This is a genomic window from Arthrobacter sp. BI5, from assembly GCF_056680065.1.
Genome location: NZ_CM155264.1, coordinates 3,354,839 through 3,410,532, shown reverse-complemented (window position 1 = coordinate 3,410,532; position 55,694 = coordinate 3,354,839). Strand labels below are relative to the sequence as shown.

The 55,694-nt window shown below is 69.8% G+C and carries 55 protein-coding genes and 1 tRNA gene (2 of these 56 running past the window's edge); 31 read left to right on the top strand and 25 right to left on the bottom strand.

All coding sequences use genetic code 11. The features are described 5' to 3' along the window. The 4 genes from dgoD to manD form a co-directional block, all read left to right on the top strand. On the top strand, window positions 1–88 hold the 3' end of the coding sequence (dgoD, locus tag AC1MED_RS15745; protein ID WP_479784209.1) for a galactonate dehydratase. It extends 1,061 nt beyond the left edge of the window; the window shows 88 of its 1,149 coding nt (coding positions 1,062–1,149); its start codon lies off the left edge, out of view; it ends in the stop codon at window positions 86–88. Between the two features lie 5 nt (window positions 89–93). Then, window positions 94–768 (top strand): bifunctional 4-hydroxy-2-oxoglutarate aldolase/2-dehydro-3-deoxy-phosphogluconate aldolase, encoded by a 675-nt coding sequence (locus tag AC1MED_RS15740; RefSeq protein WP_479784208.1) that lies wholly within the window; start codon window positions 94–96, stop codon window positions 766–768. After that, on the top strand, window positions 765–1,757 hold the full coding sequence (locus tag AC1MED_RS15735) for a sugar kinase (protein WP_479784206.1): 993 nt from the start codon (window positions 765–767) through the stop codon (window positions 1,755–1,757). The genes AC1MED_RS15740 and AC1MED_RS15735 overlap by 4 nt, the downstream gene beginning before the upstream one ends. A 71-nt stretch (window positions 1,758–1,828) precedes the next feature. Continuing rightward, on the top strand, window positions 1,829–3,058 hold the full coding sequence (manD, locus tag AC1MED_RS15730) for a D-mannonate dehydratase ManD (RefSeq protein ID WP_346957868.1): 1,230 nt from the start codon (window positions 1,829–1,831) through the stop codon (window positions 3,056–3,058). Window positions 3,059–3,169: 111 nt separating this feature from the next. Here the strand turns inward: manD and AC1MED_RS15725 are convergent, their stop codons facing one another. Beyond that, window positions 3,170–3,379, bottom strand: coding sequence for a hypothetical protein (locus AC1MED_RS15725; protein ID WP_346957867.1), 210 nt, complete (start codon window positions 3,377–3,379; stop codon window positions 3,170–3,172). Between the two features lie 117 nt (window positions 3,380–3,496). Next, window positions 3,497–4,594 carry a DNA alkylation repair protein gene (locus AC1MED_RS15720; protein WP_479784204.1) on the bottom strand — a complete coding sequence of 366 codons (1,098 nt, stop codon included), beginning with the start codon at window positions 4,592–4,594 and terminating at the stop codon, window positions 3,497–3,499. Window positions 4,595–4,717: 123 nt separating this feature from the next. Between AC1MED_RS15720 and AC1MED_RS15715 the strand changes: the two genes are divergently transcribed. Beyond that, the gene (locus tag AC1MED_RS15715; protein ID WP_479784203.1) at window positions 4,718–5,497 is read left to right on the top strand and encodes a phosphatase PAP2 family protein; all 780 of its coding nucleotides are present in this window, start codon (window positions 4,718–4,720) and stop codon (window positions 5,495–5,497) included. A 29-nt stretch (window positions 5,498–5,526) separates the two neighbouring features. Here the strand turns inward: AC1MED_RS15715 and AC1MED_RS15710 are convergent, their stop codons facing one another. Further along, window positions 5,527–5,814 (bottom strand): MerR family transcriptional regulator, encoded by a 288-nt coding sequence (locus tag AC1MED_RS15710; protein WP_479784201.1) that lies wholly within the window; start codon window positions 5,812–5,814, stop codon window positions 5,527–5,529. 148 nt (window positions 5,815–5,962) lie between these two features. Between AC1MED_RS15710 and AC1MED_RS15705 the strand changes: the two genes are divergently transcribed. The 4 genes from AC1MED_RS15705 to AC1MED_RS15690 all read left to right on the top strand — a co-directional run bounded on the left by AC1MED_RS15705 (window position 5,963) and on the right by AC1MED_RS15690 (window position 9,033). Further along, window positions 5,963–6,388 carry an Hsp20/alpha crystallin family protein gene (locus AC1MED_RS15705; protein WP_346958035.1) on the top strand — a complete coding sequence of 142 codons (426 nt, stop codon included), beginning with the start codon at window positions 5,963–5,965 and terminating at the stop codon, window positions 6,386–6,388. A 122-nt stretch (window positions 6,389–6,510) separates the two neighbouring features. Then, window positions 6,511–6,885 (top strand): J domain-containing protein, encoded by a 375-nt coding sequence (locus tag AC1MED_RS15700; protein WP_346957863.1) that lies wholly within the window; start codon window positions 6,511–6,513, stop codon window positions 6,883–6,885. A 66-nt stretch (window positions 6,886–6,951) separates the two neighbouring features. Next, window positions 6,952–7,341, top strand: a complete 390-nt coding sequence (locus AC1MED_RS15695) for a hypothetical protein (protein ID WP_346957862.1) — start codon at window positions 6,952–6,954, stop codon at window positions 7,339–7,341. A gap of 126 nt (window positions 7,342–7,467) precedes the next feature. After that, window positions 7,468–9,033 carry a glycoside hydrolase family 1 protein gene (locus AC1MED_RS15690; RefSeq protein ID WP_479784199.1) on the top strand — a complete coding sequence of 522 codons (1,566 nt, stop codon included), beginning with the start codon at window positions 7,468–7,470 and terminating at the stop codon, window positions 9,031–9,033. 20 nt (window positions 9,034–9,053) lie between these two features. Here AC1MED_RS15690 and AC1MED_RS15685 read toward each other — a convergent pair whose 3' ends face one another. Together AC1MED_RS15685 and AC1MED_RS15680 are read right to left on the bottom strand one after the other, a co-directional pair. Further along, window positions 9,054–10,136, bottom strand: a complete 1,083-nt coding sequence (locus tag AC1MED_RS15685) for an App1 family protein (protein WP_479784198.1) — start codon at window positions 10,134–10,136, stop codon at window positions 9,054–9,056. 50 nt (window positions 10,137–10,186) lie between these two features. Next, window positions 10,187–10,969 carry a DUF72 domain-containing protein gene (locus tag AC1MED_RS15680; protein ID WP_479784196.1) on the bottom strand — a complete coding sequence of 261 codons (783 nt, stop codon included), beginning with the start codon at window positions 10,967–10,969 and terminating at the stop codon, window positions 10,187–10,189. A gap of 100 nt (window positions 10,970–11,069) precedes the next feature. On the opposite strand from AC1MED_RS15680, the gene AC1MED_RS15675 reads away from it, so the two are divergent. The 4 genes from AC1MED_RS15675 (at window position 11,070) to AC1MED_RS15660 (ending at window position 15,255) form a co-directional block, all read left to right on the top strand. After that, window positions 11,070–12,833, top strand: coding sequence for a glycoside hydrolase family 15 protein (locus AC1MED_RS15675; RefSeq protein ID WP_346957858.1), 1,764 nt, complete (start codon window positions 11,070–11,072; stop codon window positions 12,831–12,833). Between the two features lie 144 nt (window positions 12,834–12,977). Then, on the top strand, window positions 12,978–13,280 hold the full coding sequence (locus tag AC1MED_RS15670) for a YegP family protein (RefSeq protein WP_346957857.1): 303 nt from the start codon (window positions 12,978–12,980) through the stop codon (window positions 13,278–13,280). Then, a complete protein-coding gene (locus AC1MED_RS15665; RefSeq protein ID WP_479786709.1) occupies window positions 13,273–14,001 on the top strand; it encodes an HAD family hydrolase in 729 nt (242 codons plus the stop codon). The genes AC1MED_RS15670 and AC1MED_RS15665 overlap by 8 nt, the downstream gene beginning before the upstream one ends. A 78-nt stretch (window positions 14,002–14,079) precedes the next feature. Next, window positions 14,080–15,255, top strand: coding sequence for a zinc-dependent alcohol dehydrogenase (locus AC1MED_RS15660; protein ID WP_479784194.1), 1,176 nt, complete (start codon window positions 14,080–14,082; stop codon window positions 15,253–15,255). A gap of 81 nt (window positions 15,256–15,336) precedes the next feature. Here AC1MED_RS15660 and AC1MED_RS15655 read toward each other — a convergent pair whose 3' ends face one another. Then, window positions 15,337–16,281 carry a CHAD domain-containing protein gene (locus AC1MED_RS15655; RefSeq protein WP_479784192.1) on the bottom strand — a complete coding sequence of 315 codons (945 nt, stop codon included), beginning with the start codon at window positions 16,279–16,281 and terminating at the stop codon, window positions 15,337–15,339. A gap of 149 nt (window positions 16,282–16,430) precedes the next feature. On the opposite strand from AC1MED_RS15655, the gene AC1MED_RS15650 reads away from it, so the two are divergent. Further along, entirely contained in the window at window positions 16,431–17,192 is a 762-nt protein-coding gene (locus AC1MED_RS15650; RefSeq protein ID WP_479784190.1) for an SDR family oxidoreductase, read from the top strand. Between the two features lie 31 nt (window positions 17,193–17,223). On the opposite strand, the gene AC1MED_RS15645 is transcribed toward AC1MED_RS15650, so the two are convergent. Genes AC1MED_RS15645 through AC1MED_RS15635 form a run of 3 tightly spaced genes read right to left on the bottom strand, consistent with a single transcriptional unit; the run spans window position 17,224 to window position 20,283 of the window. After that, a complete protein-coding gene (locus AC1MED_RS15645) occupies window positions 17,224–17,607 on the bottom strand; it encodes a sterol carrier family protein (protein ID WP_479784188.1) in 384 nt (127 codons plus the stop codon). A gap of 3 nt (window positions 17,608–17,610) precedes the next feature. After that, on the bottom strand, window positions 17,611–18,627 hold the full coding sequence (locus tag AC1MED_RS15640) for an asparaginase (RefSeq protein WP_479784187.1): 1,017 nt from the start codon (window positions 18,625–18,627) through the stop codon (window positions 17,611–17,613). Window positions 18,628–18,663: 36 nt separating this feature from the next. Continuing rightward, window positions 18,664–20,283: a molybdopterin-dependent oxidoreductase gene (locus AC1MED_RS15635; RefSeq protein WP_479784185.1), complete on the bottom strand. Its 1,620-nt coding sequence runs from the start codon at window positions 20,281–20,283 to the stop codon at window positions 18,664–18,666. A gap of 446 nt (window positions 20,284–20,729) precedes the next feature. On the opposite strand from AC1MED_RS15635, the gene purD reads away from it, so the two are divergent. Beyond that, window positions 20,730–22,055, top strand: a complete 1,326-nt coding sequence (gene purD / locus AC1MED_RS15630; RefSeq protein WP_479784183.1) for a phosphoribosylamine--glycine ligase — start codon at window positions 20,730–20,732, stop codon at window positions 22,053–22,055. 2 nt (window positions 22,056–22,057) lie between these two features. Further along, window positions 22,058–23,005, top strand: a complete 948-nt coding sequence (locus AC1MED_RS15625) for a phosphoribosylaminoimidazolesuccinocarboxamide synthase (protein ID WP_479784181.1) — start codon at window positions 22,058–22,060, stop codon at window positions 23,003–23,005. 57 nt (window positions 23,006–23,062) lie between these two features. Here AC1MED_RS15625 and AC1MED_RS15620 read toward each other — a convergent pair whose 3' ends face one another. Continuing rightward, window positions 23,063–24,328, bottom strand: a complete 1,266-nt coding sequence (locus tag AC1MED_RS15620; protein WP_346957848.1) for a helix-turn-helix domain-containing protein — start codon at window positions 24,326–24,328, stop codon at window positions 23,063–23,065. Window positions 24,329–24,457: 129 nt separating this feature from the next. Here AC1MED_RS15620 and AC1MED_RS15615 point away from each other — a divergent pair, with 129 nt between their 5' ends. After that, complete coding sequence (locus AC1MED_RS15615; protein ID WP_346957847.1) at window positions 24,458–24,676, top strand: hypothetical protein; 219 nt, start codon at window positions 24,458–24,460, stop codon at window positions 24,674–24,676. Window positions 24,677–24,810: 134 nt separating this feature from the next. Here the strand turns inward: AC1MED_RS15615 and AC1MED_RS15610 are convergent. The 5 genes from AC1MED_RS15610 to AC1MED_RS15590 all read right to left on the bottom strand — a co-directional run bounded on the left by AC1MED_RS15610 (window position 24,811) and on the right by AC1MED_RS15590 (window position 32,311). Continuing rightward, window positions 24,811–24,887, bottom strand: a tRNA-Pro gene (locus AC1MED_RS15610). Between the two features lie 105 nt (window positions 24,888–24,992). Beyond that, on the bottom strand, window positions 24,993–26,825 hold the full coding sequence (locus AC1MED_RS15605) for an ABC transporter ATP-binding protein (RefSeq protein ID WP_479784179.1): 1,833 nt from the start codon (window positions 26,823–26,825) through the stop codon (window positions 24,993–24,995). Further along, window positions 26,822–28,639 carry an ABC transporter ATP-binding protein gene (locus AC1MED_RS15600; RefSeq protein WP_479784177.1) on the bottom strand — a complete coding sequence of 606 codons (1,818 nt, stop codon included), beginning with the start codon at window positions 28,637–28,639 and terminating at the stop codon, window positions 26,822–26,824. The genes AC1MED_RS15605 and AC1MED_RS15600 overlap by 4 nt, the downstream gene beginning before the upstream one ends. Before the next feature lie 412 nt (window positions 28,640–29,051). Next, complete coding sequence (locus AC1MED_RS15595; RefSeq protein ID WP_479784175.1) at window positions 29,052–29,999, bottom strand: metallophosphoesterase; 948 nt, start codon at window positions 29,997–29,999, stop codon at window positions 29,052–29,054. Between the two features lie 2 nt (window positions 30,000–30,001). Next, the gene (locus AC1MED_RS15590; protein WP_479784173.1) at window positions 30,002–32,311 is read right to left on the bottom strand and encodes a transglycosylase domain-containing protein; all 2,310 of its coding nucleotides are present in this window, start codon (window positions 32,309–32,311) and stop codon (window positions 30,002–30,004) included. A 37-nt stretch (window positions 32,312–32,348) separates the two neighbouring features. Between AC1MED_RS15590 and sp36 the strand changes: the two genes are divergently transcribed. Genes sp36 through AC1MED_RS15575 form a run of 3 tightly spaced genes read left to right on the top strand, consistent with a single transcriptional unit; the run spans window position 32,349 to window position 34,005 of the window. After that, window positions 32,349–32,504 carry a Sp36 family protein gene (gene sp36 / locus AC1MED_RS15585; RefSeq protein ID WP_175321496.1) on the top strand — a complete coding sequence of 52 codons (156 nt, stop codon included), beginning with the start codon at window positions 32,349–32,351 and terminating at the stop codon, window positions 32,502–32,504. Window positions 32,505–32,506: 2 nt separating this feature from the next. Next, on the top strand, window positions 32,507–33,076 hold the full coding sequence (locus AC1MED_RS15580; RefSeq protein WP_479784172.1) for a RidA family protein: 570 nt from the start codon (window positions 32,507–32,509) through the stop codon (window positions 33,074–33,076). 17 nt (window positions 33,077–33,093) lie between these two features. Next, entirely contained in the window at window positions 33,094–34,005 is a 912-nt protein-coding gene (locus AC1MED_RS15575) for an NUDIX hydrolase (RefSeq protein ID WP_346957841.1), read from the top strand. A 323-nt stretch (window positions 34,006–34,328) separates the two neighbouring features. On the opposite strand, the gene AC1MED_RS15570 is transcribed toward AC1MED_RS15575, so the two are convergent. Beyond that, window positions 34,329–35,006: a Crp/Fnr family transcriptional regulator gene (locus AC1MED_RS15570; RefSeq protein WP_011693220.1), complete on the bottom strand. Its 678-nt coding sequence runs from the start codon at window positions 35,004–35,006 to the stop codon at window positions 34,329–34,331. A gap of 194 nt (window positions 35,007–35,200) precedes the next feature. On the opposite strand from AC1MED_RS15570, the gene AC1MED_RS15565 reads away from it, so the two are divergent. Next, window positions 35,201–36,385: a MarP family serine protease gene (locus tag AC1MED_RS15565; RefSeq protein WP_479784169.1), complete on the top strand. Its 1,185-nt coding sequence runs from the start codon at window positions 35,201–35,203 to the stop codon at window positions 36,383–36,385. A 20-nt stretch (window positions 36,386–36,405) separates the two neighbouring features. On the opposite strand, the gene AC1MED_RS15560 is transcribed toward AC1MED_RS15565, so the two are convergent. The 5 genes from AC1MED_RS15560 to acs are packed head-to-tail and all read right to left on the bottom strand — an operon-like array spanning window position 36,406 to window position 41,738. Next, window positions 36,406–37,452 (bottom strand): DUF2332 domain-containing protein, encoded by a 1,047-nt coding sequence (locus AC1MED_RS15560; protein WP_479784168.1) that lies wholly within the window; start codon window positions 37,450–37,452, stop codon window positions 36,406–36,408. 2 nt (window positions 37,453–37,454) lie between these two features. After that, window positions 37,455–37,928, bottom strand: coding sequence for a type II 3-dehydroquinate dehydratase (aroQ, locus tag AC1MED_RS15555; RefSeq protein ID WP_346957838.1), 474 nt, complete (start codon window positions 37,926–37,928; stop codon window positions 37,455–37,457). Window positions 37,929–37,985: 57 nt separating this feature from the next. Continuing rightward, window positions 37,986–38,408, bottom strand: a complete 423-nt coding sequence (locus tag AC1MED_RS15550) for an SRPBCC family protein (protein WP_479784166.1) — start codon at window positions 38,406–38,408, stop codon at window positions 37,986–37,988. Further along, window positions 38,405–39,661: an NAD(P)/FAD-dependent oxidoreductase gene (locus AC1MED_RS15545; RefSeq protein WP_479784164.1), complete on the bottom strand. Its 1,257-nt coding sequence runs from the start codon at window positions 39,659–39,661 to the stop codon at window positions 38,405–38,407. Before AC1MED_RS15545 ends, AC1MED_RS15550 begins: the two co-directional genes overlap by 4 nt. Window positions 39,662–39,701: 40 nt before the next feature. Then, entirely contained in the window at window positions 39,702–41,738 is a 2,037-nt protein-coding gene (acs, locus tag AC1MED_RS15540) for an acetate--CoA ligase (protein WP_479786707.1), read from the bottom strand. 445 nt (window positions 41,739–42,183) lie between these two features. Between acs and AC1MED_RS15535 the strand changes: the two genes are divergently transcribed. From AC1MED_RS15535 to AC1MED_RS15525, 3 genes are all read left to right on the top strand, one after another. Further along, the gene (locus AC1MED_RS15535) at window positions 42,184–43,560 is read left to right on the top strand and encodes a hypothetical protein (RefSeq protein ID WP_479784162.1); all 1,377 of its coding nucleotides are present in this window, start codon (window positions 42,184–42,186) and stop codon (window positions 43,558–43,560) included. Window positions 43,561–43,639: 79 nt separating this feature from the next. Then, on the top strand, window positions 43,640–44,410 hold the full coding sequence (gene nth / locus AC1MED_RS15530) for an endonuclease III (protein ID WP_479786706.1): 771 nt from the start codon (window positions 43,640–43,642) through the stop codon (window positions 44,408–44,410). Beyond that, window positions 44,407–45,087 carry an NUDIX hydrolase gene (locus tag AC1MED_RS15525; protein WP_346957834.1) on the top strand — a complete coding sequence of 227 codons (681 nt, stop codon included), beginning with the start codon at window positions 44,407–44,409 and terminating at the stop codon, window positions 45,085–45,087. Before nth ends, AC1MED_RS15525 begins: the two co-directional genes overlap by 4 nt. Before the next feature lie 65 nt (window positions 45,088–45,152). On the opposite strand, the gene AC1MED_RS15520 is transcribed toward AC1MED_RS15525, so the two are convergent. Continuing rightward, entirely contained in the window at window positions 45,153–45,413 is a 261-nt protein-coding gene (locus tag AC1MED_RS15520; protein ID WP_479784160.1) for a YegP family protein, read from the bottom strand. A 166-nt stretch (window positions 45,414–45,579) separates the two neighbouring features. Further along, entirely contained in the window at window positions 45,580–47,289 is a 1,710-nt protein-coding gene (locus AC1MED_RS15515) for a bifunctional 3'-5' exonuclease/DNA polymerase (protein WP_479784158.1), read from the bottom strand. A gap of 222 nt (window positions 47,290–47,511) precedes the next feature. Between AC1MED_RS15515 and ssd the strand changes: the two genes are divergently transcribed. From ssd to AC1MED_RS15480, 7 genes are all read left to right on the top strand, one after another. Then, a complete protein-coding gene (ssd, locus tag AC1MED_RS15510; protein WP_479784156.1) occupies window positions 47,512–48,669 on the top strand; it encodes a septum site-determining protein Ssd in 1,158 nt (385 codons plus the stop codon). Between the two features lie 56 nt (window positions 48,670–48,725). After that, entirely contained in the window at window positions 48,726–49,946 is a 1,221-nt protein-coding gene (locus tag AC1MED_RS15505) for a TadA family conjugal transfer-associated ATPase (RefSeq protein WP_479786705.1), read from the top strand. After that, on the top strand, window positions 49,943–50,782 hold the full coding sequence (locus AC1MED_RS15500; protein WP_479784154.1) for a hypothetical protein: 840 nt from the start codon (window positions 49,943–49,945) through the stop codon (window positions 50,780–50,782). The genes AC1MED_RS15505 and AC1MED_RS15500 overlap by 4 nt, the downstream gene beginning before the upstream one ends. Window positions 50,783–50,789: 7 nt before the next feature. Beyond that, the gene (locus AC1MED_RS15495; protein ID WP_479784152.1) at window positions 50,790–51,401 is read left to right on the top strand and encodes a type II secretion system F family protein; all 612 of its coding nucleotides are present in this window, start codon (window positions 50,790–50,792) and stop codon (window positions 51,399–51,401) included. A 139-nt stretch (window positions 51,402–51,540) separates the two neighbouring features. Beyond that, on the top strand, window positions 51,541–51,840 hold the full coding sequence (locus AC1MED_RS15490) for a DUF4244 domain-containing protein (RefSeq protein WP_479784150.1): 300 nt from the start codon (window positions 51,541–51,543) through the stop codon (window positions 51,838–51,840). A gap of 113 nt (window positions 51,841–51,953) precedes the next feature. Then, entirely contained in the window at window positions 51,954–52,385 is a 432-nt protein-coding gene (locus AC1MED_RS15485) for a TadE family type IV pilus minor pilin (protein ID WP_479784148.1), read from the top strand. Continuing rightward, entirely contained in the window at window positions 52,385–52,777 is a 393-nt protein-coding gene (locus AC1MED_RS15480) for an Rv3654c family TadE-like protein (RefSeq protein ID WP_479784146.1), read from the top strand. The genes AC1MED_RS15485 and AC1MED_RS15480 overlap by 1 nt, the downstream gene beginning before the upstream one ends. A gap of 12 nt (window positions 52,778–52,789) precedes the next feature. On the opposite strand, the gene AC1MED_RS15475 is transcribed toward AC1MED_RS15480, so the two are convergent. Continuing rightward, complete coding sequence (locus tag AC1MED_RS15475) at window positions 52,790–55,201, bottom strand: DEAD/DEAH box helicase (protein ID WP_479784144.1); 2,412 nt, start codon at window positions 55,199–55,201, stop codon at window positions 52,790–52,792. Window positions 55,202–55,272: 71 nt separating this feature from the next. Then, window positions 55,273–55,694 carry the 3' portion of a GNAT family N-acetyltransferase gene (locus AC1MED_RS15470; protein ID WP_346957824.1) on the bottom strand. 271 nt of this gene lie beyond the right edge of the window, so 422 of the gene's 693 nt are visible here — the last part of the coding sequence; its start codon lies beyond the right edge, outside the window — the gene reads right to left on this strand; its stop codon occupies window positions 55,273–55,275.

Sequence of the window (55,694 nt, the reverse complement as noted above, 5' to 3'; positions counted from 1 at the left end):
GGCCGTAGTCCGTGCCGCGGACAAGCGCGGCCACGCCTGGCGCGGACCGGTCTGGCGCCACCCCGACGGCGCCTTCGCAGAATGGTGAACGATATGACCTCCTCCCTGACCCCCGGAGACCTGCTGGCCGGCATCCGCGAGACCCGCCTGGTGGCGATCGTGCGCGGCACCGACGGCGGGGCCGCCGCCCGGGCCGCCCTCGCGGCCATGGAGGAAGGTTTCCGCTACGTCGAAATCGCCCTCACCACGCCGGACGCACTGGCGGCCATCCGCTCGGTTCGCGCCGCGGCACCCGCCGGCTGCTTTGTCGGGGCCGGCACCGTCCTCACCGCCGCGGATGTCGACGAGGTCGCCGACGCCGGCGGCCAGTTCATGGTGACACCCTCACTGGCCACCTCCATCGAGGAGTCCGCCCGCCTGGGGATCCCCGTCCTCGCCGGGGCGCTGACCCCCAGCGAGGCCTATGAGGCGATGAACCGCGGCGCCACCGCGGTGAAGCTGTTCCCCGCCTCCATCGGCGGCCCGCGCTACCTGAAGGCGCTCCGCGACCCCTTCCCCGGCATCCCGTTCATCGCCGTGGGCGGCGTCGGGCTGGACGAGGCCGCCGGGTATTGGGACGCCGGGGCGATCGCCGTCGGACTCGGCGGACCGCTGTTCGGCGACGCCGGCTCGGGCGGGAACCTTGCCCCGGTGCGCGAGCGGGCCCGCGCCTTCGTCGGCCTCGCGTCCGGATACGGCCGGCGGCCGGCGGCGGAGCCCGCGCGGTGACCGTCGACCTGCTCACCCTGGGTGAATCGATGGTCTCGCTGCGGTCGGCGGGGCCGCTGTCCGCCGGCGGCAGCCTGGGCATGCACGTGGCCGGGGCGGAGTCCAACGTCGCCGTCGGCGTCGCCCGGCTGGGCCACAGCGTCGCCTGGGCCGGTGTCATCGGCGCGGACCCGCACGGTGAATTCATCCTCCGCCAGCTGCGCAGCGAGGGCATTGCGGTGCAGCACCGGGTGGATGCCGCCCGGTCCACCGGGGTGATGTTCCTCGAGCGGCGCACCGCGGACATCAGCCGGGCCTACTATTACCGTGCCGGTTCCGCCGGCTCCACGATCAGCCGCGAGGACGTGGACCGGGCCTTCGCGGCCGGTCCCCGTGTCCTGCACCTGACCGGCATTACCGCTGCCCTCGGCCCGGAGTCCCGGCGTGCGGTTGAGTACGCGGCCGCCCGCGGTGCCGCCGAAGGCCTGGTGGTTTCGCTCGACGTCAACTACCGCAGCAAACTGTGGTCCCGCGACGAGGCCCGCGCCGTCCTCACCCCGCTCGCCCGGCACGCCAGTGTCCTGGTGGCCTCCGACGACGAACTCGGACTCGTCGCGGACGGCGGAGCCTTTGGCAGCGGCGCGTTGGGCGGCAGCCCCGGCGACCGTGAGGCCGCCGAACTGGCCATGGCCGCCGAGCTGCTGGACCGCGGCATCCGGGAAGTTGTGGTCAAGCGCGGTGCCGCCGGCGCCGGGGTCTACACCGCAGGCGGCCGCTGGGAAGCCCCCGCCGTCCCGGTGACCAGCATCGACACCGTGGGCGCCGGAGACGCCTTCACCGCCGGCTATCTCTCAGCCCTGCTCGACGGCGGCGACGTCGCCGCCCGGCTCAAGCGCGGGACCCTCGCCGGGGCCTTCGCGGTCAGCACCGCCGGCGACTGCGACGGCCTGCCCAGCGCCGCGGAACTGGCGCTGCTGGGCGCCGCCCCGGACGGAAGCACCCAGCGCTAAGACACCCCTGCACCTCCCGGACCCTATCCCCGGACATCCTCCCGACCGACACCGAAAGCCTGGATCAGACCGTGAAAATCATTGCCGCCGAAGTTTTTGTCACCAGCCCCTCCCGCAATTTCGTGACGCTGCGGATCACCACCGAGGACGGGGTGACCGGGATCGGCGATGCGACCCTCAACGGCCGCGAACTGGCCGTCGCGGCGTACTTGAAGGAACACGTCGCGCAGTTGCTGATCGGCAAGGACCCGCACCGGATCGAGGACACGTGGCAGTTCCTGTACCGGTCTTCGTACTGGCGGCGGGGTCCGGTGACGATGGCCGCGATCGCCGCGGTGGACATGGCGTTGTGGGACATCAAGGGCAAGCTGGCCGGGATGCCGGTGTATCAGTTGTTGGGCGGGGCGTCGCGGAACGGGCTGCGTGCGTACGGCCATGCCTCCGGCTCTGACCTGGAATCGCTGTTCGACTCGGTCCGGGAGCACCTGGAGCTCGGCTACAAGTCGATCCGGATCCAGACCGCCGTGCCCGGCATCAAGGCCGTGTACGGGGTCGCGGCTCAGGCGCAGGCCTCGGGGGAGCGGTACGACTACGAACCGGCCGGCCGCGGCGCGTTCCCGCAGGAAGAGGACTGGGACACCCGCGCCTACCTGCGGCACCTGCCGACGGTGTTCGAAGCGGTCCGGAACGAGTTCGGCCCGGAAATCCCGCTGCTGCACGACGGACACCACCGGATGACGCCGATCCAGGCCGCGAAGCTGGGCAAGGCGCTGGAACCCTACGACCTGTTCTGGCTGGAGGACTGCACCCCGGCGGAGAACCAGGAGGCGCTGCGCCTGGTCCGGCAGCACACCACCACACCGCTGGCCATCGGTGAAATCTTCAACACCGTGTACGACTACCAGACGATTATCAAGGAACAGCTGATCGACTATGTCCGGGCCGCGTCCACGCACTTTGGCGGGATCTCGCCGCTGAAAAAGGTGATGGACTTCGCCGCGCAGTACCAGATCAAGTCCGGCTTCCACGGCCCCACGGACATCTCCCCGGTCGGGTTTGCCGCGCAGCTGCACGTGGGCCTGGCCATCCACAACTACGGGATCCAGGAGTACATGCAGCACTCGGATGCAACCAACGAGGTCTTCGAGCAGTCCATGACGTTCGTGGACGGCTACCTGCACCCGGGGGAGACGCCCGGCATCGGCGTTGAATTCAACGAGGAGGCTGCCGCGGCCTACCCGTACCAGCAGGCTTACCTGCCCTACAACCGCCTCGTCGACGGCACCGTCCACGACTGGTGAGCCGCCGCTGATGCCAAAAAGGTCCCGGGCGGCGATTCGCAGCTCAGCCGCCCGGGACCTGGTCTGGTAAGCGGCCGGGGCGCGTCGTCCCCGGCCTGCCGCGCCCTCGGCCTAGCGGACGACTTCCCGGGTCATTCCGAAGGGGACCTGGTCCGAAAGTGCCGCCGTGTAGTGCCCCGGCTTGTGCCGGGTCAGCAGGATGCCGTGGGTGCCGGTGAGCATGGCGAGCCGCTGCAGCCCCTGGACGGCGTCGTTGAGCCGGTCGTCCAAGAGTTGGCGGTTGTCGACCTGGATCTCGATGCATTCGCTTGCTGTCGTCATCGCACTGTCTTTCCTGGAAGTGGTTGCCGCGGCGTCCGACGGCTGAAGCGAGGATAACGTCTGATTTAAATGTGAGTCAAATCACCACGCGGGTGCGCCGCCTGCAGCTTCCGTACCTTAAGTCAGCACCGTGAAACCGGCCGCCGGATAACGCACCCCGTTGACCTGCGGCTGCAGCGCGTGATCGCCGGGGTGGTGGACCCGGGTGGTCATCTGGCGGAAGGCATGGCGCTTTGAAAATGTCCTGGATTCACCCGGCCCGAGGACGGCTATGCCGAGCTTGAACACTTTGTCCGCGAGGACGCCGTTGGCTTTGGCGTAGTGCACGACGTAGTCGACGGCGATGCGGGCCTCCGCCGGGCCGGTATTGGCGACGTCGAAATCGAAGCCCAGGTCCCCCGGCAGTTCGACGACGGTGCGGTCGAGCCGGGGAGTTGTCACGGCGAGCGACGCCGGCACGAACCCGAGCAGCTCCAGCGCCCCGGGATGGGCCTTCTTGACCAGGGTCCGCAGGCCGTGCCGGACCACCCTGGCGGTGTTCGCGTCCGGCTCCGCCAGCCAGCGCGCTGCGGTGGCGATTACGTCGGCGGGGGCATGCCGGGCCAGGTCGTTCAAGTGGTTGGCCACCGAACGCCGGACGTCGTCGACCGGGTCGCGGTACAGGGCGTCGAGGATCGGCAGGGTTGCCGCCGGCCGGGCCGTGAGCCCGGGAACACGGATTGCCCACGGCAGGTACGCCCGGGTGCCCTCGCTGGCGAGCCGGCGGACCTGCCAGTCCGGGTGGGTGGTCCAGCGCTGGATGACCGCCAGGGCCCGGTCCAGGTCCGCGTCCAGGAGCCGCCGGATGGCGAACTCTCCCGTGAGCCGAGGAGTCAGCTCGGCGAGCAGCGACAGGCAGTCCTCGAAGTCGCCGGGAACCCTCCGGGCAAGGGCGAGGGCGGCGGCCGACTCGCTGACCGGCCAGATCATCCAGCCGGTGAAGTCCGGGTCCTTCAGCGCCCGGCGGAAGACCGCCGCCGCAGCGCGGTAGTCGCCGGGAAGGTCCGTAAGCATGGCGGCGCTGAGCAGGTCGGTGCGCCCGCGCAGGCCCAGTCCGTCCAGCTGTCCGGCCGTGCCGGCCAGGTGCGGGAAGCGGCGGCCGGGGGAAGCGGCGGCAAGGATCCGTTCCAGCGAGCCGACCACCCCGGGGTTGATCAGTTCATTCATGACACCCATGGCTTCAGGCTACCGGCGGGAACGGCGCGGGACCGGCTGCCGGCCCGACGCGCCCGCGGCGCCGGAACCGGGATATTCTTCACGTTGGGAATGTCCACACACGGCGCAGAGGCGGCTACGGGAATGGCAGAGCAGAAAACCGGGAAACCCGGCTGGTGGCAGGTCTTCCACGACAAGTTCGTGGTGGAGGAGCGCTACATGAGCGTGGATGCGCGGCGGAATCTGTACCGGATCGCCGTCGTTCTTATGGTCGTCGGCGTCGTGGCGTTCACCACTATCCTGGTCAGCGTGCTGCAGCACGGCGGTATCACCGCCGTTGACGAGCCGGTGCGCTCCGGGCTCGTGGCGCTGCGCGGGGAGCCGGCCACGACCATCATGATCATCCTGGCCATTGTCTTCGGCCCCATCGGCCTGCCGATCATCATCCTGGTGTTCACGGTGGCCTGGGGGCTGCTGGCCAAGCACGCTTGGCGGCCGATGGTGCTGGCCGGTGGCATGCTGACCGGAGTCATCCTGGCCCAGATCATCGGCCGGTCCGTCGGCCGGCAGCGCCCGCCGGTGGACCTCATGCTCTTCGGGGCGGACTCCACCTTCTCGTTCCCGTCAGGCCACGTCCTGGGCGCCTGTGACTTCCTGCTGATCACCACGTTCCTGGTCTTCTCCCGCCGCAAGAATCCGAAAGCCGCCGTCGCGGGTTTCACCGTGGCCGGCATCGGGATCATCTTCGCCGCGCTCAGCCGGCTTTACCTGGGCTACCACTGGACCACCGACGCCCTCGCCTCGCTGTCCATCTCGTTCGTGATCCTGGGCGCCGTGATCCTGCTGGACACCTGGCGGACCGCCAGGATCCCGGGGGAGCGGATCACCGGTGAGCTTTCCAAGCAGGAGACCGGCGCGGAGTAAGCGCCGGCGGATACGGGGCGCGCTGCCGGTCAGCGCGCCCCGCGTCGTTTAAGCTCCGCACGGAGCTTGGCATTAGCCGCTTCCAGTTCCAGCACCTTGGCGACGCCGGCGAGGTTCAGGCCTTCGTCCAGCAGCTCACTGATCCGGCGCAGCACCACCAAATCCGTCTCGCTGTACTGCCGCGTTCCGCCCGCCGTGCGGTCCGGCGTCAGGAGGCCCCTGCGCTCGTACAGCCGGATGTTTTGCGGTCCGGTCCCAACCAGCTGAGCCACCACGGAGATGGCGTAAACCCCGACGTCGGCTTCACGTTCCGCCATGGCTCACGTCCTTATCGTTTGGTCCAAGAATTTCCTGTTGCATCAGTTTGGCACTGGTGCTATAAAAAATCTATATCCATCACCACAGATAATGGGTGGCTGGATAGGCAGGAAATTTCAAGCCTCTTGTATGAAGGAGTGGGAAATGATGTTGATGCGTACGGACCCGTTCCGTGAATTGGACCGGCTGACCCAGCAAGTCTTCGGAACGGCGGCGCGGCCCGCCGCCATGCCGATGGATGCGTGGCAGGAGGAGGGCGAATTCGTCGTCGCGTTCGACCTTCCCGGCGTCAATGTCGACTCGGTTGATCTCGACATCGAACGCAACGTCCTGACCGTCAGGGCCGAACGGCGCGAACCGGCGCAGCCGAACGTTGAGTTGATCGCCTCGGAACGGCCGCGCGGGGTCTTCAGCCGCCAACTGATCCTGGGCGACACGCTGGACACCGACAAGGTCAAGGCGAGCTACGCCGACGGCGTCCTGACGCTCCGGATTCCGGTGTTGGAGCAGGCCAAGCCGCGGAAGATTGAAATCACGCACACGCAGGACAAGATGCAGGAGATCGGGAAGTAACAGCGCCGCGGCGGAGGTCTCCAGCCGCTGACGGTGCGGGGAACAGCCCGGCCGCAACCTGCGGCCGGCTGATCCCCGGCGGATCAGCCCGAACCCCGCCCGGCCAGCCAGGAGGTGAGCCGATGAACCGCGACCCGCGCGGCTTCTATGCCGCGTTGCACGTCGCGCCGGATGCGACCCCGGCCGAGATCCAGCGCTCCTTCCGCGCACTGATGCGCCGCCGCCATCCCGACGTCGAAGCGTCCGCCGGTGCGGGGGCCGACGGCGGGGAGGAGGTGCGCCGCATCCTCGAGTCATTTGCGGTGCTGCGGAATCCGGACGCACGGGCCGCCTACGACGCCGCCGGTTCCGCGGCTCGGCAGGCCGGGCCGGCAGACGCCGGGGGCACCGCCGCCGGCACTTCCGCCGTCGGCCGGGACATACCGGTGCGGCACCACCGAGGCCGGCAGCCGGTGCTGCGCGTGACCCCGGTGCGGTGGGAGCGGGGTCCGGAGTAACGCGGGAACCGGACGCTGTGCCGGCGCCGCACAACAGGCAGGAACACAAGAAAAAGGAGTACAGCTATGAGCGCATGGCGGCGTTACGACTCGCACCTCATTCCGGCCTTCCACGAACGGTTTGAGGAGCGCTGGGGCGAGGGCACGGCACCGTTCCTGGACCCGGAGGCCCATGAACTGCCCATGCCACGTGCGCAATGGATCAACGTGGACACCGGTGCGGCCCTGGCGGTGGTGCCCATCTGGGCCGCCGAGGACCGCCAGCACCGCTCGTTCGGGGTGTTCTATTTGCCGCCCGCCGGGGACATCTGGGTACTCCGGCCAGGGTTCACCGGCTACTTGGAACCCGCGGCAGACGACGCGGAACAGCTGCTAAGCCTGCGGAACGACGCGTTCAAGAAAGCCGTCGCACACGCGAAGGAGTTCCTCTTCGGGCCGGAGGCCGGCAGTTACTGAGCAGCTACTGACTTGGGCCGGGCGGGGGCGCCCCGGCGGGTGGATGGCCGCGCCGGTTGTGGCGCGGGCCCCCACCGGGGCCTAAAATCAATCAACCACCAGCGCAACTGCATAGGGGATCCGCCAATGAATGCTTCCGCCCACGATCTGGCCGCCCTGCTGCCGCCCGGATTCACCATGGGCGTGGCAACCGCCGCCTTCCAGATCGAAGGGGCGCTGGACGAGGACGGGCGGGGACCCTCCGGCTGGGACGTCTTTGCGGCCACCCCGGGCTCGATTGTCAACGACCACAGCCCCGCAATCGCCTGCGACCACTACCACCGGATGCCCGAAGACGTGGCGCTGATGAAGGAATTGGGGATCGATTCGTACCGGTTCTCGCTGTCCTGGCCCCGGATCCAGCCCGGCGGCAGCGGCCCGGTCAATCCCAAGGGATTGGACTTCTATGACCGGCTGATCGACCTGCTGCTGGCCAACGGCATCACGCCGATGGCCACGCTGTACCACTGGGACACCCCGCTGGAACTGGACGAGGCCGGCGGCTGGATGAACCGGGACACCGCCTACCGGCTGGGGGAATTCGCCGCCATTGCCGCCGCGGCGTACGGGGACCGGGTGGCCCGCTGGGTGACCATCAACGAACCGGCCACGGTGAGTGCCAACGGCTACATGCTGGGCGTCCACTCCCCGGGGGAAGCCCACATGCTCAAGGCGCTGCCGAGTGTCCACCACCAGCTGCTCGGCCACGGGCTGGCGATGCAGGCGCTGCGGGCCGCGAAAGTACCCGGCGAGATCGGCCTCACCAACGTCTATTCGCCAATGGTCCCGGCCTCCGGCAACCCGCTGGACAAGGTCAGCGCAGGGCTGATGGACATGGCCCAGAACCGCCTCTACGCAGATCCGGTGCTGCTGGGCAAGTACCCGGACGCCATCAGGGCCGCCACCTTCTTCTCATCCTTCAGCCCCTCCAGCGAGGACATGGAGCTGATCTCGCAGCCGCTGGACTTCTACGGATTGAACTACTACATGCCCACCCGCGTGGCCGCCGGGCCCGGCGAGGGGACCGTGCCCAAAGGCATGGCCGAGGCCATGGGCAACGACCTGAACGGCGGCGGCTCCGGCACGCCGTTCCACATCCAGAGTTTCCCGGACACCGAGATCACCGCCTACGGCTGGCCGATCAAGCCGGATTACATGGCGGTCGCGCTGGTGGAAATGGCGGAACGCTACCCGGACCTGCCGCCGGTCTACATCACCGAGGGCGGCGCCAGCTTCGAGGACCTGGAAATCCACGACGCCGAGGGCCGACTGATCGTCCCGGATGAGCGGCGGGTGCGGTACCTCGCCGAGCACATCGGGGCGGCCATCGAGGCGACCTCGCCCGGCGGCCCCGCCGAGTCGATCGAGCTGCGCGGCTACTATGTGTGGTCGCTGCTGGACAACTTTGAATGGTCCGCCGGCTACAAGCAGCAGTTCGGCCTGCTGCACGTGGACCGGGACACCATGGTGCGCACGCCGAAGGCCTCCTACTACTGGATCCGGGAGCTGATGGCAGCCCGGAACCGGTCCGCCGGCGGGGACGCGGCGGAGGGTGCCGGGGCCGCGGCCGCAACGGAAGGTGCCGGTGCTGCGGGCGCGGCGGAAGCTGCCGGCGTCGACGTCGAAACTCCCGCAGCCGGCGCAGGAGCCTGAGCGGGGAGCGCGGCGGCCGGCTAGAGGATCTCCAGCTCCTGCAGGCGCTTGGCCATGCCGGCGCCGTCGGGCGAGTAGACCCACGGGACACTGGAACCCGTGTGGTCGCCGTTCTCGGAATGTCCGCCGGCCAGTACGGCCTCGCCGGTGGAGAGTTGGCGGATGCCGATCGCGGCCACCTTGTCGCCGTGGTCCCGGGCGAACTGTGAATAGATGGCCTCGTCGTGCTGGCCGTTGTCGCCGAACAGGAGCCAGCGCATGTTGGGGAACTCCTTGGCCAGCAGTTCCAGGTTCCGGCGCTTGTGGTCCTGGCCGCTGCGGAACCAGCGGTCGTGGGTGAGGCCCCAGTCGGTCAGCAGCAGCGTGCCGGAGGGGTACATGTTGCGGGTGATGAAGCGTGCCAGCGTCGGCGCGGCGTTCCACGGCCCGGTGGAGAGGTAGATCACCGGCGCCTCGGGATGTTCGACCAGGAGCCGGTCCATCAGCACGGCCATGCCCGGAGTGGCCATCCGGGCCCGCTCGTTGAGCACAAAGGTGTTCCACAGAGCCAGGAACGGCCGGGGGAGTGCTGTGACCATGATGGTGTCGTCAATGTCGGAGACGATGCCCAGGGTGGTGTCCGGGGAGATGACATAAATCATCGCCTCCGCCGGCTCGGTGCCCTCGGCCCGCAGTACGGCGCGATGCCAGCCGGGCGTGAGCGAAACCTGGACCACGGTGTCCACGAGGCCGCCACGGTCAGCGTGCACGGTGGTGGTGATCCCGCCGATCTCGATGTCCACCTCAATAAACTGGATCGGCACGGACGTAAAGGCCCGCCAGCCGCGGACATTCTGGTTGCCGTTTTCCGCCGCCTGCGCCGCCCGGCTGCCCGGGGCGGGCTTGCTGGTGAGCAGCACGCGGCCGAGGACTCGGACCCACTCGGTGGAACCGTAGCCCTGGTACGCGATGGTTTGCGGGGTGAACTTCCAGCGCCTGGCCGCCTTCAGGCGGAGATGGTTGACCGTGTCCGAGACCAGGTGGGCCAGCCGGAAGGCCTGGCTGCCCGAGACCTTGTTCTTACGCGGTGGTTCCTGCGCTGACTGCTGAGACGCCAATTCCATGCCTCCACTCTCCCACAGAGGCGGCCTGCTCCGGCGATTGCGTCAGCGGCTCAGGCGCCCAGCAATTCGCGCAGCCGGGTGGCGTTGCGCACCGCGTTGCCGCCGCCGTCGTTGTTGAAATACGCGTAGACCTCCTTGCCCGCCGCCTGCCATTCGCGGATCCGGTCCGCCCACCAGCCCAGCTCCTGGTCCGAGTAGGAGCCAGCGTAGAGGTGGTCCCGGTCCGGACCGTGCAGCCGAACGTACACGAACGGGGCGGTGGCCCGCAGGATGCAGGGCAGCTGCGCCCCGCTCATGACGCAGTAGGCGGCGCCGTGCCGTTCCAGCAGCTCATACACCGCCGGGTGGTCCCAGCTGGCGTGGCGGAACTCCACGCTGACCCGGATCCAGCCCGGCAGCGCGGCCAGGAAGTAGTCCAGCCGGGCGTCGTCGCGGGCGAAATCCGGCGGCAGCTGCACCAGCAACACGGCACGCTTGTCCCCCAATTCGTGCCAGCACCGGGTGATCCGCTCCACCCAGGCCTCCGGGCCGTAGAGTTTCTTGCCGTGCGTCAGTCCCCGCGGGGCCTTGACGGACATGGTGAAGCCCTCGGGCAGCCGGCGCCGCCAACTTGCAAAGGACACCTCCCGCGGCCAGCGGTAGAAACTCGCGTTCAGCTCCACCGTAGTGAAACGGGAGGCATAGGTGGCCAGCCGGTCCCGGGCCGGCAGCCCGGGCGGGTAGAGCACGTTCTCCCAGTGGTCGTAGCTCCATCCGCTGGTCCCGATCTGCGGCACCCCGGCGGAGAGGTGCGGGCCGCCGTCGTGATGCGCCCAGAATTCCTGTTCCGGCATGCTGGGATCGTAACCGGAGCAGCGCCGCCCGGCCCAGCCCCGCACGCTGAGCACGCCCGGCTCCTCGTCCGGCCGTGGGTCCTGTGGCAGGGTAAGAGCCATGGCACGCATCGAGGATTACGCAATGGTCGGCGATCTGCACACCGCCGCATTGATCAGCACCGAAGGCTCCATCGACTGGCTGTGCCTGCCCCGCTTCGACTCGCCGGCCTGCTTCAACGCCCTGCTGGACAGCCCCAAAGCCGGCCGCTGGCTGCTCGCGCCGGCCGCCGGCGGCGAATGCACCCGGCGGCGCTACCGCAAGAACACCCTCGTCTTGGAAACCGAATGGGAAACCCCGGAGGGCAAGGTCAAAGTCATCGACTTCATGTCGCCCCGGGACGGCGCGGCGGACATTGTGCGGATCGTGGTGGGGGTCCGCGGGACCGTCCGGATGCGCGGGGAGCTGGCCCTGCGGTTCGACTACGGCCACATTGTCCCCTGGGTCCGCCGCGATGAGCACGGCATCCACGCCGTCGCCGGCCCCGACGCCGCCTACCTGGTCACCGACGCGCCGCTGCGCGGCGAGCACATGCAGACCGCCAGCGACTTCACCGTCAAGGCCGGGGAACGTGTTCCGTTCGTGCTGACCTGGGCGCCCAGCCACCTCGGCCGGCCGCGGAGGGTGGATCCGGAAGCCGTCCTGGCAGCCACCGAATCGTTCTGGCGCCAGTGGACGGAAAAATGCAGCGCCACCGGCCCGTACCGCGACGCCGTGCTGCGCTCGCTGATCACGCTCAAGGCCCTGACCTTCGCCCCGACCGGCGGCATCGTGGCGGCCGTGACTACGTCCCTGCCGGAGGAACTCGGCGGGGAACGCAACTGGGACTACCGCTACTGCTGGCTGCGCGATGCGACCCTGACCCTGCAGGCCCTGCTCGCCTCGGGCTACTCCGAGGAGGCCGCCGCCTGGCGGAACTGGCTGCTGCGCGCGGTGGCCGGCGACCCTGCGGACCTGCAGATCATGTACGGCCTGCACGGCGAGCGCAGGCTTCCGGAAATGACGCTGGACTGGCTGGCCGGCTACGAGGGGTCGGTGCCTGTGCGGATCGGCAACGGCGCGGCCGGCCAACTGCAGCTTGACGTCTGGGGCGAGGTGCTGGACTGCCTGGCCCTGACCCGGACCTCCCTGCTGCTGGACGGCGACGATTCGTGGGACGTCCAGGTGGCGCTGATGGAGCACCTGGAGACCGCGTGGGACCGGCCGGACAACGGCCTCTGGGAAATGCGCGGGCCGCGCCGCCATTTCACCCACTCCAAGGTGATGGCCTGGGTGGCGGCGGACCGCATGGTCAAGGGCGTCCGGGATGCCGGCTTGCCCGGACCGGCGGACCGCTGGGAAGAACTCCGGGACCGCATCCACGCCGACGTTATGGCCAACGGTTTCGACGTCGAACGCAACACCTTCGTGCAGTCCTACGGCCGTCCGGAACTGGACGCCGCCCTGCTGCTCATCCCGCGGGTGGGGTTCCTGCCGCCGGACGATCCGAGGGTGGTGGGCACCATCGAGGCCGTGCAACGGGAGCTCACGCACGACGGCTTCGTGCTGCGCTACCGGCAGGAGCAAAGCGACGACGGGCTCGCGGGCGGCGAGGGGGTCTTTCTCGCGTGTTCCTTCTGGCTGGTGGACGCGCTGATCGGCGCGGGCCGGCGGCGCGAGGCCCGGGAGCTGTTCGAACGTCTGCTCGCGCTGCGCAATGACGTCGGGCTGCTGAGCGAGGAATGGGGCGTCGAGGAGGCCCGGCAGCTGGGGAACACACCCCAGGCGTTCAGCCACTTCGCGCTGGTGCGCAGCGCCCTGCACCTCCAGGGGGACGGCCTCTGACGGCGGGCTCTTCAACGGGCTCCGGCACCGCTGACGGCGGCGCTATCCGCCCGACCCGAACCCGTCCCCGGACTTTCCTCCAGAGCTTAGATAAGTATACTTACTAATATCCCCGCACGGGGTGCAGGATTGAAGGAGTATGCAATGGCTGGATATTTCGAGCTCGTGGATGCGCCCGACGGCGGCTACCGGATTCGAATGATGGACGCTACCGGCGGTCTGATGGCCGTCTCGGTCACCTTCCCCACCAAACGGGCGGCCGTGGCCGGCATCGCCCAGGCGCGGGAGATCGCCGGCACCGGCCTGATCCGTGACCGCAGCGGCGACGGCCAGTCGGCAGTGATGGCCTCCATGGCCAAGCGGCGCACCGGCGGCGGCGCAGGACGCGGCTCGTCCCTCTCTGGCGGCACCCTGGCGGCCACGAAGCGCACCCGTGCCCATCACTGATACCCCGCCCGCCGCCCCGCACCAGCCCGCCGGGACGCACCAGGCCGCCGTCCTCTTCGACGTCGACGGGACGCTGGTCGACTCCTCCTACATCCACGCGCTGGCTTGGTGGCAGGCGTTCCGGCAGGCGGGCTATGACGTCCCGATGGCCAGCATTCACCGCTCGGTGGGGATGGGCGGGGACCGGATCCTGGACCGCCTGCTGCCCGGGGACCGCGACAAGGGCGGCGATGCCGACATCATGGCTTCCCACGCCGCCGTGTTCTCCACGTTCTGGCCCTCGCTGCGCCGGCTCGACGGTGCGCGGGAGCTGCTGGCGCAGTGCTTCGACTCCGGCCTCGCCGTCGCCCTGGCGTCCTCGGCCCGGGACCGCGACCTGGAGATGCTGCGCGCCACCATCGACGCCGATGCCTACATCCACGCCGCCACCAGCTCGGCCGACGCAAAGGAAAGCAAGCCCGCGCCGGACATCCTTATCGCGGCGCTCCACGCCGTCGGCGTCCCCGCCGCGAACGCGGTGTACGTTGGCGACGCCGTCTGGGACATTTACGCCGCCGGCAAGCTGGACATCCCTGCGATCGGCCTCACCTGCGGCGGCACCAGCGAAGCCGAACTCCGCGAAGCCGGCGCCGTGGAGGTCTACGAAAGCCCGCGGGCCCTGCTGGAGAACCTAGCCGGCAGCGCCATCGGCCGGCTCGCCGCGCGGGTCCACGGCGGCTGACGCCTGGCGGCCGTAACCGGCCGCCCCGATTCTTCCTTCCAAATTTTCCCCTCCAGACCGCGACCGAAAGGCAAGCACATGAAGGCACTTACTTGGCAGGGCAAACGTTCCGTGAGCGTTGAAGAAGTTCCCGATCCGGTGATCCAGGAGCCCACCGACGCGATCGTCCGCATCACGTCGACGGGGATCTGCGGCTCCGACCTGCACCTCTACGAGGTCCTCGGCCCCTACATGCACAAGGGCGACATCATCGGCCACGAGCCGATGGGCGTCGTGGTGGAGGTGGGCAGCGCCGTCACCAACCTGGCCAAGGGCGACCGCGTGGTCATCCCGTTCAACATCTCCTGCGGCCACTGCTTTATGTGCAGCCAGGGACTGCAGTCCCAGTGCGAAACGACCCAGGTCAAGGAAAAAGGCTCCGGAGCCTCGCTCTTCGGCTTCTCCGAGCTGTACGGCTCCGTGCCAGGCGGTCAGGCGGAATACCTGCGGGTCCCGCACGCCGACTACGGGCCCATCAAGGTGGGCTCGGAACTCCCGGACGAACGCTACCTCTTCCTCTCCGACATCCTGCCCACCGCCTGGCAGGGTGTGAAGTACGCGGACGTGGCCGAGGGCGGCACCCTCGCCGTTATGGGCCTGGGCCCGGTGGGACAGTTTGCCTCACGGATCGGCAAGCACTTCGGCCTGCGCGTCATCGGCGTCGATCCCGTGCCGGAGCGCCGGGCGATGGCGGAACGGCACGGCGTCGAGACCCTGGACTTCTCCAAGGGCGTCGCCGACGAACTTCGCTCCATGACCCAGGGCAGGGGCGCCGACTCCGTGGTGGACGCCGTCGGGATGGAAGCCCATGACTCGCCCGTGGCCTCGTTCGCCCAGCACGCGGCCGGGCTGCTGCCGGACAAGCTGGCCCAGAAAGCCTTCGAGACCGTGGGAGTGGACCGGCTGTCCGCCCTCCACACCGCCCTGGACGCGGTCCGGCGCGGCGGCACCGTCTCGCTGAGCGGCGTGTACGGCGGCACGGCCTCCCCGATGCCGCTGATGCACATGTTCGACAAGCAGATCCAGCTGCGGATGGGCCAGTGCAACGTCCGCCGCTGGACCGAGGACCTGCTGCCGCTGGTGGAAGCCGACGCCGACCCGCTGGGCGTTATGGACCTCGTGACCCACCAGGCCAGCCTGGACGAGGCCCCCGCGATGTACGAGAAGTTCCAGAAGAAGCAGGACGGCTGCATCAAGGTGGTGCTGAAGCCCTGACGGGTTGCCGGCGGCGCCCGGGAACGCTGCCGGTGCGGGGTCGGTTCCGCGGCTGCGGGCGGTTCCCCGGCTGCGGCCGCCTCAGCGGGCGGGATACTTCCTTTTCCAGAGTTTCAGGAAAACCCGCTCCGAGGCGGCCGCGAGGCTCTCCTCCTTGGCGTGCAGCCGGCCGTAGCTGAAGCCGTTCTCCCCGCTGCGCAGCGCCCGGCCGCCCAGCTCGGCCAGCCGCTCCCGCGCCACGACGCTGTCCTGGTGCAGGCCCAGGAGCTGCTGGATTTTCCGCGCAGATTTCGCGAGCCGCTTTGCGCGCCGGTGCCGCTTTTTCCCGGCCGTCAGGGTGGCGGCCAGTTCGGCGGAGTACCGCAGCCGCTTGGCCGCCTTCCGGACCTCGTGCAGGCCGGCATCCCGGGTGGGGCCGCCGTCGTCGGGGGCGCCGTCCTCGTCTGGGGCGCTGCCGCCGCCGCGGGCCCCGCCGTCGTCGTCAGCCGGGGCGAGGGACGCGACAGCGCGCGCCAACCGGCGCTGGTCCTTGGCAACCAGCCTGCCGATCCCCGCCCCCGGAACTCCTGCCGCCTTCGGTGCCGCCGGCGCGTCGCTGAGGAAGTCCTCGAGGGCCGCCAGCAGGCGGGTGTACCGCTCGCTCCGGAGCCCCTCGAGTGCCGCGTCGAATCCGGCGGCGGCCAGGGAGTCGAGCTCCTCGTCGATCCTGAGCGCGGCCGGGCCGAAACGCAGCGCCTCCGGCTCCTGGGCGAGCAGGGCGGTCAGCCTGGCATGGACGACGCCCGGGTCCCGGGCAGCCCCGAGGAGGCCTGAAAGCCAGCGCAGTTCGTCCCGGAGCGGCTCCACGGCCCCGGCTTCGAACAGCGGCCGGCCCGAAGCGAGCAGCGAGCGGAGGCGGCGCGCGGCGACACGCATCTGGTGGACGTCGTCGGGCTTCCTGGCGAGAACTCCGGGAGCGCGCCGGCGCAGCTCAGCGAGCTGCTGCCCGAGATAGGCCAGCAGGACCTCGCCCGCGGTGGTTGCCACGCTTTACTCTACTTCCTGCGCGCAAGGCCCGCGCGGCCCCGCGAGGTGGCAGATCGCGGCAATGTTTCCGCCGGACACTGCCGCGACATGCCATCTCGGCATAGGCTGTCCGGGACCGGATTCCAGCACGCCACCCCAGGGAGCCCCCAATGACACGCCAGCACCACCCAGGCCGGGTCGCCGTCGTCACCGGAGCAGGCTCGGGGATCGGCAGGGCGGTGGCACGGCTCATGCTCGCGGACGGCTACCGGGTGGTGCTGGCCGGCAGACGTGAGGAACCGCTGCTGGAGACCGGCGCCGGCCACGCGCAGGCGCTGGCCGTCCCCTGCGACGTCACCCGGCCCGACGACGTCGAGCGGCTTTTCGCCGCGGCGCTGGAGCAGTGGGGGCGGGTGGACGTGCTGTTCAACAACGCCGGCGTGTTCGGCCCCGCCGCCTCGGTGGACGAGATCAGCGTCGAGGACTGGGAAGCCACGGCCGCGGTGAACCTGACCGGTTCCCTGTTGTGCGCGGCCGCCGCGGTGCGGGCGATGAAGGCGCAGTCGCCGCAGGGCGGCCGGATCATCAACAACGGTTCCATCGCCGCGCACTCTCCGAGGCCGCGGACCGTGGCCTACACGGTCACCAAGCACGCGATCACCGGCCTGACCAAGAGCATCGAGCTCGACGGCCGCGGGTTCGGCATCAGCTGCGGGCAGATCGACATCGGCAACGCGGCCACGGAGCTGATGGACCAGATTGGCGTCGGCGACGGCGCGCTCCAGGCCGACGGCAGCCGCCGGACGGAGCCGACGTTCCCGGTGGAGGACGCGGCCCGGGCCGTGCTGCTGATGGCCGGCATGCCCGCCTCCGCCAGCGTCGGCTCGCTCGTGATCACCGCCGCGGGGATGCCGTTCATCGGGCGGGGCTGAGCCGTCACGGCGGCAGCCGGCCGCTGACCGTCTAGAGCGGCAGCAGGCCGGAGAGGTCGGCGCGCAGTCCTGAGGCGGCCACCTTGCCGGCGTCCACCGCGTCCGCCCAGCTGAGCCGGCCGCTGACCATCGCGAGCCAGGTGGCGGCGTCGCACTCGATGACGTTCGGGGGAGTGCCGCGGGTGTGCCGGGGGCCCTCCACGCACTGGGTGACGCCGAACGGCGGGACGCGGACCTCCACCGAGTTCCCGGGGGCCCGCGCGGTGACCTCCTCGAGGGAGTACCGCACCGCCGTCGCAAGCGTGGGGCGCGGGACCGCCGGGGCGGTGTCCTGTGCCGGGGCGGTGGCTTCCCGCCAGGCGGCCAGCGCCGCACGGCCCTCGTCCACCGGAATCCGGCGCCGCTGAACAGCCACGGCCTAGTCCAGCAGCGCCGAGACGGCGTGGCCGAGGCGGATCTTACCGACCGGCCGGCCGCCTCCGAGCACCGGATCGACGACCTTGTCCAGGACGCTTGAGACCTCCGGGATCTCCACGGCGCCCGCGGCGGCGAGTAAGGTCAGGCCCACCAGGGTGGTGGCGCGGACATTGCCGTCGAGGACCTTGATCGCCACCGACACGCCTTGCGGGGTGGCCATGACCAGCACGCCCTCGGCGCCGACCTTGGCGATGATGCCGAGCTCGTCCATCACGATCGTGTTGGCCTGGCCCCGGCCCTGCACCGCCCACGGGTAGTCCAGCATGGAGGTGGCAATGGTGGCGGCGCGGGCGTTGGAGTTCTTGTCCCCGGGCGCCTTGGCCAGGCGGGAGAAGGCGCGGGCGAGTCCGGTGAGTGAGACCGCGGCCACCGGGGCGCCGCAACCGTCAATGCCGAGATGGGCGATCTTCTCGCCGCAGTATTCTTCGACCACGGAGCGGATGCGCTGCTGCAGGGGATGGTTCGGCTCCAAGTAGCTGTGCGTGTCCCAGCCGTTTTCGGTGCAGGCCCAGAGGAACGCGGCGTGCTTCCCCGAGCAGTTGAACGCCAGCCGCGATTTCCCGCGTTCGGTCTGGACCAGCCACGTCCGGGCGGTCTCGTCCTCGGGCCAGGCGGCGGGGCACTGGAGCTGGTCCTCTTTGGCGCCCGCGGCCTTGAGCATGCCTTCCACCACGTCCATGTGGTCGAGGGACCCGACGTGGCTGCCGCAGGCGATTGCCACCTGCGCGCCGCGCAGCGGAACACCGGACTGCATGGATGCCAGCGCCTGCAGGGGCTTGAGCGTGGAACGGGCGTAAATCGGGGTGGTGATGTCCCCGAGCTCGGTGACGACGTTGCCGTCCGCGGACATTACGACGGCGGAGCCGATGTGGCGGGACTCGATGAAACCGCTGCGTTCCACGACTGCCAATTCGACGGCGGACTCAACAGTGAAGGTGGCATGCGGGTTCAGAGGCATGCTGCCAGTCTATGGTGCGTTGGCGGCCCAGCCCGGTTACTCCACGGTGACCATGACGGACTGCCAGCCGGAGGCACCGTCGGGCACGGGATCGGCGCGCTTGTCCGTCTGGACCTCGCCGGTACCGTCGGTGGCGCGGGCCTTGATGTAGTGCGGTCCCGGGGTGGCATCCCATTCGAGGGACCACTGCCGCCAGGTCACCACGGAGGCCTCCGTGGACAGCACGGCCTCGGTCCAGGGGCCGTTGTCGATCTGCACCTCGACCTTGGTGATGCCGCGGGTCTGAGCCCAGGCGGTGCCGCCGATCACGATCTTTCCGGCGGCGACCTTGGCGAAGGACTTGGGGACCTCCACCCGGGCCATGGTCTTGATCGGGCCGCGCTCGGACCAGCCGCGCTGCGTCCAGTAGGCCTTGTTGTCCGCGAACCTCGTAACTTCCAGGTCCACCACCCACTTGGTGGCCGAAACGAAGCCGTACAGCCCGGGAACCACCATCCGGACCGGGTAACCGTGCTCCAGCGGAAGGGCCTCGCCGTTCATACCGATGGCCAGCATCGCGTCGCGATCGTCCTGCAACACCTCCAGCGGCGTGGAGGCGCTGAAGCCGTCAACGGAGGTGGAGAGCACCATGTCCGCGCCGTCCTTGGGCCGGGCCATCTTCAGTACGTCGCGGATGGGCATGCCCAGCCACTTGGCGTTCCCGGCCAGGTTCCCGCCGACCGGGTTGGACACGCAGGTCAGCGAGACATGCGATTCGATCAGCTGCGCGTCCAGCAAGTCCTGGAAGCTGAGCCGGACCTCCTGTTCGACCAGGCCATGGATCCGCAGCTCCCAGGACTGAGCGTCGATTTCCGGCACGCTGAGCGCGGTGTCGATCCGGTAGAAGTCTTTGTTAGGCGTCAGCCACGGCGTGACGCCCGGGGCTTTGGACTGGACTCCGGCGGGCACAGGTGCTGCAGCCTTGGCCGGGGCAGGCAGTTTCAGGGCTTCGCGGGCCTGGGCCACGTTGCTGCGCGCGGCGCTCAGGAGTCGTCCGCCGGTCGCGGCCGCGGCGGCAGCGACGGCGGTGATCCCGCTGGCGGTGAAGAAGGCGCGGCGGCTGGTGGCGGGACGGTCCGGCTCTTCGGCGCCGAGGTCCGAGGCCACCTCCGGCCACTGGCGCATCCGCCACAGCTTGCTGATCAGGAACCGGAGCACCACCAGGCCGGCCACGGTGCCGATCAGCGAAGGAATGGCATCCAGTGGTTTCACGCTGGCCCGGGTCACCACGCTGGCCACTATCACCGCGCCGAGCAGCAGCACGCCGGCTACGCCCAGGACCCACTTGCGGAACGCGACGATGCCCAGCACGCAGGCCAGCAGCAGGATCGTCAGTCCCATGCCCACGGACAGGGCAGCCTTGTCATTGGTGCCGAACGTGGCGATGGCGAAATCCTTCATCCACGGCGGGGTGAAGTCGATGAAGGTCGAGCCCAGGGCGATCAGCGGCGTCGCTCGGGCCGTAAAGAAGGCGCCGATCAGTTCCGCGACGGCCAGCACGACGCCGGCTGAGACCACCCCGGCCAGCGCGGCCAAGGCGGTGGGGCCGGAGAAGAGGGCGGGCCGCTTCTTGCGTTGCGTGGTGGTGCCGGGCTTCAGGTTGCTGGGCGTCTTCATACAGGATGTTCGGAGCGGTGGGCCCCGCGGATTGTCCGCGGCCGGCACTGGGCATGTCGAGTGGGTGCGGCCGGGATTGGGCATGTCCCGTGGCCGGCCTGGGCACAAGCGGCTCGGGACAAGGCGCGTGGACTGGACATGCCCTCCCTGCGGCGTGAGCAATGGACATATGCGCACTATGTCCTGTGGGTGCGGTCAAGACTGGGCATGTCCCGCGGCCGCCCTGGCCACAGGTGGCCGGGACAAGGCGCGAGGACTGGACATGCCCTCCCTGCGGCGTGAGCACTCGACATATGCGCACTATGTCCAGTGGGTACGGCCGGGACTGGGCATGTCCCGCGGCCGGCCTGGGCATAAGTGGCCGGGACGAGGCGCGTGGACTGGGCATGTCCCGTGGCGGTCACAGCTTAGGAGCCTGCACGGTCCACAAAGTACCCTTGGGAACTGTGAAGGTACTTGTCATCGGCCCCGGCGGCCGCGAACACGCCATTGTCCGATCCTTGCTCGCCGACCCCAATGTTTCCGAGGTCCATGCGGCCCCGGGCAACGCCGGTATCAGCAAGCTGGTCCCCACACACGCCATCGACGCGAACGATCCCGACGCCGTGGCCGCGCTGGCGACCAAACTCGCCGTCGACCTCGTGGTGGTCGGCCCCGAAGCCCCGCTGGCCGCCGGCGTCTCCGACGCGGTGCGCGACGCCGGGATCCCCGTCTTCGGTCCCAGCAAAGCCGCCGCCCAGCTCGAGGCCTCCAAAGCGTTCGCCAAGGAAGTCATGGCCGAGGCCGGCGTGCCCACCGCAATGGCCCGGGTGGCCTCCAACGCCGAGGAAGCCGCCGACGCACTCGACACCTTCGGTGCCCCCTACGTCGTCAAGGATGACGGACTCGCCGCCGGCAAGGGCGTCGTCGTCACCCGAGACCGGGACGAGGCGCTGGCCCATGCGCAGAGCTGCTTCGACGCCGGCGGCACCGTGGTGATCGAGGAATTCCTCGACGGCCCCGAGGTCTCCGTGTTTGTCCTCTGCGACGGCAGCACCACGGTGGCGCTCTCCCCGGCACAGGATTTCAAGCGCATCTACGACAACGACGAGGGCCCCAACACCGGCGGCATGGGCGCCTACACCCCGCTGGACTGGGCCCCCGAAGGGCTCGTCCAGGAAGTCATCGACCGGATCGCGCAGCCCACCGTCAACCAGATGGCCCACCGGGGCACCCCGTTCGTCGGCGTGCTCTTCGTCGGCCTCGCCCTGACCTCCCGCGGCACCCGGGTCATCGAGTTCAACGTCCGCTTCGGCGATCCGGAAACCCAGGCCGTCCTGGCCCGGCTCAAGACGCCCCTCGGCGGCCTGCTGATGGCAGCCGCGAAGGGCGAACTGGACAAAGTCCAGCCGCTGCGCTGGTCCCGGGAGTCGGCGGTCGCCGTCGTCGTCGCAGCCGAAAACTATCCCGGCACACCCCGGACCGGGGACCGGATCCGCGGTCTCAAGAAGGTCGAGGCGATCGAGGGCGTGCACGTCATCCACGCCGGCACCAAACTCGACGACGAGGGCAAGGTGGTCTCCGCCGGCGGCCGTGTCCTCGCCGTGGTGGCGCTCGGGACGGACCTCGTTGAGGCCCGCGAACGGGCGTACGACGGCGTCGAACTGGTCCAGCTCGACGGCGGCCAGTTCCGCACCGACATCGGCGGCAAGGCCGCCCGCGGCGAAATCAAGGTGACGGCGCCCGGCACAGCCTCTGCTGTCGCTGCCGCCGCCGCGAAAGCGAAGGGCTGAGCATGAACGCCACGGAATCCGCCGGGCCCGCCGGCGGCCTTCAGACCGAGACGCTGGACCTGCCCGGTTGGAAGCATATCTATTCCGGCAAGGTCCGCGACCTGTACGTCCCGGCGGACGCGTCCATTACCGAGCGAGTCGGCCACGAGTGCGTCCTGGTGGTGGCCAGTGACCGGATCAGCGCCTACGACCACGTGCTCGCCAGCGAGATCCCGGACAAGGGCCGCATCCTCACCCAGCTGAGCCTGTGGTGGTTCGAGCAGCTGGGCGTGGAGCACCACGTGCTCGCGTCCACGGTCGACGGCGGCGTACCCGCCGCGGTCGAGGGCCGCGCCATGATCTGCAAAAAGCTGGACATGTTCCCGGTGGAATGCATCGCCCGCGGCTACCTGACCGGGTCCGGGCTGGCCGAATACCGGCAGTCCGGCACCGTCTGCAGCATCCCGCTGCCGGCCGGGCTGGTGGACGGCTCCCGGCTCGCCGAGGCCATCTTCACCCCCTCCGCGAAGGCCGAGGTGGGGGAGCACGACGAGAACATCACCTATGACGCCGTCGTCGCGCTGGTGGGCGAGGACACCGCGGGGCGGCTCCGGGAGCTGACTCTGCAGATCTACACCAAGGCCGAGGAGATCGCCCGCGGCCGCGGCATTATCCTGGCCGACACCAAGGTGGAGTTCGGCATCGACGCCGCGACCGGCGTGATCACGCTCGGCGACGAGGTCCTGACCCCGGACTCCTCGCGTTTCTGGGACGCCGCGACCTACCAGCCGGGCCAGGCGCAGCCGTCGTATGACAAGCAGTATGTCCGCGACTGGCTGACCTCGGCCGCGTCGGGCTGGGACAAGTCCTCCGACACGCCTCCGCCGGCACTGCCGGCCGACGTCGTCGACCGCACCCGCAGCCGCTACGTGGAGGCCTACGAGTTGCTCACCGGCCGGACCTTCGCCTAGTTTTCGGCGGCCGGCCGACGCCGGCTGGCCGGCGTCGTCTTGCCGGGCCGGGGGGAGCTAGCTTCCCGCGGCCGCGGCTTCGGCGCGGCGCTGGGCGAGCCGGATTTCCAGCACAGCGTCCATGGCCTGCTGCACCCGGTCTGAGGCGCCGGCGGCGCTGAACTCCTTCTGGGCTTCATCCAGGTAGACGAGGGCCTCCTCGGATTCGCCGGCGGCCTTGAGCGCCTTGCCGAGCAAAAGCGACACCTCGCCGGCTGTGTGCTTCGCGAGGACGTTGCGTTCCTGGTGGATCTCCCGGAGTTTTTGGACCGCGCCCACGATGTCCCCGGTGAGGTAGAGCCAGCGTGCCCGGATGAAGGCCACCTCCAGCTGGTCGGTCTTGTTGCCGCCGACGATGGAGAGGGCCAGCTCGGCGCGTTCGATCGAGGACAGGGTTTCCGGTTCGACGATCCCCGACGACAGGCGCACGGCGGCGGAGGCTTTGTTGAACCTGGCCCAGAGGTCGATGTCGTTCGCGGGGGAGAGCAGCTTGGCGGCCTTCTCGTGGTACTTGATGCCCTCGGCGTAGTCATGCCGCATAAAGGCCACGTTTCCCACCACCCAGGCGACTTCGCCGGCGAGCTGGGACATGGATTGGTCGTCCATTTGTTCGTTCATGTCCTGGCAGTATTTCCAGGCCTCATCGAGCCGGCCGCTTTCGGCGAGGGCGCCGATGAGTGCCCGCAGCGCCCCGATGATCAGGGTGGAGCCCTTAGGCAGCTGGGCGCAGAGCCGCACCGCTTCCTGGGCGTTCTCAACCGCAGCGGTCAGCTGGCCCTGGCCCTGGGCGGCTGCGGCCAGCATCTGCCGGGCCCGCACGCCCAGGCCGGCCGATTCGGCAGCCATCGGGTGGTCCAGCAACCGCTGGACGATCGCCTTGCATTCGGCCCACATGCCCTGCTTGATTAGGCATTCGGCCTGCATATAGGTCATGTTCCACCAGGCGCTGGTGTTTTTTGCCTCCAGCGCGATCTGGGCGGCTGATGCAGCATGGACTGCCGCGAGCGGGTAGTCCCGCAGATCCCAGGCCTGCCGGGCATACAGTCCTGCCAGCACGTATTCGGCGTCGCTGACGGAGACAGGCTGGCTCCAGGCTTCCAGGGCTTTAGGCGCGAGCTCAAGCCGGCGGGCGAGCTCCTCGATGACCTCCGCGGTCGGTTCCCGGCGCCCGGTTTCGAGCAGCGAGATGTAGCTGGGCGAGAACAGATCCTTCCCCAGTTCCGCCTGCGTGAGCCCTCGCTCCAGCCGTTCCGCGCGGAGTTTTTCTCCGAATCCGTTCCCCACGGATACCACCTCATTCCGGACACTTCATATACTAAATGCTTGACAGTCTCTGTGGAAAACATTTTACAATGTGTGTCAACAAGGGCAGTGCTGACTTGGTAACGACTCCGACTCAAAATGAGGAACTCTATGTTGAAGAAGATTGCAGCCGGCGCGGTTCTCGCAGGCGCCCTGGCTTTCTCCGCAGCGGCTCCGGCCGTTCTGTCCGCAGGTTCCATTGCCGATACCACCAACATCACCGCCGTTGGCAACTGGCCGGACCCCATGCGTACGGCATCGGCCGTCGGCAACTGGCCGGACCCGATGACCTACTCCACCAATGTCGGCAACTGGCCCGACCCGATGTAACCAACCCTCCGACAGCCCCGGGACGCCCGCCAAGGACGTCCCGGGGCTGTTTTTTGCCCTGAACCCCGCGTCGATTGCCGCACCCCGGTTGAAAACACAAAAGAGGGCCTTCCATTGGAAGGCCCTCTTTTGACTGGTCGGGATGACAGGATTTGAACCTGCGACCTCGTCGTCCCGAACGACGCGCGCTACCAAGCTGCGCCACATCCCGATCCGTTACTTCAAAAGCAACTTCACAAGAGTATCCGATTCCTGCCCCGGATGCGAAATCGGGCCCGGGAGCGGTGACATCGGAGGCGCGCTCGGGGTAGTCGGCTCAGACCAGCGAGTCCTTCCACGCGCCGTGCAGCTTGGCGAAGCGCCCGCCGCCGCCGATCAGCTCCGCGGGGGTGCCGTCCTCCACGACGCGGCCGTCATGGACCACCAGCACGCGGTCCGCGGTCTCCACGGTGGAGAGCCGGTGCGCAATGATCAGCGCGGTGCGGCCTGCCTCGCCGGAACTGACGCCCTGCAGCAGGCTGGCCAGCCCGGCCTGGACCATCCGTTCCGAGGGGATGTCCAGCGAGGACGTGGCCTCATCCAGGATCAGGACGGCGGGCCGGGCCAGGAAGGCCCGGGCGAAGCTGATCAGCTGGCGCTGCCCGGCTGAAACCCGGCCGCCGCGTTTGTTGACGTCGGTGTCGTAGCCCTCGGGCAGCGCCGTGATGAACTCGTGGGCGCCCACGGCCTTCGCGGCGTCCTCGATTTCCTGCCGGGAGGCCTCGGGCCGGCCCAGCGCGATGTTGTCCGCCACGGAGCCGCTGAACAGGAATGCCTCCTGGGTGACCATCACGACGTTCCGGCGCAGGTCCGCCGTCGTCAGCTGCCGCAGATCCACGCCGTCGAGCGTGAGTGAGCCGGAGGAGACGTCGTAGAACCGGGCGATCAGCTTGGCCAGCGTCGACTTCCCCGCGCCAGTCTGGCCCACCAGGGCGACCGTCTGGCCGGCGGGGATGTGCAGGTCCATCGCGGGGATAATGACCGGGCCGTCGCCGTAGCGGAACTCGACGTTCTCGAAATCAATTCTGCCCTTCGCCGCGGGCAGGGCTACCGGGTTCTGCGGCGGCCGGACGGTGGGCACTTCCTCCAACAGCCCGGAGACCTTCTCCAGCGCGGCCTGCGCGCTCTGGAACGAGTTGTAGAACATCGCCATCTGGTCCACCGGCTGGAAGAAGCGCTTGGCGGAGAGGATCAGCGCCAGCAGCACGCCCACGGCGAGCTCGCCGGTGAGGACCCGGAAGCCGCCGGTGAGCAGCACGACGGCGACGCAGACGTTCCCGATCAGCACCAGGCCGGGCTGGAAGACGCCGTTGAGGTTGATGGAGCGGACAGTCACCTTCCGGTAGTCCTCGGAGAGCTCCGCGTAGCGTTCAGCGTTCTGGCGTTCCTTGCGGAAGGCCTTGACGGCGCGGATGCCGGTCATGGTCTCGACGAAGTGCACGATCAGCCGGGCCGAGACGACGCGGGATTCCCGGAACGCGATCTGCGAGTGCTTCTGGTACCAGCGGGCCAGGAAGTACATCGGCACGCCGGCGGCGAGCACCAGCAGCCCACTGCGCCAGTCCAGGGCGAACACGGCGATGGCGGTGAAGACCATAAACAGCATCCCGGAGGCGAGCGAGCTGACCCCGGAGTCAAGGAGTTCGCGCAGGGCCTCAAGGTCCGAGGTCTGCCGGGCGATAATGCGGCCCGAGGTGTACTTCTCGTGGAATTCCAGGCTCAGCCGCTGGGTCTGCCGGAAAACCCGTACGCGCAGGTCCAGCAGCATCGCTTGGCTCAGCCGCGCCGTCGAGGTGACGTACAGTGCTGTCAGCCCGGCCGTCGCCACGGCCGCGGCGAGGTAGGCGGCGCCGGCCCAAACCAGCGGGACGTTGTCCCCGGCGCGCAGGGCGGGCAAGGCATGGTCGATCCCGAAGGCGATCAGCGCCGGCCCGGCCACGCGGGCGGCCTGGGACAGCACGACGGCGGCGATGGTCAGCCAGAAGCGCCGGCGGACCGGGCGGATCAGCGAGCCGAGCAGGGCCAGCGAGCGGCGGCGGACGGCCCTGCTGTCGGACTTGGACAGGTGCGCGTTGTCCTCGTTGGCGGTGCCGAAGGTGGCGGTGCTCATCGGGACACCTCCTCGGCCTCGAGCGCGGACAATTCGGAGTCGAGGTCCCGCGGTTCCGGGTCCAGGCTGGCGATGACGTAGCGGTAGTGGCTGTTCTCCGCGAGCAGTTCGGTGTGGGTTCCGACGGCGGCGATCCGGCCGTCCTCCAGCAGGGCCACCCGGTCGGCCAGGGCGACGGTGGAGGGCCGGTGGGCGACGATGAGGGTGGTGGTGTCCGCCAGCACCTCGCGCAGCCGGGCCTCGACGAGCTCCTCGGTGTTGACGTCCAGCGCGGAGAGCGGGTCGTCCAGGACCAGCACCTTCGGCTGGGCCGCGACGGCCCTCGCCAGGGCGATGCGCTGCCTTTGTCCGCCGGACAGGCTCAGGCCCTCCTCACCGATCAGCGTGTCAAGGCCCTCCGGCAGCGAGTACGCGAAGTGGGCCTGGGCGGTGTCCAGCGCCTCGGCCAGGATCTGCTCGCGGCGCTCCGCGGACTCGTGGCCCGGGACCCCAAGCAGCACATTGTCACGGACGGAACTGGAAAACAGTGTGGTGTCCTCGAACGCGACGGCGACGACGCTGCGCAGTTCCTCCACGCTGAAGTCCCGCAGGTCCACGCCGTCGATCGTGACCGAGCCCGCCGTCACCTCGAACAGGCGCGGCACCAGCTGCAGCAGGGCGCTCTTGCCGCTGCCGGTGATGCCCACCAGGGCCATGGTCTCGCCGGGCCGTATGTCCAGGCAGATGTCCTTGAGGATCGGCTTGTCCGGCGCGTCTTCGAAGGCGAAGGTGGCGTTGTGGAAGCCCAGGGCGCCTTTGAGGTCTGTGGGGCGGCGCGGCTGCGGCGGGCTGGTGATGGTGTTGACCGAGTCCATCACCTCGAAGTGCCGGTCCACCGCGGTCTTGGCGGTGAGCGCCATGGCGAGCAGCATGCCGCAGAACTCCACCGGGGCGGCGATCACGGCGGCGGTGGCGAAAAACGCCACGAGCGCGCCGATGCTCAGCTGCCCGTCAGCCGCCAGCATGATGCCGACTACCAGCCCGGCGCCCAGGGCCAGCTCAGGCAGCAGGGTGACGACGAGGCTGAAGGCTGCCAGGTGCTTGGCCTTCGCGATCTCGGTCTGGCGGAGTTCTTCGGCCTGTTCGTTGAAGTTCTCCAGCGCCTCGCGGCTGCGCCCGAAGGCCTTGAGCACGCGGATGCCGTGGACGGACTCCTCGACCGTGGTGGCGAGGTCACCCGCCTGGTCCTGGCTGCGGCGGGCCACCTTGCTGAAGCGGGTCCGGAAGCGGAAGCCGTAGATCATGATCGGCACGGCGGCGGCCAGGAAGATCAGGGCGAGCTGCCAGCTCATCGAGAACATCACGACGACGCCGATCACCACGGTCAGCGTGGTGACCACGAGCATGATCGCACCGAACGCCATCCAGCGCCGGAGGAAGTTCAGGTCCGTCATGGCGCGCGAGAGCAGCTGCCCGGAGCCCCAGCGGTCATGGAAGGAGACGGTCAGGTCCTGCAGGTGGTCGTACAGCGAGACCCGCATCCGGGTTTCCACTGTGGTGGCCGGGTTGATGACGAACTGGCGGCGCAGCGCCACGAGCCCGGCCTCGGCGATACCGAGCAGCAGGATCACCGCGGAGGCTATCCAGACGGCCTCGCTGCTGCCGCCGGGCCGCAGCCAGTCGTTGACGAGCACGCGCAAGACTTGCGGGATGGCCAGGGCGACCAGGCTGGCAAGCAAAGCGCAGATCAGACCCAAGACCAGCCGCGGCATGATCGGTCTGACGTGCGGATAGAGACGGCTGATGGATGAGAAAAACGGAGTCTGCTTGGCCATGCCTGCTTCTTAGGGGCAACTGCGAAGTGAATTACGCAACTGGATGTAGTTTCCTGTAGCAACTACCCTAGGCCATCCCGTGACCCGGTTCACAGGATATCGTGCCGTTCGCACATCTGGCCCAGTAATTATGTTCCGCAATGCTGCCTGTCCGCCCGCGCGGCTCCCGCGGGCAGGTCCCGCTGAACGCGCTTGGGACATGCCCATCCTTGGACGCCAAGAGTGGGCATGGTCCCGTTATGTCCATCGCCGGTCGCGGAGACTGGGCATGTCCCCTGGAAAGCCCGCTCCGGGAGGGGACATGTCCATCCGGAGCACGTGTCCGGAACAGGCGCGCCCGGAGCCAGGCGCTTAGGGATGCCCGGCGAAGGCGCCCGGCGCCGGCGAAGGCGCGCAGGGATGCCCGGCGGGCTCAGGGGCGGGCGGTCAGCGTGAGGAGGACGGCTTCGGGCTTGCAGGCGATCCGGACCGGGGCGAAGCGCGAGGTGCCGATGCCGCCCGAGACGTTCACCGGCGTCGTACGTCCCTGGCTTTCCCAGTCGTGCAGGCCCTTGGCCCGCCAGGTGGGCAGGTCGCAGTTGGCAACAAGCGCCCCGTAGCCCGGAACGCAGACCTGGCCGCCGTGGGTGTGGCCCGCCAGCAGCAGGTCCGCGCCGTCCTCGGTGAAGTGGTCCAGCACGCGCTGGTAGGGTGCGTGGGCGACGGCGACGCGCAGGTGCGGTTTGGCGTCCTGGCCCTTGGTGCCCCGGGGCCAGCCGGCGTACCGTTCCAGGCGCAGGTGCGGATCGTCCACGCCGGAAAAATCCACCCGCAGGCCGTTGATCACCAGCGACTGGCAGCGGTTGGTCAGGTCAACCCAGCCGCCCATGCCGAAGCCGGAGCGAAGCCGCGGCCAGTCCAGCGCTATGGGATCGGGCCGGGACTTGGACGGTCCCAGCAGGTAGGAGGCGGGGTTCTTCAGCTGCGGCGCGAAGTAGTCGTTGGACCCGGGCACGAAGACGCCGGGGAAGTCCATCAGGGGCCGCAGGGCCTCCAGCACGGGGTCGACGGCTTTGACGTGGCTGAGGTTGTCGCCGGTGTTCACCACCAGGTCCGGTTTCAGCCCGGCGAGGGATTGCAGCCACGCGGCCTTGCGGTGCTGGCCGGGCACAAAGTGGATGTCGCTCAGGTGCAGCACACGCATGGGTCCGAACCCCGGCGGCAGGATGGGAAGGCTCTCCTCCCGGAGCACAAACTGGTTCTTCTCCCACAGCCCGTAGCCGGTCGCGGCGGCCCCCGCGGCGGCTCCAAGGGCGGTGGTGACGGCAAAGCCGCGCCCGATGCTTCGGGCGCGGCTTGCCAGGGCAGATCCGCCGGCCATGGCTACTTGTTCTTTCCGGGCTTCGTTGGGCCCGAGGTTGCCGGCGGTTCGGACGGCGCGGGGTTCTGCGTCGCCGGAGCCGGGTTGTTGTTGGTGTTGCCGTTATTGTTCGTGTTGCCGGACTCCGTGTTGGGCTGCTGGTACGACGGTGTGTCGCCATAGAGCAGGTTCGACGGCGGCTCCGGGAACGGCTCGGTTCCGTGCGACGGGGCGATCTGGGCCATGAACTTGGAGAACATCGGGCCGGCGATCATGTAGCCGTCGATGCCCTGGTAGAACTGGCCGTTCACCGTGATGTTCTGCCCGGCGCGCCCCTGGCTGCCGAGCGGGTCGCCGAACCAGGCGGCCGTCGCGAGCCCGGTGGTGTGGCCGACCACCCAGGTGGAGCCGTTGTTGTTCGAGGTGCCGGTCTTGGCAGCGATCGGGAAGTTGGTGACGGTGGAAATGCGCGGCTGGATCAGCGAACCCGACCCGCGGTTCAGGACCTCCTGCAGCGCATAGTTCACGCCCTTGGCAACCTCCGGCTTGATGGCGTCCCGGCAGTTCGGTGCCTGGGCGGGCAGCTTGGCGCCGGACGCATCCGTCACCGAGGTGATCGCCATCGGCGCGCAGTACCGGCCGTCGTTCGCGAAGGTGGCAAACGCGCTGGCCATGGTCAGCGGGGCCGTCTGGGTGGAACCCAGCAGGTTGGGGAGCCGTGACATGTCGACCGGATTGTTGTCCAGGCCGTTGTGGATGCCGACCGCGTCCACAATCCGCTGGATCCCGCAGAAGTCGAGTTGCGCGGCGGCGGCGAACGTGATCGTGTTGATCGAGTTGTAGAGGCCCTTCAGGACCGTCATGGGCCGGTAGTAGCCCTCTTCGGCGTTCTGCAGGTCGTCCGCGGCGTTCCCGCCGGCGTCCTTCTCGGCTGTGCTGTAGGCGCCCACGGTGGTGCCGCACGAGTTCCGCCAAGGGAAACCGGTCCGGTACTCGCGCACCGAGCCATCCACAATGGTGTTCATCGACTTGCCCTCGTCCAGCCATTCGGCGAAGGTGAAGGGCTTCATGGTGGATCCGGGTTGTGCGCCGCCGAGGCCGCCGAGGTCCTGGCCCTTTTCATCGTTTTTATCGACGTTGAAGTTGATCTGGGTGTCGAACTTCCCCTTGGCCGGCAGCCACCTGGTGTTCTGCGCCATGTTGGTGATCTTGCCGGTGCCCGGTTCAACGGAGACCAGCGCGGCGCCCCACTTGTCCGGGTTCGCGCCGGCGGCGGCATCCACCTGCGCCTGGGCTGCCTTCTGGGCCGCCGGTTCCAGCGTGGTCTTGATGGTCAGGCCGCCGCGGAAGACTTTCCGCTCGCGTTCCTTGGCGTCTGCGCCGTAGGCCGGGTTGTTGAGCAGCAGGTGCAGCACGTAGTCGCAGAAGTATGGGGCGGTGGGGGAGTAGGCGCAGCCCTGGCGCGGCTGGGTCACCTTGGTCTTGACCGGGGTGGCGACGGCGGCGTCGTATTGCGCCTGCTTGATCTTCCCTTGGGTGAGCATGGCCTTGAGCACAAGGTCGCGGCGGACCTTGGCGTTGTCCGGGTTGGAGATCGGGTCGTAGAAGGACGGGCTGTTCACCACGCCGGCCAGGAGCGCCGCCTGCGGCAACGTCAGGTTCTTGGCGGACGTGCTGAAGAACAGCCGGGACGCGGCTTCGATGCCGTAGGCATCGCGGTTGAAGAACACGATGTTCAGGTAGCCCTCAAGGATTTGCTCCTTGGTGAACTTCTTCTCCAGGGCGATCGCCAGCTTCATCTCGCGAAGCTTGTCCCCGACGCCTTTGTTAACGCCGTTGAGCAGGACCTGGTCGCCCTTGCCCTCGGACTCCAGGGAAGAGTTGATGACGTTGTTCACGTACTGCTGGGTGATGGTCGAAGCACCCTGCTTGTTGCCGCGTGCGGTGGCGACCAATGCACGCAGAATACCGGTGGTGTCCACGCCGCCGTGTTCGTAGAAGCGGCTGTCCTCAATGGCGATTACCGCGTCCTTGATGAACGGCGACATCTGGTCCAGCGAGACGCGGGTGCGGTTCTCTTTGTAGATCGTGGCGATGACGCTGCCGTCCGAGGCCAGGATCTTGGTCGACTGGCTGGGCGGCTCAACCTTCAGTTCGGCCGGCAGGGCCTCGAAAAATTTGATCGAACCGCTCGCGGTGTTGCCGGAGACGGCTGCCGCGGGGACCAGGAGTCCCGCCACCAGGACGCCACAAATAGCGCTCACGCCCAGGAAAAGGACCAGCTTTCCGAGGGTGGTGGCCGTGTCGAATAAAGGGTTCTTACCAGTCGCCATGTTTTCCACTTTACCGGCAAGGACTAGGCTTTACTTCATGACCAAATGGGAGTACGCCACGATTCCGCTCATTATCCACGCCACCAAGCAGATCCTGGATCAGTGGGGCGACGACGGCTGGGAGCTGGTGCAGGTTGTTCCGGGCCCCGATGGAAACGGCCTGGTTGCCTACCTGAAGCGGGAGAAGAACTAGCCATGAGCACCCCCGAAACGGCGGCCTCGGCCAAGGGTTCGAGCCCCGCCGGCGCGGCGGAAAGCGCCGGCCGCACCGGCGCGTCGTCCGCCGTCGAACAGCGCCTCGCCGAGCTTGGCCTGGAGCTCCCGGAGGTCGCCGCCCCGGTGGCCGCCTACGTCCCGGCCGTGATCTCCGGCAACCACGTTTACACTTCCGGCCAGCTGCCGTTCATTAACGGCAAGCTCGAGGCCACCGGCAAGGTCTCCTCCGGGACCGAGGTCACCTCGGACGAGCCGACCGTGTCGCCGGAAGCAGCCACGCGCTACGCCGAGGTCTGCGTTGTCAACGCCCTGGCCGCCGTCAAGAGCGTGATCGGTGATCTGGACCGCATCACCCGGATCGTCAAGGTGGTCGGTTTCGTTTCCTCCGATCCCTCCTTCACCGGCCAGCCCGGTGTCATCAACGGCGCCTCCGAGCTCCTGGGCAAGGTCCTTGGCGACGCCGGCCAGCACGCACGTTCCGCCGTCGGCGTTTCAGTTCTGCCGCTCGACTCTCCGGTCGAGGTCGAACTGATCGCTGAATTCGCCTAGAGGGCCGGTCGTTTCCCTTGCCGCACTTAGCTCGACGCCTGTTTGTCCTCCCCCCGGACCTGGAGGGGGCTGCCCGCAGCTGGATTGAACACGGCGAGCGGACCCCCCGTGCCCCCCGTTTCGCCTCCTCCGTGGTCCTGCTGCGGGATTCGCCCACCGGCCTGGAGGCCTGGCTGGGCTACCGGCCCGGGTCCTCGCCGCTGGGCGTGCTCGCTTTTCCGGGCGGCTCGCTTGAGGCGTCCGACGACGACGCGGTGGGCTGGCTAGGGCCGCCGCCGCAGTGGTGGGCCGAGCAGATGGGGACGCCCGACGTCGGGCTGGCGCGACGCCACGTGGTGGGCGCCATCCGCGAGCTGTTCGAGGAGACCGGGGTCCTGCTGGCCGGCCCGGATCTGTCCACCACGGTGGAGGGAACCTCCACGCCCGAGTGGATGCGCGCCCGGGAGGCCGTTGCGGAGCAGGAAAAGTCGTTCACCGATGTACTCGCCAAGCGCGGGCTCTCGGTGCGGACAGACCTGCTCAAGCCGCTGGTGAACTGGCTGAGCCCCGACTTCGCCCACCGCCGCTTCAACACCCGGTACTTCGCCGCGACGGTCCCGATGAACCAGCAGCCCTCGCTGCTGGCCAGCAAGGGGGTGTGGGGCCGGTGGGTGTGTGTCCGCAAGGTCGTTGCCGGGCGTGACACCACAGCCCTGGGCGACGAGGTGGGCCAGCCGAACACGGTGGGTCTGACGCTCGGTCAGCTCCTGGTGCCGGGCTCGGAGATCATGCTGGAGAAGATGGCCGCCGCGAACGGCTGCATCGCGTACCTCAGCTACAAACGCAAGGCCCACGCCTACCAGCCGACCCTGGTGGAGGAAGACGGCAGGCTCATGCTGGAGGTCGAGGCGGCCAAGACCGTCGCCGGGGAACCGCAGCGCGAGCGCTGACCGGCCCGGCCGACATGTGGGCCCGGGGCATGTCCGCCGGAGCCTCGGCTCGACCACCGGACATGCCCCCCGCGCGGCTTGAGCGTTGGACATAGTGGGTTTATGTCCACGCCCGACGTCCAAGGATGAGCATGTCCCTCGGTGCTTCGGTGCGAAGGATGAGCATGTCCCTCGGTGCTTCGGTCCGAAGGATGAGCATGTCCCTCCGGAGGGGGCCCGGAGAACACCTGGCACCTGCACCCAACCAAGCCCGGCTTAAACACCGAGGGCCGGCCCGTTTCGACGGGCCGGCCTTCGCCATGCCGTAAAGCTGCGAGGAACCCTTAGCGGGAGCGCTGCCGGAGGCGCTGCATGTCGAGGATGACGACGGCGCGGGCTTCCAGGCGCAGCCAGCCGCGCTGGACGAACTCGGCGAGGGCCTTGTTGACGGTCTCGCGGGAAGCGCCGACCAGCTGGGCCAGTTCTTCCTGGGTGAGCTCGTGGGCCACGAGGACGCCGTCCGTGGCGGGGCGGCCGAAGCGGTCGGCCAGATCCAGCAGCGCCTTGGCCACGCGGCCGGGGACATCCGAGAAGACGAGGTCGGAGAGCGAGTCGTTGGTGCGGCGCAGGCGGCGGGCGAGGGCCTGCAGCAGCTGGGCCGAGACCTCCGGGCGGGTGCGCAGCAGGGCGTTGAGGCTCTCGTTCTTCAGCCCGGCCAGTCGGGTTTCGGAGACGGCGGTGGCCGTGGCGGTGCGGGGACTCGGGTCGAACAGCGCCATTTCGCCGAAGAGTTCGCCCGGGCCGAGGATGGCGAGCAGGGATTCGCGGCCGTCGGGGGAGGTGCGGCCGAGCTTCACCTTGCCGGAGACGATGAAGTAGAGCTGGTCACCCTGGTCGCCTTCCCGGAAAACCGAGGCTCCGCGTGAGAGGTCCACCTCGGTGAGCTCGTCCGTCAGCAGACGGAACGCCTCGTCGTCGAGCGTGGCGAAAAGGGGTGCGCGGCGCAATACCTCGATATCCATGAAATCTCCTGACTTACTGTGTCGGCTGGGGCGCTTCCGCCATTGTTTCAGAATTTTGCGGCTTCTGTGACGTAGTTGGCACCGAAACGCGCGAAACGGCGGGCGCGTGACGGGCGGCCCCTGCCGCGGGCGCCCGCCAAACTGTCAGCCTGCGCCGGTAGAATGGGGGTCTTACCAGTCATTAAGGAGCCCCGGTGTTCGGCTTGACCATCTTGGACCTGGCGTTGATCCTGACGCTCTTGTCCTACCTGATCTACGGGCTGCGCAACGGCTTCCTGGTGACACTTGGCGGCATCGCGGGATTTGCGGCAGGCGCCGTGGCCGCCTTCGTATCCGTGCCGATCGTCAGCGACCTCGTCGGCGACCCGGGCTGGCGGCTCACCGCGATCATCGCCGCCGCTGTCCTGCTGATGATGGTGGGGCACGGGCTGGGCACCATGATCGGTCGGCGCCTCCGCAGCGTGGTCAGGATCAGCCCGCTCCGGCTGGCCGACCGCGTCGTAGGCGGCGGCGTCAACCTCGCCGTGTCGGCGCTCGTGATGTCCATGCTGGCGTTCAGCATCAGCGCCCTCGGTGTCCCATTTGTTTCCCAGCAACTGGCCGATTCCAAGGTGATCGGGTTCATCGACGGCGTCACTCCGACGCCGCTGAAGACGTCCATGGCCCAATTGCGCTCCGCCGTCATCGGTGACGGGATTCCTACCCTGTTCGAAGGCGGCGTCGGAGGCCGGCCCGTGCCGGTCCCGGACGCCAGCACGGACACCCCGGCGCTGAACAAGGCCGCCGCGTCCGTCCTGAAGATCGCCGGAACCGCCTACCAGTGCGGCCAGAACCAGACCGGAACCGGCTTTGTGGTCTCACCCGGCCGGGTGGTGACGAACGCCCACGTGGTGGCCGGCGTCCCGGAGCCCGTGGTGGAGGTCCCGGGCGGCGGGGCGCTCCCCGGCCGGGTCGTCTACTTCGACAGCCAGCATGACCTCGCGGTGCTGGCCGTGGACGGACTGCGCTCCGCGCCGCTGCCGCTGAGCCGGAACCTGCCCTCCGGCAGTCCGGCGGCATTTGCCGGCTACCCGCATGGCGGCCCGTTCCAGTCCAAGCCGGCCACGGTGCGGGACATCACCACCGTCCTGGTCCCGGACATCTACGGCAACAACGCCGCCGCCGAGGACGTCTACCGGCTCGCCGGCGACGTGCAGCCGGGGAACTCCGGCGGCCCGCTGCTGACCATGGACGGCAAGGTGGCCGGCGTCGTCTTCGCGAAGTCCACCTCCGAACCCTCGCTCGGCTTCGCCATCACCATGAACGACCTTGACCCCGTGGCCGCGCGGGCGCCCGGGCTGGGCGGCGCTGTCTCGCCCGGCCAGTGCATCAAGAAATAAGCGGTAAGTAAGGGGCCGCGTCAGGTACTGGCCGCTTCGATCCACTCCAGGCTCTGGCCGTGCGGGCCGGCAATGGCCACCGGCAGGCCGTCCTCCAGCAGCAGGAAACGCCCGCGGAGGCGTGAGTCGTCCATTTCCGGGACCACGCTGGACCCGTCCTGTTGCAGGATGACGGTGTGGCCCTCGTTAGAGATCCAGTGGCAGCCCCGGTCCGCGGCCAGCAGGGCGATGGTGTCGCGGAAACGTTCGCGGCCGGCGGCATCGAGATAGGCCATGACCGCACTGTGGAAGACCACCAGAGCGGCGTCCGGCGGGGCCTGCGCCGCCAGCGGCACCAGTCGTTCATTGAGGTCCCCGGCGACCAGCAGCGGCGGATCGGCCCGCGCGACGGCGATCGCCTGGCGCAGCCGCTCGCGGCGGAAGTCCTGCTCCGGCCAGATCAGCGCCTCCAGCCAGGCGACGTCGTCGGGGTTGCGGATGTCCAACGGGTTCAGGTCGATGCCGGCCCGCCACACCACCGCGGGCAGCGCGGCGGGCAGCGGCACCGGCCCGGTCGTGGCGCAGCGCAGCACGGGGTAGCTTCCGGGCGGCGCGGCGGCGGGCGCCAGCCGGGTCACGGCCCCGGCCCCGCCGTCGAATTCGTAGCCGTAGCGGTCAGGGAACAGCGCCAGTCCCGCCGAGGCGCCGACCTCGATGAGGGCCAGCGGACGTCGCTCCGCGGCGGCGATCCGGGCCAGGGAGGGCAGCAGTGCGGCGCAGCGGCCGGTCTCGTTGGTCTGCGTGGACCGGGACAGGACGATCCGCGAGACGTCGTCCCAGCGGCTGTCCAGGAAGCGCCGGAATTCGGGGTAGGGGCTGATCCGGGCGCCAAGGAAGCGGGCGGCAGCGAGCATCAGCAGCGGCTGGCGCTTGGTGTGCGGCCAGCCGTCGATGCGCCGGATCAGTTCCGGATCATCCGCGATGCCCAGCGACCATTCGGCGTAGCAGGCGGAGTTGCCCGGCGCATCAATGGTGCCGAAGTGCCGGTACCAGTCCGCGGTCCCCGAGGGCTCCGGCACGGGGGACATACTTAGACCCGGCCTGCGTCCAGCTCGGCGAGGTATTCGACGGCGAAGCGGTACCCGAGGATGCCCGCGCCGGCGATCACGGCCTTGCTGATGTCCGACAGGTAGGAGTGGTGCCGGAATGTCTCCCGGGCGTGCACGTTGGTGATGTGGACCTCGACGGCGGGCAGTTGCACGGCCGTGATCGCGTCGCGGATGGCCACCGAGGTGTGCGTGTAGGCGCCGGCGTTCAGCACGATGCCCACTGCCTTCCCGCGGGCGGCATGGATGGCGTCCACCAGCGCGCCCTCATGGTTGGACTGGAAGCACTCGACGTCGAAGCCGTGCGCGGCACCGGCGTCCTTGGCGAGCTGCTCGACGTCGGCCAGGGTGGCGGTGCCGTACTTTTCGGGCTCACGGGTGCCCAGCAGGTTCAGGTTGGGTCCGTTCAGGACCAGGATGGTGCCGCGGCGCGCGTCGGCGGGGGTGGCTTCGCTCATGCCTGCCAATGTATCGCGTTGTCCCGGACAGCATGCCGATGTTTCCTGCGGCGTTCATCAATCATCGGTCGGCCGGCGCCGGCCAGGCGCCCGTGAACCGGCTGCGAGCTGCCCTATCCGGCGCAGCGCCAGGGCGCAGACCGGCAGGTAGGCAGGTGCCCACCACGGGACGGTGAAGGTGACCAGGCAGCTGCCCGACTCCGAGACCACCCGGTGGCCGGTGGCGGGGATTCCGGCGACGGACCAGGACCAGTACCGGCCGGCTTCGAACGCCGTCACCGTGTACGGCAGCGACAGTCCGAGGACGGTGCGGACCCTGCCGCGGCTGCCGGGCGCGAGTCCCGCGGGGGCGGCGCCCGCCGGTTCCGGTTCGACGCCGCTGATGGACGGCCCCCACGCCGGCCACTGCGCGGTGTCCGTGAGCAGCCGCCACACCACTTCCGCGGGTGCGGCGACCCGGCGGGTGACGGAGAACGTCACGCCGGCCGGCCGAGGACCGCCAGCGCGGCGCGGTGGCCGCTGACCAGGGCGCCCTGAATGGAGGCCGTTTCCCGGTGGTCGCCGCAGACAGTGATCCTGTCCGGCCCCTCCACGGGCTGCCGGGGCTTCAGCGGCGGCGGCTGGGCGGGCAGCGCCTGTGGGACTTCGTGCCTCGCCACCAGCTCCCAGCCGGCCGTGGAAGAACCGAAAAGTTCCCCGGCGTGACGAAGGACCTCAGCATCGGTGGGTACCGGCCTGCCCGGGCCGAACAGCGCGGACGTCTGGATCAGGTGCCGGCCGGCAGGCGCGTAGCTCGGTGCCGCGTTGGAAATGACGGCAGCGTTGACCAGTGGTCCGCCGGGGCGGGCGCGGCCGTCAAGATAGAGCATGTTGGCGTCGCTGGGGGCCGAGTCGGCGGCGAACCAGTGTGTGAGCACCCCCTTCATGGCCGGCGCATCGGTCCCGGCGAGCCGGGCGGCGTCGACCGGATCGGCGGCGAGCACCACGTGGCGGGCCCGGATCACCGCATCCGCTGCGGTGACCAGGGCCGTATCTCCGTCCAGGGTGATTGACTCCACCCGGGTCGAGGTGCGGACCGGCGCGGTGAGGGCGTCCGCCAGCTGCTGCGGGAGCGCCTGCATGCCCTCGCACGGCAGCCCGGGAACACCGGTGGCAAAGACGCGCGCCAGTTGCAGGGCGAAGTCGTTGGAGGTGGTGCCCTCGTCCTCCAGCAGCACCCCGGCGAAGAACCGGTCCACCACAGTGCGGATTCCGCCCGAACAGCCGGCCCGGTCCAGGCCGTCGCGCAAGGCAACATCCGGGCGGCCGGGCCGCCGGCCGCTCCGCCGGAGGGGCCCGGGAACGGCCGGCGCGGCCCAGCGCAGCAGCCCCGCGACGGAGCGCGGCCCCAGGAGACCGCTGCGCAGCGTCTGCAGGATCAGGCCCGGCTCGCGCAGGGGGTGGGCCAGCACCGCCAGGGAGTCCTGCCGCCGGACCCGGACGCCGGCACCGAAGGCCTGCAGCCCCAGCGCGTCGACGTCGACCCAGCGGCGGACCGCCGGGTACGCGGGGTTCAGCACCTGGAAGCCGCGGTCCACCAGGAAGCCGTCGACCCGGTCGGTGCGGATTCTGCCCCCGACGGCGTCGGAGGCTTCCCACACCTGCACCTCGCGCCCGGCGGCCTGCAGCTCCCGGGCGCACTGCAGGCCAGCGAGGCCCGCACCCACCACCAGGACGTCACATGATTCCGTCACCGCAGCCTGCGTCCCGTGCAGCCCCGTCCCGGGTCCCGGCTCACTTTTTGAGTGAGTGGGCGATCTGTGCCATCACGGTGTTGTCGGCCAGGGTGGTGGCATCGCCCACTTCGCGGCCCTCCGCGACGTCCTTGAGCAGGCGGCGCATGATCTTACCGGAGCGGGTCTTGGGCAGTTCCGGGACGATCAGGATGGTCTTGGGCTTGGCGATCGGCCCGATCTCCTTGCCCACGTGGTTGCGGAGTTCCTGGACCATGGCGTCACCGGAGTCCACGGCGTCCCCGCGCAGGATCACGAACGCCACAACGGCCTGGCCGGTGGTCTCGTCCGCTGCGCCCACGACGGCGGCTTCCGCCACGGCCGGGTGGGACACAAGGGCGGACTCAATTTCCGCGGTGGAAAGCCGGTGGCCGGAGATGTTCATGACGTCGTCCACCCGGCCAAGCAGCCAGATGTCGCCGTCGTCGTCCTTCTTGGCGCCGTCGCCGGCGAAATACATCGTGTCGAAGCGGGACCAGTAGGTCTCCTTGAAGCGTTCCGGGTCGCCCCAGATGCCGCGCAGCATGGCCGGCCAGGGTTCGCGGATGACGAGGTACCCGCCGGCGCCGTTGGGCACGGACTCTCCGGCTTCGTCGACGACGTCCACGGCGATGCCGGGCAGCGGGACCTGGGCGGAGCCCGGCTTGGTGGCGGTCACGCCGGGCAGCGGGGCAATCATCTGTGCGCCGGTTTCGGTTTGCCACCAGGTGTCCACGATCGGGGCGGGGTGTTCCTTTTTTTCCCCGTTCTTGCCGGCGTTGGCGCCGATGACCTCGCGGTACCACATCCACGCCTCGGGATTGATGGGCTCACCCACCGATCCCAGGACACGGATGGAGGACAGGTCCGACTTCGCCGGGATTTCCTTGCCCCACTTCATGAAGGTCCGGATGGCGGTGGGGGCGGTGTAGAGGATCGAGACTTTGTACTTCTCCACGATTTCCCACCAGCGGCCCTGGTGCGGGGAGTCGGGGGTGCCCTCGTACATGACCTGGGTGGCGCCGTTGATGAGCGGGGCGTAGGCGACGTAGGAGTGGCCGGTGATCCAGCCGACATCGGCGGTGCACCAGTAGACGTCCGTTTCCGGGTGCAGGTCGAAGACCGCCCGGTGAGTGTACGCCGTCTGGGTCAGGTAGCCGCCGGTGGTGTGCAGGATGCCCTTGGGCTTCCCGGTGGTTCCGGAGGTGTACAGGATAAAGAGGGGGTGCTCGGCGTCGTGGCCGACGGCGATGTGCTCGGCGGACGCGGTGCCGACCGTGTCGGACCACCAGTGGTCCCGGCCCTCGTGCCAGTCGACGTCCTGGCCGTTGCGCTTGACCACAACAACGTTCTGCACGGTGTGCCCGGAACCGTCGCCCTCGTGGGCGAGCGCCTCGTCGACGGCGGGCTTGAGCGCACTGGGCTTGCCGCGGCGGTAGGTGCCGTCGGCCGTGACGACCAGTTTCGCCTCGGCGTCGTCGATCCGGGAGCGGAGCGCCTCGGCGGAGAAGCCGCCGAAGACGACGGAGTGGATGGCGCCGATCCGGGCGCAGGCCAGCAGCGTGATGACGGCCTCGGGGATCATCGGCAGGTACACGGCTACGCGGTCGCCCTTGGCCACGCCGAGGGATTCGAACGCGTTGGCAGCCTTCTTGACCTCTTGGGTGAGCTGCGCGTAGGTGTAGCTGCGGGTGTCGCCGGGCTCGCCCTCGAAGTAGATGGCAACCCGGTCGCCGTTGCCGGCCTCGACGTGCCGGTCCAGCGCGTTGTACGCGGCGTTGATCTCGCCGCCGACGAACCATTTGGCGAACGGCGGGGTGGTCCAGTCCAGCGTCTGGCCGAAGTCCTTGCTCCAGCTCAGCAGCCCGCGGGCCTGCTTGGCCCAGAAAGCCGGGCGGTCGGCGTCGGCCTCCGCGTACTCGGCGGCGGTGACCACGGCGTTGGCGGCGAACTCGTCGGAGGGGGCGAACTTCCGGTTCTCCTGCGACAGGTTTTCGAACGCATCGCCCTGCCGGGGCGCCTGGGTTGTGGTGGTGGTGCCGGGGGTCTGCTGGGACATGGTGAACCTCATCATTCATCGATCCGTGCTGCACGGAACGTCCGTTACACCGCCGTGCCGTGCCGTCTGCGCGGCGTCGGGCATCGGCTGGTCACGGACGTGCCGCAAGAGCTGTTCCGAAATACACACTAACGCGTCGCCCGGACAGAACGTGTGCCCCGTCACAAAGGGAGCCGTGAGCGGTGTTTATTAAGCGCCAAGTGGTGCAGGGGCCGGGCCGCGGGCACGGTTTAGCCGCGCTTTCGGAGGGGGTTTACGCGCAGGGCGAAAGGGCCCGCCCGCTGGTGCCGGAGTGGCGCCAGCCCAGCTAGTGATCGGACCTCCACTTGGCTAGGCTGAGATGAAGTTGTGACATCCGATGGGGGCGACAGGACCGCTGGCGGTCCTGTTTTTGCCTGCCGTTAGGCGGCACTGTCCAGGGTGCGGCCACGCTAAGGAGAACAGAATGAACGAGCAAAGCAACGGGCGGCTCCACGCGCCCTCCCGCAACGAGGACCAGGCCGGTCCGGCGCAGGCCAGCGGGCAGGGGGACCAACCGCGCTTCACGGTGGACAAGCCGAACTCGAAGAACAACGAGGCCGTCGCGGGGCCCTTCACGGTCCGCGACCTCACCGTCTTCGGCTCCACGCTGGTGCTGTTCATCGCCTCGCTGATCCCGATGTTCGCCGCCCGGTACAACCTGTGGAACCTGGGCAGCCTGTTCTTCCTCGGCCTGGGCGTGCTGCTGCCGGTGATTGTCGCCGCGCTTTTCGTGGCGCGCAGGGTCAGCCCGGGTACGAAAATCCGGATCGGCTCCCTCTCGATCGACCAGTTCGCCTCCGTCGTGGCGTCTTTCAGCCTGGCGTTCTTCTTCCTGGCGACCGCCGGTGCGTTTGTACCCAGCCTGCTGCTGGGCCTCGTGGGTGCGCTGGGGCTCTTTACCGCCACCGTGCTCGCGCGGCTGATCCCCAGCCTTGCCGGTGATTTCCTGCACCGCGCCGAAGCCCCTGCCCACGTCGTGGCCCGGGAAGCGGCGGTGCCGGTCCGCAAGCCGCGCGCCCCCAAGCCTGCCAAGCCCGCCGGCGAGGCGAAAAGCTCCAAGGACGGCAGCAGCCCGCTGGCCGGCTGGGCCAAACGGATGGCACCCGGCAAGCAGTCCGGCGGTGCCCAAACCGCGCCGCAGGAACACGGAGCCCACGGGGCATCAGTAGGTACGGCAGCCGGTGTTGCTGCCGGCGCCGCTGGCGCCACCGCAGCCTACGCCCGTCCGGCGGCTGCCGAGCAGGCCACCCAGGCGCACAGCGTCCTTCCTTCTGCGTCCCCGACGCCGACGGCGTCCCCGACGCCGACGGCGGCCCCCGCCCCGGCAGCCGAAGCCGCCCCGGCAGCCGCTGAGCAGACCCAGGCGGCTGCCGCGCCGGCGGCGTCCGCTCCGGCCGAATCCGCGGTCACCTCTCCGGCGGCGTCCGCGCAGGCCGCCGGCCCGGAAGCAGCCCAGGGCGTGGCGGCCCCGGCCGCCACCGCAGCAGCACCCGCATCCGCAAGCCACGAGGCCCCCACCGCACTCACCCCGCAGGTCCGTTCACAGGAGCCGATCGGCGCGACTGTGGACCCGGCAACCCGGCCCGAAACCGAGGCCGCCCAGCCGGCCTACGAGGCATTCTGGTTCGCCGTCGCCCAGCCCCGCACCGCGGTGGACGAGCGCAGCGGCGCCCCGGCGTTCGTCGTCGAACCCGGCGGCTGGGTCCTCGCCCTCGAGGACCGCGGCCACGAGTTCCTGGTCCAGCACACGGACGGCCGCGTCGGTGTACTGCGGGACCTCAGCAACATCGAACGCGGCTAGCCGGACCGTGGCTACGGCACCCGGCAGCGCGGCGACGCCCGGCAACGGCAAGCCCCGGCCGCGGGCGGCAGGGGAGACGCTGCTGGGGCTCAAACGCCGCGCCCGCAGGATCAACAGGGCGCTGGCCGAGCAGTATCCCTACGCCCACGCGGAACTGGATTTCCGCAGCCCGTTTGAACTGGTGGTCGCGACCGTGCTCTCGGCACAGACCACGGACGTGCTGGTCAACCAGATCACCCCGCTGCTGTTTGCCCGGTACCCGGACGCGCGCAGCATGGCCGAGGCGGAGCCTGCGGAACTGGAAGCGATCATCAAGCCCACCGGGTTTTTCCGGGCGAAATCGCGGAACCTGATGGCGCTGTGCACCAAGCTCGTTGACGACTACGACGGCGAGGTGCCCGGGCGGCTGGAAGACCTGGTCAAGCTGCCCGGCGTTGGCCGGAAGACCGCCAACGTCGTTCTCGGAAATGCCTTCGGCATCCCGGGCATCACGGTGGACACCCACTTTGGCAGGCTGGCCCGCCGCTTCGGCTGGACGGATTCGGAGGACCCGGTCCGGATCGAGTCCGACGTCGCCGAACTGTTTGAACCGAAGGACTGGACCATGCTCTCGCACCGGGTGGTGTTCCACGGACGGCGCGTCTGCCATTCCCGCAAACCGGCGTGCGGCGCCTGCGCGGTGGCGACCTGGTGCCCCAGCTACGGGGCGGGCGAGACGGATCCGGAGAAGGCCAGGAAGCTGCTGAAGTACGAGCTGGCCCCGGGGCAGGAAGAGCTGCTCGCGAAGCTGCTGGCCGAGACGCACCGCGCCGCCGAAATCCGGATGGAATCGCAGCGGAGGCCGCGATGACCGCCCGCCAGGACCTGATTGACCTGGTGGCCGCGGTGCAGGCCGGCACCGCGCCGGCGGCGGATCCGCGCTGGCGTGAACTGGTGGTCGAGCCGGGACAACGCGTGCGCCGGGCCGCCGTGCTGATGCTGTTCGGCTCGCTGGATGACGTCCCCGCGACGTCCGTGAAGCTGCTGGCGCCGGCTGATCTGGATGTGCTGCTGCTCCAGCGCGCGCAGACCCTCGATGACCATCCCGGCCAGGTCGCCTTCCCCGGCGGCGGCATCGACCCCGGCGAATCCGTCATCGAAGCCGCCCTGCGCGAGGCCGAAGAGGAGACCGGGCTGGACCCGGAAGGGGTGGAGGTCCTGGGCGCCATGCCCGAGCTGGCCCTGCCCCGCGGAAATTTCCTGGTCACGCCGGTACTTGGCTGGTGGGCTTCCCAGTCGCCCGTCCGGGTGGTGGACTACGGCGAGTCCTCCCAGGTCTTCCGGGTGCCCGTCCGGGACCTGCTCGACCCGGACAACCGGGTCATGGCGACCGTGAGCCGGGCCGGCCAGACGTTCCAGAGCCCGGCCTTCACCGTCAACGGCGTGGTGGTGTGGGGCTTTACCGGGATGATCCTCAACCAGCTGTTCGACCAGCTGGGCTGGGCGGTCCCGTGGGACCGCACCCGGCTCCACGGCATCGACGCCTAGCCCCTCTTCCGGTGGTTCGGGGCCGGGGCGCGGGGACCGGATTGCGGCGCCGGCACCGGGTCCCGCTAGCGGACGGCCCGCCGGGTGTCCGGCCGCTGGTAGGCGGGTTTCGCCGCCGCGGCGGCGGATTTGCCGGCTGTCTTCCCGGCGGAGCGGTCCACGACCAGTCCGGTGGCCGCGTTCTCGCGGACCGCGGTGATGCCGGCCGCCGCCCCCTTGATGGTGTTATAAAGCGGTGAAACAGCAACTACTGTCCCGTCCGGTGCCGTCAGCCTGAAGAAATACGACTCGTCTCCGGCCGTTGCAATCTCGAATACGCCAGCCACTCTGCTGCCTTCCCGGATCCCTGCCTCGTTGCATTTGCGCCGGCGGAACAATCGGGATTACCACCGGCTTTTCGAGCGTAACGGGGCCCGCAGAGCGGGCGCAACGCTACTCGCGGGTACGTTACCCCGGGCGTCCTGGCCGCCGTCGGGGTCCGGTTTGGCGGCGCTATTTGGCGTTGTCGTAAGAGTCGACGACGGCGACGCTCACCGGAAATTCCACCGGGATCCGGCCGAACAGCAGCTCTTTGGCGGCGGCCGCGGATTCCTCGATCGCCCCGATGCAGGCGTCAACGGCGTCAGCCGGGCAATGGACCATCACCTCGTCGTGCAGGAAGAAGACCAGTTCCCCGGCCGGGGCCCCGTCCGCGCGGAGGGTGCGCAGCCGCCGTCGCAGTTCCGCCAGCCAACAGGCCGCCCAGTCGGCAGCGGAGCCCTGCACCACGAAGTTCCTGGTGAACCTACCGCGCGAGCGGGCCAGCGCCTCGGCCCGGCGCTGCTCCTCCGCGGTGGCGGACTGCTGGGCGCGCAGCCAGCGTTCCGACGGCGGCGGGCTGCTCCGGCCCAGCCGGGACGTGACGGTCTTCCCCGCCTCGCCCTCGCGGGCGGCCTGCTCCACGTAACCGACGGCGCGCGGGTAGGTGCGGGTCAACTGCGGCATGAGCCGTCCGGATTCGCCTGTAGTGGCGCCGTAGATCGCGCCGAGCAGCGCAACCTTGGCCTTGGCCCGGTCGCCGCCGAAGCCCTGCGCGGCGATGCCGGCGTAGAGGTCTTTGTCGCGGGCGGCCTCCGCCATTTTGGAATCCTGGGCCAGCGCCACCAGCACACGCGGCTCCAGCTGCGAGGCGTCGGCGACGATCAGCTTGTGGCCGGGGTCCGCATGGACGGCGCCACGGATCTGGCGGGGGATCTGCAGGGCTCCGCCGCCGCGCGATGCCCAGCGCCCGGACACCACCCCGCCCACCACGTACTCCGGTTGGAAGCGGCCATCCTTGACCCAGGCGTCCAGCCACGCCCAGCCGTTGGCGGCGTGCAGCCTGGCGAGTTTTTTGTAGGCCAGCAGCGGTTCGATCGCCGGGTGGTTGGATTCCTTCAGCTCCCACTGGCGGGTGCTCTTCACCTCGATGCCGTTCCGGTGCAGGGCGCGCATCAGCTCCTGCGGGGAATCCGGGTTCAGCGCCGGCGACTGCAGCAGGCGGCGGAGTTCGCTGTTCAGGGCCTCCAGTTTGGCCGGCCGGTGCCCCTGGGGCGGACGCGGGCCGAGGTAGTCCGCGAGGATCCGCTCGTGCAGCTCCTCGCGCCAGGGCACGCCGGTGTGCTGCATCTCGGCGGCGATCATGGCGCCGGCGGATTCGGCGGCGAGCAGCAGTTGGAGCCGCTGTTTGCGGCGGTCACCGTCCGGCGCGACGCCGGCCAACGCGTCCTGCTGCGCGGCGTATTCGGCGCGCAGCTGTTCGGGCGTGTGCCTGGGCGCCGAGCGCAGGCCGGGGTCCTCGAACAGGGCCCCCTGGTCCGCTGGCGGGGGAGGCGGCTGCAGGGACCGCGGCGGCTGCTGCACGTCGTCGTCCTGGGTCAGCTTCTCCGCGGTCCGGGCATAGTCGGTGTGCGCGGTGAACGCCGAGTGGGCCAGGATGGCACCGCACAGGGTGAGGTCATAGCAGCGTTCCAGCTCGACGCCGGCCGCCAGCAGGGCCGGGTACCAGTCCTGGGTGCGGTGCCAGATCCAGCGCGGGCGCTGCAGTTCCAGTTGGCGCACGACGCCGGGCAGTTCGGCCGCGCTGACCAGGCGCGGTTCCGGGGCGGCGGGATCGGGGGCTCCTGCCGGTGTGAGGCGTTGCAGGGCTGCGCCGTCGGCGTGGGCGGCGAGCAGCAGATGCATAGGCTCAATTCTGCCCTGTCCCTCTGTCAGCGGAGGACCGCCCGGACCGGAGGGCCGTGGTGCAGGGCCCGAGTGACGGGGCCGGTCTGGACGGGCCGGTGTGGAGAGCCGGCGTGGACGGCATGGTCGGAGGGCCGGTCCGCGCGGGGGAATTGGCCGCGGTTTTCCACATAGCCGTCGGCGGCAGGTCCCTGCGGCGTCCGATGCGCCCAAGGTGGTGGCATGAGCCGACACCAGCTATCCGAGCCCGTGAACGTCCAACCCGTAACCCGGGCCGGGCAACCCGGGCCCCAATCCGGGCCCGAGACCCGGGCCCAAGCCGACGCGTGGCTTCCCGAAGAAACGGCGGAGACGCTGCTGGTCACCGGGTCCGAGCTCCTGCGCGGCGAGGTGGAGGCGATCGTGGCAGCGGCCGGGCGGCGGCTGACACTGGCGCGGGACGCCGCCGAAGCGGCCCCGTTTTGGGACTCCGCGGTCGCGGTCCTCGTCGGCAGCGACGTGCCGGAACTGCCGCTTCGACGCCGGGCACCGGCGGTCCTGGTGGGATTGAGCGGCGAGGGGGACAGCCTCTGGCAACTGGCCGCGGCCATGGGGGCCGAGCGGGTTGCTGTCCTGCCCGAAGGCGGTTCCTGGCTGGCCGAGTACCTCAGCCGATCGCACGCCCCGGACCCAGGCGGGCACCTCCTCGGAGTCATTGGCGGCTGCGGCGGAGCCGGGGCCTCCACCGCCGCGATCTGGCTGGCCCAGGCCGCCGCGGGGATGGGCGCCCGCGTCCTCCTGGTCGACGGGGACCCCTGGGGCGGCGGCCTTGAACTGGCCCTCGCCGCCGAAGAAGAACCCGGGCTCCGCTGGCCGGATCTCGCAGAGGCCAGCGGCAGCATCGACCCGGACCAGCTCCACGAGGCGCTGCCCGAAGCGGGAGGCTTTTCCTTCCTGTCCTGGCCGGGCAACCGGGAACGGCCCCAGGCCATCGACCCGGCCGCCGTCGCCGGTGTGCTCGACGCCGCGCGGCGCTGCTACGAGCTGGTGGTGCTGGACATCGGCCGCGGACGCGAGGCACTGCGGACCTTTGCCTGGGAGTGCGACCGGGTCGTCGTGGTGCTGCCCGCCCAGCTCCGGGCCGCGGTGGCATCCGCCCGGTTGGTGCCGGAGCTTCCGCCGGTGGAGACCACCCTGGTGGTCCGGGCGAAACCCGGGGCCGCCTTCGACTACCAGCTGATTTCACAAGCCGTGGGGCTCCCGGTGCAGGGCGTTATGCCCGAGCTCCGGGGGACGGCCGCCGCCACGGAGCTCGGGCGTCTGCTGGACACCGGCGGTCGGCGCAGCGTGCAGCGCTTCACCGAAGCGGTCCTGGCCTTCAGCGGGGCCGGGTTCGCGTGAGCTCCTATCTGCCGGCGGAGCCGCCGGACCCGGCAAGCCCACCGTTCCGCGCGCAGCTGCGCCCGCCTCAACGGCGGGTGGATGCGCGGCTGCTCGAGGCGGTCCGCGAATCGGTCATGGCCGACGCCGGCCCGGTCACCCCGTCACGGGTTGCCGCGGCCGTGCAGGCCAGCGGCAAGCTCCTCGGCACCGCCGGTGCCCTGGCCGCCGTCGAAAGCATCAGCGCTGAACTGAACGGGTTGGGACCGCTGCAGCTGCTGACGCGCGACCCGCTCGTGACGGACATCTTCGTCAACAGCCCCGGCTCCGTGTGGCTGGACCGGGGCCGCGGCCTGGAACGCGCTCCAGTCGCCTTTGCCAACGAGGCCCAGGTCCGTGCGCTGGCCGCCCGGCTGGTAGCCGCAGGCGGCCGGCGGCTGGATGACAGCTCGCCCTGCGTGGATGTCAGGCTCGACGGCGGCTATCGCGTCCACGCTGTCCTGCCGCCCATCTCCACGTCGGGAACACTGCTGAGCGTGCGGATTCGCCGCGAATCCGTCTTCGCCCTGGACGAGCTCGGCCGGGCCGGCATGTTCGGCCCGTTCCTTCAGGACGTCCTCACCCGGATGGTGGAGCGCCGCCTGAGCTTCCTGCTGAGCGGGGCCACGGGTTCCGGGAAAACGACGCTGCTCGCCACGCTGCTCGGGCTCTGCGAACCGGGGGAGCGGCTCGTCCTGATTGAGGACGCCTCCGAGCTGAATCCGGTCCACCCGCACGTAGTTTCCCTTGAATCGCGCCACAGCAACCTTGAAGGCGGCGGCACGGTTGATCTCGGCGAGCTGGTGCGGCAGGCCCTGCGGATGCGGCCCGACAGGCTCATCGTCGGGGAGTGCCGCGGCGCCGAGGTCCGCGAGCTGCTCGCCGCGATGAACACCGGGCATACCGGCGCCGGCGGCACCATCCACGCCAACACCGCGGCCGCGGTCCCGGCCCGGTTGACGGCGCTGGGCGCGCTCGCGGGGATGGGGCCGGACGCCGTCCGCCTGCAGGCCGCCAGCGCGCTCGACGCCGTCGTCCACCTGGAACGCACGCGGTTCGGGCGTCAGGTGGCGTCCGTGGGGCTGGTCGGGGAAAACAGGTCAGGCCTGGCCGTCGACGTGGCGCTGGAGACCGTCGGCGGCGAGGTCCGTGCCGGTCCCGCCTGGCCGGAGCTGGCAGCCCGCCTGGGCCTGGACCCGGCCACGGCAACCGGAACCGGCGGGGCCACAGCGGTGCCCGGAAAAAGCGGGACACCGTGACCGCCGCCCTGGCCGGGATACTGGCCTTGGCGCTGTGGCTAGCGTTCGCGCCGCGGGGCGTGGCCCGACGGCGGATGCGGCGGGCCCTCCCCGAGGCCTTCGCGGGGACCGCCCGGCGGCCGTCGCCCGGGCGGCCCGGCCGCACCCGGCGTGGGCATCTGGCGGCTGGGCGCAAAAACACCGGAGCCGCGCCGGGGGTCCCCATGATCGTGCTGGTCCAGCAGCTGGCCGCACTGCTGAAGGGCGGCCGGACGCCCGCCCGGCTGTGGGAGGAACTCTGGCTGCTCTACGGTGACGAGCACCCGCCGGACGGCGGCCCGGGCGCCGCCGTCAGCCGCCACCGGGGCTCGGGCCGGACCGGCGCCCTGGCTGCTTCGTCGCGGGAAATCCTGGCCGCTGCCCGCATCGCGGCCCGGACGGGATCCCCGGTCTCCGCGGCAATCCGCGCGGCGGCCGCCCGGGAGGCCGGGAGTGCTGCCGGCCGGACGGAGCAGGCGGTCTGGGTGGAACTGGCGGCGTGCTTCGACGTGGCCGAGGCCAGCGGTTGCCCGCTCGCCGACGTCCTGACACGGTTCGCCGCCCATCTGGAGGCCGAGGGCGACGCCGAAGCCGCCCGGCAGACGGCACTGGCCGGGCCCAAGACCACCGTCCGGATCCTGACCTGGCTGCCCTTCCTGGGACTCGGGCTCGGCCTCCTGCTCGGCGTGGAGCCCCTGGCCATCCTGTTCGGGACACCCCTTGGCCTGGCGGCGCTCGGCGCGGGGCTCGCCCTCACCGCCGCGGGCCGGATCTGGTCCGCCCGCCTCGTCCGGTCCGCGGCCGGGGCGCAGTGGTAACCCCGCGGTGATCCCCAACCTCGGCGGTCTCACGGTCGCCGCCCTGCTGGCTGCCGCCGTGGTCGTGGCGCTCGCGGACCACCATCGCTCCGCTTTGCGCTGGAAACGGCTGGGCCTGCGTGCGCCCGGCAAGGCGGTCGCCGGAGTCAAAACCGGCGCCGAGGACACGGCGGCCACCGACGCAGGACTCCGGGACCCGGCCATGATGCTGGAACTGATCGGCGCCATGCTGGATGCCGGAGCCGGTCTGGGCCGATCGCTTGAGCTTGTTGCCGCCCACGCCGCCCCCGGTCTTGGCCGGCCGCTGGGTCCGGTCGTCTCCGCCCTGGCGATCGGCGCGGACTGGGAGACGGCCTGGCGGAGCTCCCACAGCTTCCCCGCGCAACTGCTGGCGCTGCGTGATGCCCTCGGATTCGCTGCGCTGACCGGGGTGCCGTCCTCGGCGATTCTGTACACCCAGGCCGCCCGGCTGCGGCGCGAGCATTTCCGCGCTGCCGAGCGGCGGGCCGCCGCGTTGGGCGTGCAGCTGGTCATACCGCTGGGCCTGTGTTCGCTGCCGGCCTTCGTGTGCCTGGGAATTGTTCCGGTCCTGCTCGCCATGCTCCCCAACGGCTCCTGACCGCTGCCCGGTCGTTGCGACTGTTCCTCCACAGCCGGACTTTTCCACTTGGCCGCCCCGCGGGCTTACCGGCGCCGCGCCTGGACGCGAGATTGGAATCAGCCGGTCTGTGCGCCGGAATCTCCCGAGAGGAAAGCCCATGACATTCCACCGAAATGCTCCCGCCGGCCCTGACCGCGAGCCCGCAGACACTGGGACCGCGGAGGTGCGGGAAATCTACCCCGGCGCTCGGCAGGACCCGCCGGTGCAGGTCCCCTCCCGGAGACCGTGGAGACGGAAGATGTTCCCCGGTTCCGAGGCGGGGATGGCCACTGCCGAATACGCCATCGCCACCCTCGCTGCCGTGAGTTTTGCGGGTCTGCTCGTACTGATCATGCGCAGCGACGAGGTCCGGGGGTTCCTGCTGAACCTCATCCGCACCGCCCTGGCGCTGCCGTGAGCCGGCCGTCGCGGGGTGCCGCCACCTGCAGCCGGGCTGCCCGCGTCGGCGGGCGCCCGGGCGCCCGCCGGCCGGACCCGCCGCCGCGGCCGGTACGGCCGGAGAAACCCGACGTGCCGTGGCCAGGCTGGCGTCCCGGCCGGGGCGCGGCACAGTCGCGGGGTGCGGTGACCGCGGAGTTTGCCGTCACGCTTCCTGCGGTTGTGCTGCTCCTGGGTCTATTGCTGGCGGGGTCCGCGGCGGGACTGACGCAACTACGCCTGGAAGAAGCCGCCCGGGCCGGCGCAAGGGCGCTGGCGCGCGGTGAAAACGCCGCCGCTGTCGGGGGCATCGTCCGGCAACTCGCGGGGGATTCGGTCCTGACGGCAGTGGCCTCCGATGGCGTCTGGCTCAGTGTGACGGTGTCCGGAACCGTGAGCGGGGCGGTGGGAACGCTGGTCCCGTGGACCCTCACCGCGACGGCCTGGGCGCGGAGTGAATCCCCGGGCGCGGCGGAGGCCTCCGTTCCGGGGACGGCGCCGTACGGCCTGGGCCGGGGCGCGTAATGCAGGCCCTGGCCCGGGAGTCGGAGCTGGGTGCGGGCAGCGTGCTCGCGCTCGGCCTGGGGATGGTGCTGCTGCTGGGGATGACCGCCGTCGTCCTGCTCGGCCAGGCGGCCGTGTCGGCGTCGAAGGCCGCCACGGCCGCGGATCTGGCGGCACTTGCGGCCGCGGACGCGGCCCGTGGACTCTCCGCCGGCGAGCCGTGCGCCGTCGCCGCCGAGGTTGCCGGCCGGCACGGTGCGGGGCTCCTGGCATGTTCGGTCGAATCCGGCAATACCGTCCAGGTCCGCACCGAACTTCACTTCCGCACGGTGTTCGGTCCGGCCACCGGACTCGCCAGGGCCGGGCCGCCCCCGGTGGAGGGCGGCGGAACGGCAGAACCGGTCACGGGGTAGGCGGTTGCCGACCTAAACCGGTTGGCCGGCGGGTTGCCCCGCGGGCGGAGCGCCCTGCTCCCCGGCCGGGCCGCCCATGAGATCGGTGGCGTCGGTCAGCAGCATCTCAAGCAATGTGACGGCGGCGTCCTTGTCCAGCGGGTTGTTCTTGTTGCCGCACTTGGGGGACTGCACGCAGGACGGGCAGCCGGACTCGCATTCGCAGGCCTTGATGGCGTCGCGCGTCGCGGAGAGCCACACCCTGGCTTTGTCGTAGCCGCGCTCGGCGAAGCCGGCGCCGCCGGGGTGGCCGTCGTACACGAAAATGGTGGGCACCCCGGTGTCCGCGTGGATGGCCGTCGACACCCCGCCGATGTCCCACCGGTCGCTGGACGCCACCAGCGGCAGCAATCCGATCGCTGCGTGCTCGGCCGCGTGCAGCGCCCCCGGGAACTGCGCCTCGATCAGCCCGGCCCCCGTCAGGGAGCGGTTGTCCATCACGAACCAGACCGCCTTGGTGAACAGGTCCCGGGCGCCCAGCTGCAGCGGTTCCTCGCCCAGGATCTCGTTCGAGATGAGCGCCTTGCGTTGGAAGGAGACCACCTGTGTCGTTACTTTCACATCGCCGAAATGCACCGCCACGTCGCCCCATTGGGTGGTGCGGAGCGTCTCCAGGACCTCGATCTGGGTCACGTCGCGCGCAGTCGTGTAGTAGTCGGGGTTGGCCCGCCGCACCACGACGCAGTGATCGTCTTCGTTCAGGTCCTCGACGACGTAGCTTTCGCCCTGGTGGACGTAGACGGCGCCGGTGTGCGCCTGGTAGTGAGTCTGGGGTGAATCCATGGTGCCGAGCAGGGACCCCGTGTCGGCATCCACGATGCTGACCGGTCCGCCGCCGTCGGCGCGCAGGTTCACCATGGCCGCGGCGCTCTGGGGGTGGGTCCAGAACCAGCCGGCCGGACGTTTACGCAGGTAGCCCTGGGCGACCAGCTGGTCCAGCAGTTTTTCGGCGGTCGGGCCGAAGAGTCCGAGCTCCGCGTAGCCCAGCGGCAGTTCCGCCGCGGCAGCGCAGAGGTGGGGGCCGAGGACATAAGGATTGGAGGGGTCGAAGACCGTGGCCTCCACTGAGACGTCGAAAATTGCCTCGGGGTGGTTCACCAGGTAGGTGTCGAGCGGATCGTCACTCGCGACGAAGGCGGCAATGGCGTCCTGTCCGGCGCGGCCGGCCCGGCCGATCTGCTGGAACAGCGACGCCCGGGTTCCCGGCCAGCCGGCCACCAGGACGGCGTCGAGGCCCGAGATGTCGATGCCGAGTTCAAGCGCGGAGGTGCTCGAAACTCCCAGCAGCTCACCGGAACGCAGCGCCTTTTCCAGGGCACGCCGTTCCTCCGGCAGGTACCCGGAGCGGTACGCCGCGACCCGCTGGGGCAGGCTGGGATCCACCTCGTCGAGGAGCCGTTTGGTGATTGAGGCGATGGTCTCGGCCCCGCGGCGCGACTTGATGAACGCGATGGTCCGGATCCGGGAGGAGACGAGGTTGGCCAGTAGGTCCGAGGTTTCGGCCACCGCGGTCCGGCGTTCCTTGGCGCCGTTTTCGCCGCGCAGCTCGGTCAGGGCGGGTTCCCAGAACGCCACGGTGGTGGCGCCGTGCGGCGAGCAGTCTTCGGAGACCGCCCGGACCGGAGCGCCGATAAGCCGGCCGAAGGAGGTCCCGGGGTCCGACGCGGTCGCCGAGGCGGCGATGAACACCGGGCCCGGATGGGAGGCACCGGGACTGTAATAAGCACAGATCCGCCGCAGCCGGCGCATCAGGTTGGCCACGTGCGAGCCAAACACGCCGCGGTAGCTGTGCGCCTCGTCGATAATCACGTAGCGCAGCCGCCGGAAGAAACGGGCCCACCAGGCATGGTTGGGCAGGATGCCGAAGTGCAGCATGTCCGGATTGGCGAGGATGACGTTGGCGTGGTCCCGGATCCACCGGCGGGACGCGGGGTCGGTATCGCCGTCGTAGGTTTCGGCCCGGACGGTGGGGAGCCTCAGTGAGCGGATGGCGGCCAGCTGGTCGGCGGCCAGCGCCTTGGTGGGGGAGAGGTAGAGGGTGACGGCGCCGTCGTCGTGGATCTTGCCGGGGTCGGCGAGGACGCGCAGCTCGGAGCGGTGGACCGCGTCCAGCGCCGGCAGCTGGTAGGCCAGGGATTTGCCGGAAGCGGTCCCGGTGGCGATCACAACGTGCTCGCCACCGTGGGCGAGTCCGGCGGCCTGCACCTGGTGGCGGTAGGGCTGGTGGATGCCCAGCGAACCGTAGGCCTGCACCAGATCGGGGTGGACCCACGCCGGCCACGGCTCATTGACGGCCTGCCGGGCCGGAATCGTGCGCACATGCCGCAGCTGCTCCGGGTCCGGGCCGCGGCCCAGCAACGGGATCAGGGACTCGTGTGGATTCACTCCAACATTGTTTCACCCGGGCTCAAATCGCCCGCCGGCGCCCGCTCCAAAGCCGGAACAAGGGGTCGGAGTCATCCCACCGACAGGTCGGCGCCCTCGTCCGAGGAGGAGAGCATCAGCACGTGGCACACCGTGGTCCAGCCGAGATGGGAGTACAGCTGCTGGCCATCCAGGGAGGCCAGCAGGAGGCCCCCTTCGACGTCGTGCTCGAACGCCTGCGCTGCCAGCGCCCGCATGATGAAACTGCCGAGTCCGCGCCGCTGGAACCCGGGCTCGGTGACAATCTTGTCGAAGACGGCGGTGTGGTCCGCGACGAACACCCGTCCGCTGGCGGCGACCTCCTCGCCGGCGTAGACGACGGCGTGATGGACCCCGTCCTCGGTCGACGGCACCCAGCGGAGATCGTCGTCCGGAAGCCAGGGATCCTCTGAGTCCTGGGTCTCCATGTCCACGACCATCATGGTCTGCGACGCCGACGTGACGTTCAGCCCGT

Excerpts from the sequence above, each read along its gene's own strand:
- AC1MED_RS15740 (WP_479784208.1), top strand. The coding sequence starts at position 94 with ATGACCTCCTCCCTGACCCCCGGAGACCTGCTGGCCGGCATCCGCGAG.
- AC1MED_RS15725 (WP_346957867.1), bottom strand. The coding sequence starts at position 3,379 with ATGACGACAGCAAGCGAATGCATCGAGATCCAGGTCGACAACCGCCAA.
- AC1MED_RS15720 (WP_479784204.1), bottom strand. The coding sequence starts at position 4,594 with ATGGGTGTCATGAATGAACTGATCAACCCCGGGGTGGTCGGCTCGCTG.
- AC1MED_RS15715 (WP_479784203.1), top strand. The coding sequence starts at position 4,718 with ATGGCAGAGCAGAAAACCGGGAAACCCGGCTGGTGGCAGGTCTTCCAC.
- AC1MED_RS15710 (WP_479784201.1), bottom strand. The coding sequence starts at position 5,814 with ATGGCGGAACGTGAAGCCGACGTCGGGGTTTACGCCATCTCCGTGGTG.
- AC1MED_RS15705 (WP_346958035.1), top strand. The coding sequence starts at position 5,963 with ATGTTGATGCGTACGGACCCGTTCCGTGAATTGGACCGGCTGACCCAG.
- AC1MED_RS15700 (WP_346957863.1), top strand. The coding sequence starts at position 6,511 with ATGAACCGCGACCCGCGCGGCTTCTATGCCGCGTTGCACGTCGCGCCG.
- AC1MED_RS15695 (WP_346957862.1), top strand. The coding sequence starts at position 6,952 with ATGAGCGCATGGCGGCGTTACGACTCGCACCTCATTCCGGCCTTCCAC.
- AC1MED_RS15690 (WP_479784199.1), top strand. The coding sequence starts at position 7,468 with ATGAATGCTTCCGCCCACGATCTGGCCGCCCTGCTGCCGCCCGGATTC.
- AC1MED_RS15685 (WP_479784198.1), bottom strand. The coding sequence starts at position 10,136 with ATGGAATTGGCGTCTCAGCAGTCAGCGCAGGAACCACCGCGTAAGAAC.
- AC1MED_RS15680 (WP_479784196.1), bottom strand. The coding sequence starts at position 10,969 with ATGCCGGAACAGGAATTCTGGGCGCATCACGACGGCGGCCCGCACCTC.
- AC1MED_RS15675 (WP_346957858.1), top strand. The coding sequence starts at position 11,070 with ATGGCACGCATCGAGGATTACGCAATGGTCGGCGATCTGCACACCGCC.
- AC1MED_RS15670 (WP_346957857.1), top strand. The coding sequence starts at position 12,978 with ATGGCTGGATATTTCGAGCTCGTGGATGCGCCCGACGGCGGCTACCGG.
- AC1MED_RS15660 (WP_479784194.1), top strand. The coding sequence starts at position 14,080 with ATGAAGGCACTTACTTGGCAGGGCAAACGTTCCGTGAGCGTTGAAGAA.
- AC1MED_RS15650 (WP_479784190.1), top strand. The coding sequence starts at position 16,431 with ATGACACGCCAGCACCACCCAGGCCGGGTCGCCGTCGTCACCGGAGCA.
- AC1MED_RS15640 (WP_479784187.1), bottom strand. The coding sequence starts at position 18,627 with ATGCCTCTGAACCCGCATGCCACCTTCACTGTTGAGTCCGCCGTCGAA.
- AC1MED_RS15635 (WP_479784185.1), bottom strand. The coding sequence starts at position 20,283 with ATGAAGACGCCCAGCAACCTGAAGCCCGGCACCACCACGCAACGCAAG.
- AC1MED_RS15625 (WP_479784181.1), top strand. The coding sequence starts at position 22,058 with ATGAACGCCACGGAATCCGCCGGGCCCGCCGGCGGCCTTCAGACCGAG.
- AC1MED_RS15615 (WP_346957847.1), top strand. The coding sequence starts at position 24,458 with ATGTTGAAGAAGATTGCAGCCGGCGCGGTTCTCGCAGGCGCCCTGGCT.
- AC1MED_RS15605 (WP_479784179.1), bottom strand. The coding sequence starts at position 26,825 with ATGAGCACCGCCACCTTCGGCACCGCCAACGAGGACAACGCGCACCTG.
- AC1MED_RS15600 (WP_479784177.1), bottom strand. The coding sequence starts at position 28,639 with ATGGCCAAGCAGACTCCGTTTTTCTCATCCATCAGCCGTCTCTATCCG.
- AC1MED_RS15595 (WP_479784175.1), bottom strand. The coding sequence starts at position 29,999 with ATGGCCGGCGGATCTGCCCTGGCAAGCCGCGCCCGAAGCATCGGGCGC.
- AC1MED_RS15590 (WP_479784173.1), bottom strand. The coding sequence starts at position 32,311 with ATGGCGACTGGTAAGAACCCTTTATTCGACACGGCCACCACCCTCGGA.
- sp36 (WP_175321496.1), top strand. The coding sequence starts at position 32,349 with ATGACCAAATGGGAGTACGCCACGATTCCGCTCATTATCCACGCCACC.
- AC1MED_RS15580 (WP_479784172.1), top strand. The coding sequence starts at position 32,507 with ATGAGCACCCCCGAAACGGCGGCCTCGGCCAAGGGTTCGAGCCCCGCC.
- AC1MED_RS15570 (WP_011693220.1), bottom strand. The coding sequence starts at position 35,006 with ATGGATATCGAGGTATTGCGCCGCGCACCCCTTTTCGCCACGCTCGAC.
- AC1MED_RS15560 (WP_479784168.1), bottom strand. The coding sequence starts at position 37,452 with ATGTCCCCCGTGCCGGAGCCCTCGGGGACCGCGGACTGGTACCGGCAC.
- aroQ (WP_346957838.1), bottom strand. The coding sequence starts at position 37,928 with ATGAGCGAAGCCACCCCCGCCGACGCGCGCCGCGGCACCATCCTGGTC.
- acs (WP_479786707.1), bottom strand. The coding sequence starts at position 41,738 with ATGTCCCAGCAGACCCCCGGCACCACCACCACAACCCAGGCGCCCCGG.
- AC1MED_RS15535 (WP_479784162.1), top strand. The coding sequence starts at position 42,184 with ATGAACGAGCAAAGCAACGGGCGGCTCCACGCGCCCTCCCGCAACGAG.
- AC1MED_RS15525 (WP_346957834.1), top strand. The coding sequence starts at position 44,407 with ATGACCGCCCGCCAGGACCTGATTGACCTGGTGGCCGCGGTGCAGGCC.
- AC1MED_RS15515 (WP_479784158.1), bottom strand. The coding sequence starts at position 47,289 with ATGCATCTGCTGCTCGCCGCCCACGCCGACGGCGCAGCCCTGCAACGC.
- ssd (WP_479784156.1), top strand. The coding sequence starts at position 47,512 with ATGAGCCGACACCAGCTATCCGAGCCCGTGAACGTCCAACCCGTAACC.
- AC1MED_RS15490 (WP_479784150.1), top strand. The coding sequence starts at position 51,541 with ATGACATTCCACCGAAATGCTCCCGCCGGCCCTGACCGCGAGCCCGCA.
- AC1MED_RS15480 (WP_479784146.1), top strand. The coding sequence starts at position 52,385 with ATGCAGGCCCTGGCCCGGGAGTCGGAGCTGGGTGCGGGCAGCGTGCTC.